The organism is Variovorax sp. FW305-3-2-15-B-LB1 (genome assembly GCF_058787635.1).
Map to the genome: position 1 here is coordinate 1 of NZ_JBYSZY010000003.1, position 56699 is coordinate 56699.

The window sequence follows — 56699 nt, forward strand, 5'->3', positions numbered from 1 at the left end:
TGAAGCCTTCAGGCTCACAAAGCGGGTGGGTCAGTATTCAATGGAAATCTCGGGTCAGAGATCGATGGAATCCAACAATGTCAACACAGGTCGACCCGAGCCCAATGCCCTTCCGGCCTTCGCACTTCGCCCAGCCCTTCATTTCAGGCCTGGGCGAAGTTGCCCTGAGCCGAATCAGCTCAGCGTGCTCCCATCCGGCAGCTTCGCAATCACCTTGATCTCGAACTGAAAGCCATACAGCCACGTCACGCCGATCCCGGTCAGCGTCGGGTGCGGCGCTTCGCCCCAGTACTCGGGCACCAGCTTCCAGATCGTTTCGAAGTTCGATTCCGGATCGACGATGAAGACCGTCACGTCGACCACGTCGTCGAAGGTGCAGCCCGCGGCTTTCAGGATGGCGTTCAGGTTGTCGAACGCGCGCCGCACCTGCGCCTCCAGTTCAGGCTCCGGCGAACCGTCTTCGCGGCTGCCGACCTGCCCCGACACGAACAGGAAGCCGTTGGAGCGAACGGCCGGCGAATAGCGGTTGCGTTCGTAGAGCGCCTGGCGCCCAGGTGGAAAAACGACGTCGCGTGAGGCCATGGGGTGCTTTCTTTCTGCGGTGAGTGAGGACGACGCAGGGACTTTAGGAAGCCACGCGCCATCGATAAACGGGCAAAGCCAACAATCACTGTTTGCAGATCCCAAACAATCACGGCACACGCTGCACAGGAGCCTTTCCATGGACCGTTTCGATGCAATGCAGGCCTTCACCCGCGTGGTGGAAGCCGGCAGCTTCACCAAGGCCGCCGACACGCTGCACATGAGCAAGACCAGCGTGACCCAGCTCGTGCAGCAGTTGGAGGCGCGGCTGCGTGTGAAGCTGCTCCATCGCACGACGCGCAAGGTGAACGTCACGGCCGATGGCGCGGCGTACTACGAGCGTGCGGTGCGGCTGCTGGCCGACCTGGACGACGCCGAAACCAGCCTGTCGGGCGCGGCCGCCCTGCCCCGCGGCCGCCTTCGCGTGGACGTGCCCAGCCCGCTGGCCCGCATGATCCTGGTGCCCGCGCTGCCGACCTTTCATGCGCGCTACCCCGACATTCAGCTCGACATGGGCGTGAGCGACCGCATGGTCGATGTGATCGGCGAGAACGTCGATTGCGTCGTGCGCGGCGGCGAGCTCACAGACCCCTCGCTCATGGCCCGCCGCGTGGGCGACCTGGAGCTCGGGGTTTATGCGGCGCCGAGTTACCTCGAACTGGCAGGCACGCCCGCGCACCCGCGCGAGCTGGAAGACACGCACCACCGCATCGTCGGCTTCCTGTGGTCGCGCCACGGCAAGACCTTTCCGTACGCCATGCGCCGGGGCGGCGAGCGCGTCGACGTGCAGGGCCGCTACGTGCTTTCGGTCGACGATGGCAACGCCTACCTCACGGCCGGGCTGGCGGGCCTGGGCATCCTCTGGCTGCCGGACTACATGGCCGCGCCGCACCGGGCGCGCGGCGAACTGGTGCCGCTGTTCGAAGACTGGCAGCTCGATCCGATGCCGCTGTACGTGGCGTTCGCGCCGAACCGGCATGTGAGCGCCAAGCTGCGCGCGTTCATCGAGTGGGTCGCCGGGCTGATGGCGCAGCATGCGCCGGTCATCGTTCGCCCGGGTCCGTCGGATTCACTCTGACGCAGCCTCTGCTTCCTGCAACGCGCGCCACATCACCTTGCCGCTGCCGCTCTTGGGCAGCGCGTCGACGAACTGCACCACGCGCGGCGCCTTGTACGCCGCCATGTTCGCGGCGCACCAGTCGATGATGTCCTGCGCGCTCACCGGCGCTTGCGCAGGCTTGAGCACCACCAGCGCCTTGACCGATTCGCCGCGGTAGGCGTTGCGGGTCGCGATCACGCAGGCCTCCTGGATGGCCGGGTGGCGGAACATCAGCGCTTCCACCTCAGCCGGCCAGACCTTGAAGCCGCTCGCGTTGATCATCCGCTTGAGCCGGTCGGTGACGAAGAAGTAGCCCTCCCCGTCCACATGCCCCATGTCGCCGGAGCGGAAGAAGCGCTTGCCGTCGATCTCGACGAAGGCGGCCTCGGTGTCCGCCGGGCGTTTCCAGTAGCCCGCGAAGACCTGCGGCCCGTGGATCACGATCTCGCCCTGCGCTCCCGGCGCGACCTCGCGGCCCGTGTCGGGGTCGATCACGCGCGCGTCGGTGCTCATGAACGGGATGCCCAGGCACTGCAGCTTCGGCGCGTCGGGCGGGTTGTAGTGCGAGGGCGCGGCAGTTTCCGTGAGGCCGTAGGCCTCGACATAGCGCAGGCCGTACTGCTCGAACAGCCGCTGCGCCACCGCCTGCGGCATTGCCGCCCCGCCGCCGCCGATGGCGACCAGGCTCGACAGGTCGAAGCGCGCCACGTTCGGACTGGCCAAGAGGTCGATGACCATGGTCGGGATGTTGGCCCAGTGCGTGACCTGGTGCGTGGCGATCAGCCGGCCGGCCAGTTCGCGGTCCCAGCGCGGCATCAGCACGGCCGTGGCGCCCACCTGCATCGCCGCGTGCATGACGCCGACCATGCCGGTGATGTGGAACATCGGCACGGCCACGAGGTGGATGCTCTGCGGCGTCACGTTGCCCCAGGCGTTGATGGCCATCGCGTTGTGCATCGCGTTCGCGTGGCTGAGCATGCAGCCCTTGGGCTGGCCGGTCGTGCCGCTGGTGTAAGGCAACAGGGCCAGTGCGTCCGCATCGGCGCTGGCCACGGGCGGCGCGGCTTCGCAGGCCAGGCAGTCGGACCACGCATGCACCGCGCCACCGGCCAGCGTCGGCAGTTCGCGGCGCGGCAACAGCCATGGTGCCCAGGCTGCCGGCATGTCCTGCTCCGACAGCGCGGCCGGGTCGAAGGCATCGGTGAACTGCGTCACGACGAGGTGGCGCAACTGCTGTGCCTGCGGCAAGGCATCGCTGGCTTTCGCGAGTTCGACCGCGAGGTCCGCCGTCGCAATCGCCACCTGCGCATCGGGATCGACGATGAAATGCTTGAGCTCCTCGGCGTGGTTCATCGGGTTGACCGGCACCACCACGGCATCGGCGCGCAGGATCGCGAAATGCGCGATCACCAGTTGCGGGCAGTTCTGCATCACCAGCAGCACGCGGTCGCCGGAGCGCACGCCCAGCGGATGCAGGCCGGCCGACAGGCGCCCGACGGCGGCCCACAGCTGCGCATAGCTCATCGTGCGGCCCATGAAGATGAGCGCCGCCTTGTCGGGAAAGCGACGGGCATTGACCGCAAGGTTGTCCCACAGCGGCGTGCGCGCCGCGTGCAAGGTGCGAGGCAGGCGTCGGGGCCAGAACGTGTGATGCGGGCGGGTGTGCATGGCGTGCTCCTGATGGGTGATAACCGTCGGTCGATGGGGCGTGGCTGCGCCCTGCCCGCTTCCGGCGTGCCGGAGGCGGGAGCGATGTTCGAGAACGAGACGGCTACGGCTGGCCGGGCGCGATGCCCGCGCGCGCAAAGGCGGCCTGCGACTGGGCACCGTTCATGTAGACGTCCTTGCGCGTCACCTCGCCGGCGTCGTTGACGTCGACCACGTCGAGCATCTCGACGCGCGCGGTGAAGGGCTGCCCTGCCGTGTCCTTCAGCGGCAGCACCATCACCCACTCCAGCACCCAGTGCCGCGCGCCGAACAGGCTGCGCCGCAGCTCGAAACTGAAGGGATAGCGGGCGAACACGCCGACGCAGTACTGGCGCAGCGCCTCGCGCCCGCGCACCGGCGCGGAACCGTCGTGCAGCCAGTAGGTCGTGTCTTCGGAATGCAGCGACGCGATGCGGTCGGGGTCGCGTGTTTCCCATCCGACGTGGTAGCGCGCGAACAACGCTTCGGTCCCCAGGGCGGGGTCGGCGGGATCGGTCTTGCCAGGAAACGCCATGTCTGTCTCCATCGGATGCGATGGAGAAAATTTACCGACTCAAAGTCGGTTTGTCAATCCGGGTAGGAATCCGACCCGTGTTGCTGCAGCCCGCACAGCATGGTCTCGAGCAACCGGCAGTGCAGCTGCACGGCGGCCACCGGGTCTTGCGCCGCCCCACAGGCCAGTGCGGCTTCGGCCACCGCGCCGGCGATGAGCCGCGTGGCGGCCTCGATCTCTTCGGGTGGCGTGCCCGCCGGCATGATGGCCACCAGCCCGGTGCGGATCGAGTCCATGAAGTGGCGATCGTCGATGCCGCGCCAGCGCTCCCAGCCGAGCACCACGGGCCCGTCGACCAGGATCAGCTGGCGCAGGCCTTCCTGCGTGGCCGCTTCGAGGTAGATGCGCAGGTTGGTCGCGATGGTGTGGGGCGAGCGATGCCCTTCGATGCGCTGGATGCGCGTGCCGAGTTCCGCCGCCAGCTCAGCCTGCACCGCATCGAGCACCGCCTCGAAGACGTCGTGCTTGGCGCGAAAGTGGTGATACAGGCCGCCCTTGGCGATCCCCGCGCCGGCCGCGATGTCGTCGATGCTGACGGCCGCGAACCCCCGCTCGATGAACAGCTGTCGCGCCGAGGCGAGGATGGCCCCGACGGTGGTTGCGCTGCGCTTGGCCTGCTGGACCATGTGCGTCTTTCTCCTCGATGGCTGCTGCGCCACGTGAACACGCGGGCAGTATGGCATGCAGCATCGGCCCGGCAGGCTCGGGCGCAGCGCTGTCTCCGGCTCAACCCGCCGGCTGCGCCACCTTGCTCCACGCCTCGTACAAGTCCTCATCGGCCTCATCGCGCACCGGCAGCGAATGCAGCTTCATCTCGCGCTGCTCCAGCGGCCGGGCGATCTCGACGTAGCCGCGCGCGGCCGACAGGTCGAAGGGCTCGCCGTCTTCGTTCGAGTAGGCGTAGAAGACCTCCTTCACGCCCGACAGGTACATCGCCGTCAGGCACATCGAGCACGGGTAGCCGCTGGCGTACACGGTGCAGCCCGACAGGTCGGTGCTCTTCAGGGCTTTGGCCGCAGCGCGCACGGCCTGCATCTCGGCGTGGGCCGAGGGGTCGCACAGGGCGTCCACTTCGTTGACGGCGGTGGCGATGACCTTGCCGTCGCGCGCGATCACGGCGCCGAAGGGCCAGGTCTTGCGCTCGCGGATGTTGCCCATGGCGAGGCGGATGGAGTCGAGCAGGTACGCGCCTGCGTGGGGGTCATGGGATGTGGTCATTCAGGAAAAGCTCCCGCGGTCAGCTGCCGCGATAGGTGGAAAAAAACCAGGGGGCGCACAGCATCGGCACGTGGTAGTGCTGCGCGGCGTCGGCGATGGCGAAGCGCACGGGCACCACGTCGGACAGCGCATCGGCCGCCTTGAAGTGGTCCCCGACGTGGAACTGCAGTTCGAACTGTCCGGTGCGCGCCGAGGCGGCGGCCAGCATGGGCGCGTCGGTGCGGCCGTCGGCGTTGGTGCGCGTGCTGTTCAGGCGCGTCGGCGGCGTGGTCGCCACGTCGTAGAGGTCGACCTTCAACCCGACGAGCGGGCGGCCGGTGGTGATGTCGAGCACGTGGGTGGTGATGCCGGTCATGAGAACAAAACTCCTTGCGGACGAAGGGAACGAACGGGGCCTGCTTGGTCAGCTGCCGCGCGAGTAGGTGTAGCTCCACGGGCCGAACTGGATCGGCAGGTGGATGCGCTCGGCCACGTTGGCCACGCGGATGCGCACCGGCAGCTTCGACAGGAACGGCGGCGTGGGCAGGCGCGACTGCTTGCGCGCAAAGTACTCGTCCACGTGCAGCAGCAGCTCGTAGTCGCCGGCGCGGTAGCTGTCGCCGATCAAGAGCGGCTCGTCGGCGCGACCGTTGCCGTTCATGGTCACGGTGCGCAGCAGCTTGAAGCCGTCGCCCTCGCGCACCGAGAGATCGATGCGCAGGCCGGTCGCCGCGGCGCCGTGGAAGGTGTCGAGCGCATGCACGGTCAGGCGCGGGCTCACGCCGTGCAGCACGATCGGGCCGCTGGCCTGGGCCGGGCCGGCGGGTGCGGCCGTTTGCGCAACAGCACCGTGCGGCGCCAGGGCTGCAGCGCCGAGCGCGAGGCCCGACAGCGCGAAGCGACGGCGTGCGGGCAGGGAAATTTCTTTCTCAGGCATGGACCGCTCCTTGGGAGATGGACGCACCCAGCAGCGTGTCGATGCGACCGCGGGTGATGAGGCCGATCTGCGCCAGCGCCGCGCGGCGCTCGGCTTCGGTGGACTCGGCGGCGCGGCTGCGCAGCGCCTCGAAGATCTGGCCCTTGGTGCTGCGCCGCACCGCGATGATGAAAGGAAAGCCGTGCCGCTCGCGGTACACGCGGTTCAGCCGCTGGATCTCGGCCATCTCTTCGCGGCTCAGGGCATTCAGGCCTGCACTGCCCTGCTCGCCGACAGACTCGGCGGTCATCGTGCCGGACTGGGCTTCGCGGCCCGCCAGCTCGGGGTGGCCGCAGAGGAACGCCAGCTGCTGGGCGTCGGGTGCGCGGCGCACCACGTCGAGCATGGCTTCGTGCAACGCGTCGATGGTGGCGAAGGGCCGCAGCGACCAGGCCGAGCGCGCGACCCAGGGCGAGTTCTCGAAAGTCGGCCCGAGTGCGGCGACGAACGCGTCGCAGTCCATGGCGTTGAGCGCCTGGAGATCGAAACGATGGGCGTGGGAAGGCATGGAGAGCATCTCCTTTGTATTCAGACAGGCGGACGAAGGGGTGAAAGGAATCAGCGCGCGGGCGTCTTGTGCAGGCGCGGCACGAACAGCAGGATCAGCAAGGTGGCGCAGATCTCGACCGCCGCGACCACATACAGGCCCGGCGCCAGGCTGCCGGTGGCGGTCTTGATGAGGCCCAGCATCCACGGCGCGCCGAAGCCCGCGAGGTTGGCGATCGAGTTGATCAGCGCCACGCCGCCGGCGGCTGCGGTGCCGGCCAGGAAGCGGTTGGGCATCTGCCAGAACACGGGGATGGCGCTCATGGTGCCGACGATGGCCAGCGTGAGACCGGCCAGCACCAGGGCCGGGCTCTGGCGCAGGAACAGCGCCACCACCAGCAAGGCACCCGAACCCAGCGCCGCGGCCAGCGCGCAGTGGTAGCGCGACTCCTGGTGGCGGTCGGAGTGGAAGCCGTTCCAGATCATCCCGGCCGCGCCGCACAGGTAGGCGCCGGCCATGATCCAGCCCACGGTCAGCGGGTTGGTGAAGCCGATCTCTTTCACCAGCGTCGGGCCGTAGAAGGTGAGCGACGAGTTCGCCGCAATGATGCAGAAGAAGATCAGGATCAGCAGCCAGAACTTGCCGTTCTTCAGCGAGGCCAGCATGCTGTGCTCGCGGTGGCCCAGCGTCTTGCGGTCGCGTTCCAGGTCGTCGTGCACCAGCTGGCGTTCACGCGCCGTGAGCCAGTGGGCCTGCTCGGGCCGGTCGGTCAGGTAGAAGTAGGTGGCGATGCCGGCCAGCACCGAGGGAATGCCCTCGAGCAGCAGCACCCACTGCCAGCCGGCCCAGCCGTTCACGCCATGCATGTTGTTCATGATGGTGCCGGCCAGCGGCCCGCCGATCACGCCCGCGAAGGCCGAGGCCGACATGAACATGCCGAAGGCCTTGGCGCGCCGGCTGTCGGGGAACCAGTAGGTCAGGTACAGGATGATGCCGGGGTAGAAGCCCGCCTCGAACACGCCCAGCAGGAAGCGCAGCAGGTAGAACATCTCGGTGCTCTTCACGAACATCGTGGCGATCGAGGTCAGGCCCCAGCCGATCGTGATGCGCATGATGGTCTTCTTGGCGCCGATCTTCTGCAGCAGCAGGTTGCTGGGCACCTCGAAGAAGAAGTAGCCCAGGAAGAAGATCCCCGCGCCCAGCCCGTAGGCCGCCTCGCTCCACTTCAGGTCGTCCAGCATCGTCAGCTTGATGAAGCCGATGTTGACCCGGTCGATCCAGGCCAGCACCCACAGCAGCATCAGGAAGGGAATCAGGCGAAAGATGATCTTGCGGTAGATGCCGTCCAGTTCCGCCGTGGCGGTGTGTTCCCGGACTGGCGCCATCGTGGCGTCCATGCTCATGGTTGTCTCCATTTCTAGGTGTGGACGGGACGCGCCGCCTGGGACCTTCTGTGGGTCCGCTTGCGGCTGCCGTTCCCGCTGGTGGCGAACTGTAGGCAGATATCGCGGCCCCGGATCACGCTCTCTAGAATGTGCGGCATAACGGTTTGCCATGATGGTCTTGCCGCCGGCAACGCCCTCAGAGGCCCTTTTCTCCGCCATGTCACGCTCCCACGCTCCCGTCGACACCTACCTGCTGCGCGTGCTGGTCGCCCTGGTGGCCGAACGCAGCGTCTCCCGGGTGGCGGTGCGAATGAACCAGACCCAGCCCGCCATCAGCACCGCCCTGCGCCGGCTGCGCGAGGTGTTCGCCGACCCCATCCTGGTGCGCGAGCGCAGCGGCATGGTGCCGACCGAGCGGGCGCTGCAGCTGCGCGACCGCGCACGCGGCGCGCTGCTCGAAATCGACCGCATGCTCTCGGGCCCCGAGCAGTTCGAGCCTGCTTCGAGCGCGATGACCTTCCACCTCGCGCTGCCCGACTACCTGGCGATGAGCTTCCTGGCCGACGTGACGACGCGGTTTCGCGCCGAGGCGCCGCATGCGCGGCTGGTGGTGCACCCGCTGAGCGTCACCTACGACTACGAGCGCGCGCTGGCGCAGGGCGAGCTCGACATCGTCATCGGCAACTGGCCGCAGCCGCCCGACCGGCTGCACCTGTCGCTGCTGCTCGAGGACGACCTGATGTGCCTCATGGGCAAGAACAACCCGCTGGCCGCCAAGGGCGCGATGACGATGGAGCGCTACATCGCCGCGCGCCACGTGGTGCCCACGCCGTATGCGGCGTCGCAGCGCGGCGTGGTCGAGACGCACCTGGCCACCTTGCGCCAGACGCGCGAGGCCTGCATTGCCGTGCCCTACTTCACCGTGGCGCCGCACCTGCTGGTGGGCACCGACCTGGTCTTCACCACCGCGCGCCATTTCGCGATGCAGTTCGTGCACACGCTGCCGCTGGTGGCGGTGCCCGCGCCGCAGGGCTTTCCGCGCATGCGCTTCTACCAGCTGTGGCACGACCGCTCGCAGCACGAGCCGGCGCACCGCTGGCTGCGCGGCATCCTGGCGGCGGTGGCGTCGGGGCTGGCGCGGCCCGATGCGGCGGAAGTTACCGCACCCGCAAGCGCCTAGGCTGACTGCCTTTCGCTCAGGCGGCCGAACCCGGCGCAGCGGCTGCGCTCCCCCACGCGCGTTCCCCTGCCCTTCGGACGGGTTCCCGCTGCCGGCGCCTGTTCTCTTCCGGCGCGCTGGCCGTGGTGCTCAGCCGGTAGCCCTGCCCCGGAACGGCCTGCAGCTCCAGCCCATGGCGTCCGGCGCCAAGGCCGAGCTTGCGGCGCAGGCCGCACACGTTCGTGGAGAGCACCCCGGAGCCGCTGCGATGGCCGCTGTCCCAGACCAGCGCGCGCAGCGCGTGGTGGGTCAGGACCTGATCGACGTTCCTGAACAGCACGATGGCCAGGTCGAACTCATTGGGCGTCAATTCGACCCGGATGCCGGCCACCTGCGCGCTGTCCGCGGACAGGTCGAAGCGGAACGCACCCCATTCGACGAACTGGCCCGCCACCCGTGCCCGGTGCCACTGCAGGAAGCACCGCATCAGGAGGTACGCCTCTTCGAACGAAGACGGTGTCACCTCCACGTGGTCGGATTCGCGCGCATGCAGGACCGCCAGCTCGCGCAGACCGCGCTTGCCGCCGCTCAGGACCAGGGGGCACTCCGGGCCCACCTGTTCCCGCACCTGGGCGATCAGTGCGCCCGCGGCGCCGGCGTCCACCGGGCAGGCCACGACCACGGCGTCGAAGCGAAGGTGGAGGTAGCGGCACGCCTGCATCAACTCCAGTGCGCTGGTGAAGACCAGCGGCCAATGGCCGAGCCTGCGGATGGCCCGCCCCATCTGCTGTCGGGGCCGGAGTTCCGGGTCGATCACCGCAATGGTGGCGCACACGGGCTCATCCCACAGGATGGGCAGCCGCAGCGTGGAGGGAATGGCGGTGTGGACTGTGCAATGGCTCTGCTTCAAGGGTCGCTCCAGAGGTAGATGGATCGGATGTCGAATCGCCTTGTGGGCGAACCGAATGGGTGGCCTGTGCGCCGGATGACGGGCTAACGGCTCAGAACTTCGAAACGCCCCGCGCCTTCCCAGGTGCTTTCGGCCGCGACGCGCGTGGCAGCGGTTCCCACGAAGGGCTCGATCTCGAGCTGGACCGTCAGGCGTTGGCCCTGGGCCAGGCCTCCGCCGTCCATGGGCGACAACCGGTCGCCGGGCCGAAGGAGCGATGAAGGGGTCTGGCCTGGTGCGTCCGCCTGCGATGCGGCCAGGCGAACCGGCTTGCCATCGAGCTGCGCCTGCACGATCCGCAGGGTGAAGCGACCGTTCCCGGCGAACCGGAACCCCGTGTCGTCCGCCGCCGCGCCCTGGAACGACAGCGCCATCGCCGTGCGTTCGGCGCACACCGCCGTGAGCGTCACGAGGCGCTTGCCCAGCGAGGCGCGGGCGGGGTCGGGCTGGCGCTCCAGCAGCTGTGCGCGGGTCATCCGTCCGTAGTCGACGAGCGACTCGCTCAGTTGCGTGTCGCAGCGTGCCGAGGCTTGTGCATGCGCCGGTGTGGCTGCCAGCGCGACAAGTGCCATGCCGAACGTCGCGCCCATTCGGCGCAGGCTTTTCATCGTGATCATTGGTGTGCTCCCATGGCCGTGCAGGTGGCATCGGCCGATTCAAAGTAGGCGGAGGCGTCTGGCTTTTCCGGCAGCGAAAACGCGAGCCTGCAGCTGTCGCCGTTCGACAGCGTGACCCGCAGGTCCGCGCCGTCCCGCACGTCGGGCAGAAAGACCTGCCCGCCGTCGACGACCGAGGTGACGTACTGGTTGTCGCCATCGACCACCGCCCCACCCTTCTCGAGCGCCTGCCCCGCGGGACCGACGGCTTTCAGCAGCACCCGGCGGGCGTTAACCACGCCGAAGCGGATGTAGTTCACCGATCCGCGGCCCGCATCGAGCTCCTGGTAGCCGTTCACCAAGTCGACGTTGCGAGGCAGCGATCGGGTCGCGACCTCCAGCCGGCTCGTGTGGTACGGGAACAGCTGCGGGGCCACCGCGCGACCCCACGCATCGGTCCATACCGGGCCTTGCGGCGTGCCGATCCGGACGCCGGACACGCCCCCCACCGAGACGATGCCGAAGGTGTCCTGCACGGGGTACGGCGAGAACGTGACGCCGTCCTTGTGGGCGACGATGCCGCCTTGCAGTTGCCCGCTGTAGGTGGTGCTCGATCCGTTGCGCGAGAAGCCCACGTTGACCTGCGTGTAGCGCGGCAGCAGGCTCAGGCGCCCTGCGAAGTCGTTGCGCCCGTCGCGGCTGTCCCGCTCGGCCGAGACCTGGTAGCTCGTGGTGTCGTTGATGCGCTCGTTGAGCGTGACGCCGGCGCGGGTCCGGTCGTCGTAGCGGTTGACGTACGTCTTCACCGTCTTCGAGCCCAGCGGAATGCTCACGGTGACATAGGCCGCATGCCGGTTGTCGAAGCGCCCGAGGTCGCCCGTGCTGCGTTCCACGTTGAGCGACACCGTGGCGTGCGCGAACGACTTCACCCACGAGCCGATCACGCGCTGGATGTGGCGTCCGTCGAAGGTCGAGGAGGCCGAATAGGCCAGCCGGAAACCGCCAAGGCTCGCGTGGGTCCAGCCGACCGAGCCCGTGTACTGGCCCTTGTAGCGCTGGCGCGTCCAGGCGGTGTCGAACAGGTCCGGGTTCACCGTGTCCGCCAGATCGCGAAAGCCCCGGGTCTGTTGCGTGGCGCTCATCGACGCGGACAAGGCGGGCGAGATCACGCTGCTCAGCGACGCGTTGACCTGCGTGCCGCGCACGCCCTCCCCTGTTGCGTTGGACGCGGCCTGTCGAAACCCCGCCATCGTGCCCGGCACCACCATGCGATTCACGGCCCATGCGGCGGCCTGGTAGCGCGTGGCCGCCATGGCGCCCGCCGTCAGGTGCGTGCGCTTGTCCAGGGCCCAGGTGCCGGTGCCTGTCGCCACCCAGGGCTTGTCCTGCCGGTCGCCGTGGCCATACGGGCGGTAGCGGCCGACCGCGAACGAGTAGCCCGCCGTCGTGCGAAGCGCGGTCGCGCCCAGGGCGGCGGCGGGCACGGTGAACGGCCGGCGCGAGCCGTCGGCCTCGATGACCGTGACTTCCAGGTCGCTCGCGCCGCTGAGCAGCGGCAGGCCTGTCAGCGAAAACGGCCCCGGTGGGACGACCGTCGAGTAGATGAGCGCGTGGTTCTGCCGCACCTCGACGCGGGCCTGCGTGTGGGCGATGCCTTCGACCACGGCGCCGTTGTCGCGTGCGTCCGCGCGCAGGGCCTCCTCCGGGACGATCTGCACGCCCAGGATCGGATCGCCCGGGAAGATCGAGCTGGCGATGGTGATCTGGCCGCCCTGCACCGTGGCGCCCAGGCCGGTCAGCGTCTTCTGGCCGTAGGCATACAGGTGCTGGAGCTTCTCCTTGCCGTTGTTCGAGGTGTAGCTCTGGCGGCTGCGGAAGATCCAGTCGCCGACGTTCAGGCCGGCCTCGGTCCCCAGCGAATGGAAGCTGCTGGTGCCGCCGGCATGGCGGCTGTCCATCGTCAGCAGGTCGTAGTTCAGCAGGCCGGCGACGCCGCCGCTGCTGAAGGTGTCGGCCCGCTCGCGGGCCCGGAACGCATCGGTCGGCACGATGAGGCGGACCTCGTCCCTGCCGGGGCGCAGCTCGACGATCGTGCTGGGGAACTGGCGCTGGAATTCATCGCAGGCCGTGGCGCCCGCAGCTGCGTCTCCCGCCCCGCGGCCCGTGACGAGGCCGGCCTTGTCCCGCAGCGTCTCGTCGAAGCACAGGCGGCCGTCCCCATCGAAGGTGGCGGGCACCAGCCCGCGCCGCTCGCCGTTGACGAACAGCGTCACCACGCTCGTTCCGGCGCGAAAGCGGGCTTCGTGCCGGAAGTAGTCCGCCAGCTTCGGATCGATGCCGCGCTGCCTGAGCACGTCCAGGTCGAAGCCGGCGCCCTGCTTTTCCTTGATGAACTGCTCGATGACGTCGGCGCGATCCTCGCCGGCCAGGGCAAAGGCCGACGGAGAGGCCAACAGCACGCAGAGCATCGCCGGCAGGCCGGCCGAAGTGCCTTTCGCGCGCTCGCCCGTGACGGCCGCCGGGACCACGGTGCGCAAGGACGACTGCCCAGCCATCGTCAGTGCGCCGCGAGCCTGACGTCGTAGCTGGCCACGGTGAAGCCGTACACCGTCGCAGGCACCATCCGCACCGTGGCGGCCCCCTTCGCAGCGGCCGGCAGGGGCACTTCCACCGTCTCGCCGGGCAGCACATGGGGGCGCGGCAAGTCGACCGTCGCGGTCGACGGGAGCAACTGGACCGCGGTGGCCAGGCGCACCACATACGGGCTGTCGTTCACCACGCGCAGCGTGCCGGTCCCGACCGACCACTTCAGTCGCTTCCATGGCTGGTCGTCCTTCGCCAGGCCCTTGGGGTGGATCAGCACCGGCAGGTTCTGGCGCACGTTCATGGTCACGCGCAGGCCCGGTTCCGTGTTCTTCGGCGGGATGCCTTCGAAGATGACGCGCCGCAGGCGCTGCGTCTTCAGCGGCTCCTTGGTCTGCAGCAGAAAACGCACCAGCTGTGTCTCACCCGGCTCGACCCGGGCGACCGGCGGGGTCACGATCAGCAGGGTGTCATCGTCCCCGGGAATGCCCGTCAGCGACGTGAACATGAGCGCCGGCTTGGTGTCCGTGTTCTTGACGTTGATGCTGGCCTCGCCATCGCTCTCGTTGACGATGACGACCGAGGTCTCCGGCAGCATGCCCGCGGCATGCAGCGGCAACGGGGCAAGGCCCACGATCAACGCGGTCGAGACAGACAGTGCGAAAACAAATCTGGCGGGGATGAAGTTCACGGTTCTCTTTCCTGTGGTCGGACGAGCGCGTCCGCCGTCTCGAAAGGGGCACTTTCGAGAAGAATCAAAAATGGGGATGGATCGACGGGCTGTTCGCCAGCCGTGGCACCAGGGGTGGCACCGCGTCGATCCCGAACGGTCCGGACGCGATGCCGAAGGGTCCTCAATGCCGCAGCGGGCTCGAGAACGGGATGTCCTGGAAAGGGTTGCGCCAGGCGCCCTGCCCGGCACCACCCTGTATCGGGCGGAAGGACCGACCGATACAGCCGTGTGGCTTACAGGTAGACGAGTTCGAACGTCGACAGGCCATCCAGCGGGATCGCGTGGGTCAACGGCAGGTTGCTGCTCTTGTCGATGGCGGTCGTCACACGGATATCGGCCGTGACAGACCTGCTGGCAGCCGGCAGATTCGACTGGGTCTTGCTGAATGAAACAAGTTGATTCCCTTCACCCTTCAGGCCCCTCATGCCAAGGAACCCCCAATTGATTCCGCCGTCCTCGCTCGCAAGGGAAAGCGAGAAGCCTCCATCGGAGGTCTGACTCACAACCTGCAACGAATATGCGCCGATGTTCTTGCCATCCGACGCACCCAAGCCGAACTTCTCCTTCTCAGTAAGCCCCGGAACCGTTGCCAGCGAAGTGACCGCGGTCCCTGCGCGTTCGTCGATCACCTTGAAGCCGAACATCGCAGGCGCATCGCAGGTCATGCTCAGCTGGATCGACTTTTGCGCAAGCGTGGTCTGGGCCGTCGGGTTCAGCGAGCTGGCGGGGATCGTGCCGTAGTCGACCACGCCACCGCCTGCAAAGGCGGGCGTGCAAGCGGCAGGAACGATGGTGCCGGTGATCCGCAGTTCGGCGCTTTCGGCGCTCGCCGGGACAGGCGCGATCACCACGGCGGCCGCGCCAGCGATGGCGGCGAGGGTTGCAATTCTCTTCACACGTATTTCCTCAAGAACTTCAAAAAAGTTTCAACGAAGGATTCGTTGAGATCCTCCCCATCCCGAAACGCTGCCCTTGACGGCAGAGGAAGCAGGGATGGAAATGGATCGACGGGCTGTTCGTCAGCCGCTGCTTACAGGTAGACGAGTTCGAACGTCGACAGGCCATCCAGCGGAATCTGCTGGGTCAGCGGCAGGTTGCTGCCCTTGTCGATGGCGGTCACCACACGGATGTCGGCCGTGATGGCGGTGTGGGCGCCTGGCACCGTTCCCGTGGCACTGGCGGCGAACGCAACGAGCGTGCCGCCGTCGCCGGTCATGCCGCCGGCAAAGTCCGACCAGGTGGCGCCGCCGTCCACGCTGTTGATGTGTTTGGTGCTGCCTTGATCGGCCGTCTCTTTCGTGATCTGCAACGAATAGGCGCCGATGTTCTTGCCATCCACAGCGCCCAGTCCGAACTTCGCGTTCGTGGCATACCCCGGGATGGTTTCCAACGCGGCGACCGCCGTCGCAGCGCGTTCGTCGATCACCTTGAAGCCGAACAGTACCGGCGCATCGCAGGTCAGCGTCAGCTGGGTCGACTTGTCCGCGAGCGTGGTCTGGGCCGTCGGGTTCAGCGAGCCGGAGGGAATGTTGCCGTAGTCGACCACGCCGCCGCCTGTGAAAACGGGCGTGCAGGCGGCCGGCACGATGATGCCGGCGATCCGGAGCTCGGCACTGTCGGCGCTCGCCTGACCGGGCACGAACATCACGGCAGCCGCGCAGGTGGCAGCGGCAAGGGTTGCAATTTTCTTCACTGGTATGTCCTCAAGAACTTCAAAAAAGGGTTCAACGAAGGATTCGTCGAAACCCACCCATGGCCTCGAAACGATGCGTTGGACTGCACCGCAACGAACCCAATCCAACCGCCGATGCGTCGGGTTTCGCGTTGCAAGGGCCTTGCGCCTCTTGCAGCGAGCGCCCTTGAAAGTGCGCACGAAAAGCGTGTGAGCGGCGGCGTGTTTTGTTCCGATGAATTGTTCTTTTCGGGTGCTTTTCCCGATATAGAAATACAACGAAAAACCGGGAGGTCGACTTAGGGATCGTTCGAAAATTCGAACCCGGGGCAGCGCGGGCTCGTACGGCGTGCGCTCACGCATCCCCTCGTTGTGATGGTGTCGACGTGGGGGCGAGCCGCCTACGATCCGCCCACTGGGAGGGTCCTCATGGCACACCACCTCGCCGCGCAGCCGCTTCGCCTGATGGTGCTCGACGACCACGCGGTCGTCCGGCATGGCCTGATCGCAAGATTGGCGGACGAGCCCGACCTGTCGGTGGTCGGCAGCCATGCCACCAGCCGCGAACTGCTCGATGCCCTGGCCACCGTGGCGGCGGATGTCGTGCTCGTGGATTTCTCGCTCGGCCCTTCGGACATCGACGGGCTCAACCTCCTGCGGGCACTGAAGGTCCGGCATCCGCGCAGCCGGACGATCGTCATCTCCGCGCACTACAGCGCGGCCACCGTGGCACTGGCGCTGAAGGCCGGCGCGCGCGGCTATGTCGGCAAGAGCCAGGAACTGGACGAGCTCGTGGCGGCCGTGCGCACGGTGAGCAAGGGCCGCATCCACCTGCATCCCGACATGGCGGCGGACATCGCCACCCTTTCCGAGGCCGCGTCGCCCCACACCGACGCCGAGGCGCTCACGAAGCATCCCCAGTTGTCCCCGCGCGAGCGCGAGGTGCTGCGCTGCTGCCTGGAAGGCCTGTCGGTCACGCAGATCGCCGCGAAGTTCTCCCGCAACGTGAACACCATCAGCACGCAGAAACACGCGGCGTTCCGCAAGCTGGGCATCCGCACGGACAACGAGCTGTTCAAGATCCGCCACCAGCTGGACAAGACATGAAGCCCTGGCGCGCTCTCGGGCGAGCGGCCCGGTGGACGATGTGCGGCGCGATGGCCCTCCCCGCCGGCCCTGCCTGGGCGCAGGCGCAGCCCCTCTTCACCGACGAGGAACAGCGCTGGATGAAGGCCAACCCCGTCGTGCGCTATGCCGCCGACACGCGGCTGAGCCCGCTGGAGTCCATCGAGCATGGCCGCTACAAGGGATTGATCGCGGAGTACCTCGACGCGGTCGCCCGCAAGTCGGGCCTGCGCTTCGAGCTGCACGCCACCCCCGACTGGCAGGAAGCCCAGCAGGCCTTCCTCGACGGCAAGGTCGACATGTTCCCGAACGCCAGCGCCCAGCGCACCACGCGCGAGGTCGGCGCCCGGCTGCGCCTGACCGATCCCTTCTTCGTGGCGCAGACGATCATCGTCACGCGCACCGACGCCCCCTTCGTCCTGCACATGAAGGACCTGGACGGCAAGGTGGCGGCCGTGCGCGGCGGAGGCACCTACGCCCATGTGTTCGCCGAGCGCTACCCCGGCGTGCGCGTGCTGCCCACCAGCGAGCCGATGGAAAGCCTCGATGCGGTGATCACCGGCGAGGCCTACGCCGCCATCGGCTCCGACGCGGTGTTTCTTCCCATGATGCGCCGCCGGCATGCGCGCCAGTTGAGCATCTCCGGCACGATCGGCGATCTCCTGTACGTGGCCCAGATGGGCGTTCGCGCCGACCTGCCGCTGCTGCACTCCATCGTGGAGAAGTCGCTCGCCAGCCTCTCGGCGGCGGAGACCGGCCAGATGAACGACCGGTGGCTGGAACAGACCGACTTCGGCGAGCCGTCGCTGCTGTCGATCGTGCGCTACCGCCTGCCGCAACTGTTACTGCTGCTCGGCGGCGTCGTGCTGCTCGGCTGGTTCGCCTGGCGCGCCCGCGTGGCGCAGCGCGCCGCACAGAAGAGCGAGCGCACCAAGTCGAACTTCCTGGCGGTGATGAGCCACGAGATCCGCACGCCCATGAACGCGGTGTTGGCCTCCATCGAGATGCTGGCGCACACGCCGCTGGATGCGCGCCAGACGCGCTTCACGCGCACCGCCTCGGCGGCAGCCGAGGCCCTGCTGTCGCTGCTGGACGATGTGCTCGACCTCTCGAAGCTGGACGCCCGGCGCCTCGCGCTGGAACTGGTGCCCACCGACGTCGACGCGCTGGCGCAGAAGGTGGCGCATGTGGCGCGCGTGAACGCGCAGGACAAGCCACTGGTCATCGCGGTGCGCACGCACAACCCGTCGGGCCGGCAGGTGCTGATCGACCCCACGCGGCTGCGGCAGGTGCTGCTCAACCTGCTGGGCAATGCCGTGAAGTTCACCGAACGCGGGCGCATCGACGTGACGCTGGAGCTTCTGGACGATGGCGACATGAACGGCCTGCTGACGGTCACGGTGAGCGACACCGGCATCGGCATCGCGCCCTCGCAGCAGGCCACCCTCTTCGATGCCTATTCGCAGGCCGACAACTCGACCACGCGGCGATTTGGCGGCACCGGCCTGGGGCTGACCATCTGCAAGGAACTGGTCGAGTTGATGGGCGGCGAGATCCGGTTGACCAGCCGCCTTGGTGCGGGCACCTCGGTCGAGTTCGCCCTGCCGGTGAAGCTTGTGTCGTCCTCACAAGAACCGTCCAGGGTTGCCGCTGCGGCGCATGGCAAACCGTCCGTTGGTCCTGCGGCCACCGTGCTGGTCGTGGAGGACCATCCAGGCAACCAGTTCATCATCGCGGAGCAGTTGCGCATGCTGGGCTACGACGCCCGGATCGAGGCCGACGGCGCGGCGGCACTGGCCGCGCTCGCGCCGCCGCATCCTTTTGCGCTCGTGCTCATGGACTGCCACATGCCCGGGATGAATGGCTACGAGGCGACGCGCCGCATCCGGGAGCGCGAGGCCGGCGCCCCCCATCTGCCCGTGATCGCGATCTCGGCCGCGACCGACTCGGCGCACCTCGACGAATGCATGGAAAGCGGGATGGACGGCGTGCTCAAGAAGCCGCTGCGCCTGGACGAACTGTCGAGCATGCTGCAGCTCTGGCTGGGCGGAGCGCCGTCGTCGCCGCAACGCCCCGACACGGCCTTGCCGCCGCAGTTTCACGAGGCCATGGCGGAAGACCTTGCGGCACTGCGTCGGGCGTTCGCTGCGGCCGATAGCGCGAGCGCGGCGCACCATGCCCACCGGATCAGGGGCGCGGCCTTGATGGTCGACGCTGCGGCCGTGGCAGCCCCCGCCGATGCGTTGGAAGACATCGCCCGCGGCGAAACCGCTTCGGATCACATGCGCGTGGCGGACCTGCTGGACGAACTCCAGCTTGCGCTGTCGGCACAGGCGGCGTCCTGAGCAGACGGCGCCCTACGCCCCCGCCATCCGTTCCTTCATCAGCCGCCGAAGAATCGCCAGCGCCGGCGCCTCGGTGCGCTGGCGCAAGGTCACCAGCCCGAAGCGCGCCGTGCCGCGCATCGGCGGCTCCATCCGCAACTCGACCAGGTCGGGTGCCGACTCGTGCACCGCGAGCAGCACCGTGTCGCTCTGGCGCACCACGTCGGCGATGCTGGGCAGCTCCTCGCACTGCAGGGTCACGCAGTTGGCGGGATGTGCCTGCGGGCCGTAGGTTTCGACCAACCCGCGCGCCACCTCGTCGCTCAGCGGCGTCGAGGCGATCGGGTAGCGCTGCACCGCCTCGAAACTCACGCCCTTGCGCAGCCGCGTGAGCGGATGGCCGCGGCGGCACAGGAAGGCGCCGCGCAGCTCGTACACGTGGGTCAGCACCAGGTCGGGCGCGGGCTTGAGCGCGCGCGCATCGACCACCAGCGCGTCCAGGCTGCGCTCGCGCAGCGCCTGCGCCAGCAGGTCGGTGCTGCCGCGCGCGATCACGGTGCGCACGGCCGGATGGTGCGTCGCCATGTGCAGCAAAAAGGGCGTCATCAGCAGCGCGCCCGGCCCCGAGCCCAGCCCGATGCGCACCGTGCCGCCCTCGCCTTCGCGCATCTGCCGGCCGCGGTCGCGCAGCGCCTCGGCCTCCGACACCAAAAGCCGCGCGCGCTCCAGCACCTCGCGCCCGAAGACCGTGAGTTCGTTGCGCCGACCGATGCGGTCGAACAGCGGCATGCCCAGCTCGTCCTCGAGCGCGCGCACGCTGCGGCTGAGCGCGGGCTGCGTCAGGTGCAGCGCCTGCGCCGACTGGCTGAACGAGCCCGTGTGGGCCAGCGAAATCAGGTGCCTCAGTTGAACCAGCGTCATGGCGAAAACCTCGTTTTCAGGAATGCATTGGACTCATGCTAATGCAGCCAACAATGCATTGGACGTTGCGTCGGGCCGCTTCTAGCATTCCCCTGCATCCGGCCCCACGAGCCGGCACCACCCCAGGAGACATGACTTTGACGACGACTTCGCTCTTCCGATCCGCGCTGCTGCTCGGCTGCGGGCTGATGCTGGCGGCAGCGGGCCCCGCCCGCGCCGACGGCTTTCCCGCCAAGCCCGTGAACCTGATGGTTCCCTACCCGGCCGGCGGCCCCTCGGACGCCACCGCGCGCATCTTCACCGTGCCGCTGGGCAAGGCGCTGGGCCAGCAGGTGGTCGTGGAAAACCTGGGCGGCGTGAGCGGCGCCATGGCCGCGCAGAAGGTGCTGGCCGCGCCGGCCGACGGCTACTACCTCTTCCAGGGTTCGCCCAACGAGATCATCCTTGCGCCGCTGGCCAATGCGGCCGTGAAGCTCAAGGCCGAAGACTTCCGCATGGTGCATCCGGTGGCCGAGGCCGTGATGGTCTTCGTCGCCCGCAAGGACCTGCCGGCCAACAGCGTCGACGAGCTCATTGCGCTAGCGCGCAAGTCGCCCGACAAGCCGCTGTCGTACGGCAGCGTGGGCATCGGCTCGCTCTACCACCTGATCCTCGAGAAGGTGCAGCTGGACACCGGCGTGAAGCTCATGCACGCGCCCTACAAGGGCAATGCGCCGCTGCTGCAGGACATCGGCGGCGGCCAGGTCGACTTTGCCGTGCTGGTGTACAGCGCCGCCATGGGCGCGCTGGCCGACCAGGGCCGGCTGAAGATCCTCGGCCAGCTCGGCGGGCAACGCTCCGAGCTGCTGAAGAACGTGCCCACCGCCAGCGAAGGCAAGGAGCTGAAGAACGTCAACTACAAGACCTGGAGCGGCTTCTTCGTGCGCAAGAACACACCTGAAGACGTGGTGCAGAAGCTGCACCAGGCCGTCGGCGCGGCGCTGAAGGAAACCAGCGTGCGCGAGCAGCTCGCGGCCCAGACGCAGCTGGCCTCGCCGCAGACGACGCTGGCCGAATCGGCGAAGTTCTACGAAGCCGAGACCGCGCGCTACCGCGACATCGCCAAGTCCATCCGACTGGAACCCCAATGAGCACCACCGCCCTCCTGAACGACCTGCACGCCAGCGCCGACACCTTCATCGGCATCCGCCGCGACATCCACCAGCACCCCGAGCTCGGCTTCGACGAGCACCGCACCTCGGCGCTGGTGGCCGAAAAGCTCCAGGCCTGGGGCTACACCGTCGAGCGCCACATCGGCGGCACCGGCGTGGTGGGCCGGCTGGTGCGTGGTAACGGCACGCGCCGCCTCGGCCTGCGCGCCGACATGGACGCCCTGCCCATCGACGAGGCCACGGGCCTGGCTTACGCCAGCGCGCACACGGGCGTGATGCACGCCTGCGGCCACGACGGCCACACGGCGATGCTGCTGGCGGCGGCGCAGCACCTGGCCGAACGCGGGCGCTTCGACGGCACGCTGAACCTGATCTTCCAGCCCGCCGAGGAAGGAGGCGGCGGCGCGGTGCGCATGATCGACGACGGCCTGTTCGAGCGCTACCCCTGCGACGCCATCTTCGCGATGCACAACATGCCCGGCATGGCGCAAGGCCGGCTGGCGATGCGCGAAGGCCCGGCCATGGCCTCGTCCGACTACGCCACGATCACCCTCACCGGCGTGGGCGGCCACGGCGCCATGCCGCACCGCGCGGCCGACCCCATCGTGGCCGCGGCCAGCATCGTGATGGCGCTGCAGAGCGTGGTCTCGCGCAACATCGATCCGCTGCAGATGGCGGTGGTCACCGTGGGCGCCATCCACGCGGGCAAGGCCAACAACGTGATCCCGCAAGGCGCCGTGCTCGAGGTCAGCGTGCGCGCCCTCGACCGCGAGGTGCGCAAAAAGATCGAAACCCGCATCAAGGCGCTGGTGGCCGCGCAGGCCGAGAGCTTCGGCGTGCAGGCACAGATCGACTGGCGGCCCGGCTACGCGGTGCTGGTCAACACGCCCGAAGAAACCGCCTTCGCGCGCACCGTGGCCGAAGAGCTCGTGGGCGCGGCGCAGGTCACCTGGCAGACGCCGCCGCTGCCGGGCAGCGAAGACTTCGCCTTCATGCTGGAGCGCGTGCCCGGCTGCTACCTGCTCATCGGCAATGGCGACGGCGACGCGCACGGCGCCTGCATGGTCCACAACCCGGGCTACGACTTCAATGACAGCAACGTTGCGGTGGGCGGCGCTTACTGGGTGCTGCTGACCGAGCGCTTCCTGCGCGCGGAGGGTTGAGCGCTCAAGCCGACTGCCGCGCGAGCCATTCGCGCGGCGACACCCCCACCTTCTGCGCGAACAGGCGCGACAGCGCCGAGGCGTTCGCGTAGCCGAGGCTGTCGGCAATCGTCTTGACCGACGCGCCCGTGCGCAGCTCGGCCTGCGCGATCGTCAGGCGCCACTGCGCCAGGTAGTCGGCGGGCGTCGCGCCCACCACCGACTTGAAGCGCGCCGCGAACGCGCTGCGCGACATGCCGGCCTCGGTGGCCATCTGTTCAAGCGGCCACGGCTCGCCCGGTCGCTCGTGCAGCGCGACCAGCACGCGCGCCAGCTGCGGGTCGCCCAGGCCCGTCAGCAGGCCGGCGGGCACGCCGCTCTCCTGCGGATGGTCGAGCAGCCAGCGCAGCAACTGGATCAGCACCACCTCGAACAGCCGGTCGGCCAGCAGGCGGTGCCCGCACAGCACGCGCCCGGTTTCCGCGAACAGCAGCGCCAGCGCCGCTTCGAGGCCGTCGACCGCATGCAGTGGCAGCCGCACCAGCGGCGGCAAGGCGCGCACCAGCGGGTGCGCCTCGCCGCCGTCGAAATCGACCGTGGCGCAGACGAAATCCGAGCCTTCGGTGGGCGCGTTGTGGAAGTCGTGCGCCAGCGGGCGCGGGTAGAACAGCAGGCTGGGCTCCTTCACGACCAGCTTGCGCGGCACGCCGGCCGAACGCACCGACGGCGCCGAATGCGTGACCACCATCTCGCCGCGCCGCATCACATGCAGGAAGCTGCGCCCCTCTTTCGCCGCGAAGTGCGTCACGCCGCACAGCGGCCCCGTGTGGAACAGGTGGGCCCGGACACGGAAACGTTCGAGCAGGGACGAGAGCCTGTCGATGGGCGGCGGGGGCGGTGCGCTCGGCATTGGACGAAAAGGTATGTTGAATGGATGAAAGCGTTCAAATCATACGGATTGCCGGAAGACACTGCCTCCATCGTCATCACCGAAAGGAAGTCTTCATGCCCCGCGTCAACCTCGTCACCGACACCGCCGCCACCGGCGACGCCCAGGTCCTGCTCTCTCAAATCCACGGTGCCTTCGGCGCCACGCCCAACATGTTCCGCGCCGTCGCCAACTCGCCCGCGGCGCTGCGCAGCCTGTGGGGATCGTTCGGCGCACTCGGCGGCGGCGTCATTCCGGCGCAGCTCGGCGAGCAGATCGCCGTGGCCGTTGCCGACCGCAACGCCTGCCACTACTGCCTCGCGGCCCACACCGCGCTGGGCCGCAAGGCGGGCGTGTCGGCTGCCGACATGACCGCCGCGCAGGCCGGCGAATCGGCCGACCCGCGCACCGCGGCGGCGCTGCGCTTTGCGCTCAAGCTCGTCGATGCGCGCGGCCAGGTCAGCGACGCCGACATGCAGGCCCTGCGCGCCGTGGGCTTCGACGACCGGCACATCGTCGAGATCCTGGCCCACGTGGCCCTGAACCTGTTCACCAACTACGTCAACGTGGCGTTCCAGGTGCCGGTGGATTTCCCGCAGGTGAAGCTGCGCGCCGAGGCGGCCTGACATGGCCTGGCCGCGCCCCGAGGCGCCCGAGCTGCAGGTCGCCCGCTGGCTCAACACCGACACGCCGGTCACGCTCGCGTCGCTGCGCGGCCGGGTCGTGGTGCTGCACGCGTTCCAGATGCTGTGCCCGGCCTGCGTGTCGCACGGCCTGCCGCAGGCGAAGAAGACGCGGCAGCTCTTCGCCGCGAAAGACGTCGCGGTGATCGGCCTGCACTCGGTGTTCGAGCACCACGACGTCATGACGCCGGCCGCGCTCGACGCCTTCGTGCGCGAGTACCGCCTGGGTTTTCCCATCGGCATCGACCAGCCCTCGCCCACCGGCGGCATTCCCGCCACGATGCGCGACTACCAGTGGCAGGGCACGCCGAGCACGGTGCTGGTCGACCGGCAGGGGCGCCTGCGCATGAGCCACTTCGGGTTGATCGACGACATGGCTTTGGGCGCCGCCATCGGGCAGCTCGCGGCCGAAGAGGCGCCCGCGCACCTCATTGCACAACCGGCAGAAGATGCCCCGCCAGACGGCCCCTGCGACGACACTGCCTGCCGCGCCTGAAAGAAGAAAGGACACTCGCCGCATGCCATGCATCGCCCTGCAACACCTCGCCTTCGAAGACCTCGGGCGCTTCACGAACGTGCTCACCCGGGCCGGCCACGCCATCGACTACCGGCAGGCGGGCCCGTCCGCGCTCAGCGCCGACGAGTGGCGCCACGCCGACCTCGTCGTGGTGCTCGGCGGCCCCATCGGGGCCTACGACACGGCAACCTACCCCTGGCTCGCCGAAGCGATCGGCGGCCTGCTCGAACGGCTGGCGCTGCAGCGCCCCACGCTGGGCCTGTGCCTGGGCGCGCAGCTCATGGCCCGTGCGCTCGGCGCGCGCGTGTACCCGTCGGGGCACACGGAGATCGGCTGGGCGCCCGTCGACCTGAGCACGGCGGGCCGAAGCTCGTGCCTCGCGGCGCTGGACGGCGAGCCCGTGCTGCACTGGCACGGCGACACCTTCGACCTGCCGCCCGGCGCCGAATTGCTGGCGAGCACCGCACGCACGCCGCACCAGGCCTTCCGCCACGGCCGCCATGCGCTCGCGCTGCAGTTCCACCCCGAGGCCGACCCCGCGCGCATCGAGCCCTGGCTCATCGGGCACCACCACGAACTGGCCGCGGGCGGCATCGACATCCCCGCGCTGCGCGCCCGCAGCGCCGAGCTGGCCGACCTGCGCTCCGATGCCGCGACGCGCATGCTGACGGCCTGGCTGGACCAGCTCGCATGACGCAGCCCACCCTGCCCATCGACGCCCTGCTGGTCGGCCCCGTGGCCCTGCTGCCCGACGGCCGCACGCGCAGCGGCATCCGCAAGACGCCGACGGCCGATGCGCTGTGGCTGTCGCCCACCGGCCTGCAGGGCGACGCGCAGGCCGACCTGCGCATCCACGGCGGCATCGAGAAGGCCGTGCACCACTACCCGCGCGAGCACTACGCGGGCTGGGCGGCGGGCGGCCACCACACCGAACTGCTGGCGCATGCGGGCGCCTTCGGCGAGAACATCTCGACCACAGGCTGGGATGAATCGACCGTGTGCATCGGCGACGTGGTCCAACTCGGCGACGCGCGGGTGCAGGTGTCGCAGGGCCGCCAGCCCTGCTGGAAGCTCGACGCGCACTTCGGCAAGCCCGGCATGGCGCGCGAGATGCAGGCGCGCGGCTGCACGGGCTGGTACTACCGCGTGCTCGAGCCCGGCTGGGTGCGGGCCGGCGCCCTGGCCACGCGCGTGGAACGCCCGCACCCGGGCTGGCCGCTGTCGCGCCTCATCGCGCTGCTGTTCTCGCGCGACGCGCGCTTCGCCCCCGAATGGGAACAGGCCGCCGCCCTGCCCGCCCTGGCCGAGCGCTGGCGCGCCACGTTTCGCAAGCGGGTGGATGCGGGGCGCGTCGAAGACTGGGAGCCGCGCCTGCGCGCACCTGAGGCCTGACGCAGTTCAGAACGCCAGCACGCGCCGGAACGGCCGCGGCGCGGCATCGTTGCCCGCCGACACCGCCAGCTGCAGTTCCACCCCGGTGGCCGGTGCGCGCGCCGGCGCCACGCCCGGCAGGCGCCGCCAGCCCAGGCCGGGCTCCCAGGCCCGCAACTGGAAGGTGGCGACACCGTCGAGCACCGCCACCCGGTCCGCAGGCTGTGGCGCCTGCAGCGGAAACACGGCCGACACGGGCCCCGCCGCGCGGTAGAGCACATCGCCGCGCACCCACCATTGCACGCGCTGCCACTGCCCGGGCGCGGCCGGCGCGGTGCGCACGATCTCGACCACGAACGGCGCGCCGTTCGGCTGGCGCGCCTGCATCGCCACCGGCAGCAGCGGGGCGGCGGCCGAAGGATTCGCCGATGCAGCCGCCGGCGCCGGCAGCTCGGTGGTCACGCGCAAGGCCACGTCGCGCTCGAACTGGTCCAGCGCGCGCAGCAGCCGGGCCACGCGCTCGGTGCGGTCTTCGAGCTGGTCGTTCGTGCGGCTCACGCTGTCCAGGCCGCGCCAGGCCATCACGGCGAGCACGGCCATGAGCGCGATGGCGATCATCACCTCGACCAGCGTGAAGCCGCGCTGCGTCGGCCTCATGGCGGTGCGCTGCGCGTGTGCAGCGTGGCCAGCAGCCGGTCTTCGTCGTCGGCCGCGTAGACCTGCACGCGCACGGGCCGCAAGCCATCGACCACGGTCCCGACCTCCAGCCGGCAGACGAAGCGGATGCCGCCCTGCGGGCAGTCGCTGCGCGACACGCCCGGCGTTTTGGGCGTACCGCCCAGCTGCAGCTCCGCCAATTGGTTCCCCGCCGACAGCATCGCCAGCGACTGCCGCTCCAGCAGGCCGAGGTTGCCGATGGTGAGGCTCGAGGCGCGCACGATCGCGGCCAGCGCGATGCTCACGATGGTCAGCGCGATGAGGATTTCGATCAGCGTGAAGCCGCGGTTCTTAGCGCACATGAAACGCCCCGGACGCATCCCGCATCACCGTCACCGTGGTCGCCCCATACCGCAGTTCGCGCTGCCAGCTTGCGCCCACGGGCTCCGACGTGAGCACGACCGGCCCCGCCGGCACGACCTCGACCGGCCCCACGCGCCAACCGCGCGGACGCAGTTCGTCGTCCGCCGCGAAGGTGTCGAGCGCGCCGAGCGTCGTCACCTGCGGGATCGCGCTGCCGCCGCGCTGCACCCAGGCGCCGCGCGCAAATCGGTAGCCCTCGGCATCGGCCTGCCACGCGATCGTGCGGCCGTCCACGCGCACCTCGTTCTGCGCCACGGCCAGGTGCCGCACCAGCTCGCGCGCGTCGCGCCGCAGTTCCTGCGCGGGGTCGGGCGCGATGCCCAGGCTGATCGCGGCGGTGGCGATGCCGACGATGACCAGCACGATCATGAGTTCGATCAGCGAGAAGCCGCGCTCCCCGCCTGTGCGTGGTCGCATGCGGCTCGTCATCCCGTCGTGGAAACACGCCATGCGGCCGATGCTAGGCAGGCTGCGTGATGCCGCGATGAAACGCCGTGCTGACACGAAACCCCAACACCCGCGTGATAGACACAGGGGGTGCCCGCCGCCCTCGCGGCCCGCTGACCGCCCTTCACCATGCGCCCCTTCACGCCACCTTCCCCCCGCCTTCTCGTTCATGCCGCGGGCCTGTCGCTGGTCGTGGCCGGTGTCGTGACCTGGGGCCGGCTGCTCGCGCCTGCCGCGCCGCCGGTGCGCGCCGCGCCCGCGCGGGCCGGCGTCGCCGATCCCACGGCCGATGCGCTCGCGGCCTGGTTCGGGCCGGGCGAGGTCCGCGCGAACATCGCGGTCAAGGGGTTGATCAAGGGCGCGGGCCAGGCCGGTGTGGCCGTGCTGTCGGTGAACGACGGCGCGCCGCAGCCCTACCGGGTGGGCGATGCGCTGGGCCGCGCGCTCACGCTCGCGGGCATCGAGGCCGACGCGGTGACGGTCGACAAGGCCGGCACCTCGCTGCGCATCGCCGCGCCGGTGCTGCCCACGGCGCCCGGCATCGTGCGCGCCGCGCCCTGAACCTTTGCAGCGCTCAGGGCGCCGTTTCGCGCGGGCGCGCATCCGGCGCCGAGGCCCAGTTCGACAGCGCATGCAGTAGCCCGCGGTTGACGCGGAAATCGCCGTCGCCCGACTCCGGCAGGAAGGCGCCCGACAGCGCCCGCGTCACCACGCGCACCGCACGCGGATCGCCGCCGAAGGCTTCGAGCTCGCGCGCGAAGGCGGCGCGCGCGGGCAGTTCGTCGGCAAAGCGTTCGAAGCCCACGAACCAGCGAAAGAGCATGTTGTAGGCCAGGCTCTCGTGCACCTTCTGCGCGTCTTCGAGCGAATAGATGATCTGCAGCATCAGGCTCTTGAACAGCGTCGCGGCATCGACCGTGCCGCCGTGCTGACGCTCCAGCTCGGCCAGCAGCGTGCGTTCGCAGCGCAGCGTGTCTTCCACCTGGTCGCGCAGTGCCACCAGCGGATGGCTCTGCGGCACCAGCGCGCGCAGGTTGTCGGCCTGCACCCAGGCCTGGTGGCTCACGATCCAGACCCAGGGCGAGCCGTAGCGGTTGACCGCCACGGGGCCTTCGCGCGCGCGCTCGACGATCTTCGAGAGCCGGGCGTCGAGCTCCTGCATGGTGACCCGCAACGGCGACATCCACTTCATCTCGTTCGCTCCCTTCACGTTGCCGCGCCGTCGCGGCGCAATTCGGCCAGCGCCTGCCGCAGCGTGGTGTCGACCCGCCGCGCCGTCGTGCCCTGGCGCCGGGCCACCTCCTGGCGCGACATCTCGTGCCAGCGCAGCGCCAGCAGCACCGAACGATGGCGCTGCGGCAGGCGTGCCATGGCGCGGTCGACGGCGGCGACGTCCGAGCGCGCCTGCGCGATCTGCGCCGGGCCGGGGCGCGGGTCGGCCATCGCCTCGAGGTCGGCGCCTTCCGCGCTCACACCCTGCCAGCGCTTGCGCGCGCGGATGCGGTCCATCGCGAGGTTGGAGGCCACGCGGTACACGTAGGCGTCGGGGTTGGCGGGCACCTCCTGCAGCGTGCATTCGCCCAGCCGCAGCCAGGCCTCGTGCAGGCATTCGCTGGCCAGGTCCGCGCAGCCGAGCTGCCGTTCGAGGCGCCGTTGCAGCGGCGCGTACTGCGCCACGAGGTGCTGCTGCAACTGCACACCCGGCGTCGGCGCCGCCACCGGCCGTGGGGCCGGGCGCAGCGCGGGCAGCGCAACCCGGTCGTCGATCAGGCGCCAGACCGAAGGCCGCATCGAAGAGAACCGGTCCGGGGCGCGTCGCAAGGCGTGAGGATGGGGAGTCATGGTCGGTTTCGCTGAGCGCCCGTCGCGCCGTCCCCGGACTCTCCGGTGGCGGCAGCGGCCAGGCCTGGGACAACAAGGGAAGGAACACGGGCGCCCGTCGGCTGGGGCGCGGGCTCGACGGGGCGTTCAGCGTTGCAGGTTGGCGCGCTCCTCGTCCGTCAGTTGCCGGCTCATCGCCGGCGGCAGGCTGCCACCGCCGCCGAGCACGCGGATCACGCTGCGCGGGTTGTAGCTGGCGGCGGTCGTGGCGGCCTTGGCGCTGTCGGCTGGCGCCTGCGCGCCGTTGCCGGCACCCCCGCTTGCAGGCTCGTTGCCGAAGCCCAGCACGCGCACCGTGAACACCGACGGCAGCGCCTGGCGCGCCGCCGCGCGTTCGCGCTGCATCACGTCCTGCGCCGCCATGCCGGCCTGTGCGGCGGCGGCGCTGGCGTTGGTCAGCGCGCCCACGTTCACCGAGGCCACCACCGGCAGCCCGGCCGATTCGCCCTTGACCTGGATGTTGGCCGCGTTCACCACCTGCAGCGCGGCCACGTTGACGTTGCCCGACACGCGGATGCCCGCCTCGCCCGCGTCGATGGTGCCCAGCGGCGCGATCAGGTCGACGTCGCCCGGCGGCACTTCGGCGATGGGCGCCAGCGTCGCGATGCCCGCGCCGGAACTCGGGGCCTGCGGCGACACCTCGACGTTGCCGACGTTGTCGTACACGCGCTTGGGCGGCGTGAACACCACCGTGGTCTTGGCGCCGCGCCCGGCGTTGATGTCGCCCTTCTCCGACCACGCGAGGATGTCGCCGCCGAAGGTGGTCATGATGCGCGACAGCCCGAGCAGCAGGCTGCCCTCGCTGAAGAAGCGGATGTTGCCCTGCCCCTGCGTCAGCACGCCCGAGGTGGCCGGCGGCACCGCGCCCTGCACGCCCAGGATGATGCTGCCGCCCGGCGCGAGCATGTCGATGTCGCCGCCGAACTGCGTGCGCACGCCCGAGCCGCCGAACATGGTGATGTCGCCGTCGAGCGCCGCGCGCATCGGGAACAGCGCGGCGATCATCTCGCGCCCGCGCAGGTAGCTGCCCTGGCGCGGACCGTCCGCGTCGTTGTACTCGCGCCCGCCTTCGCGCAGCTCGGCGTAGTACACCTCGCGCAGGAAGATGCGCTGCTGCGCCGGGGCCAGTGCGTCGAAGTACGCGAGCGCCTGCGCGGTGGTGCCGGCGTCGAAGCCGTAGCGCGCCTTCAGCCAGGCGGCCAGTTCGGCCTCGTAGGTCTTCGCGGCCTTGCCCGGCTGCTGCGCCAGCGGCGTGCCGGTTTCGGCGCGGTTCGACGGGTCGAGGTAGCGCGCGCGAATCGGCGCCATGTCCAGCCCCTGCGTCGCCGCCTGCGCGCCCACGCCGGCCATGAGCGCCACCGACGCGCCGGGCCGCGTGTCGCCAGGCACGATGGGACCGATCGAGGTGATGCCGCCGCGGTCTTCCTGCCGCAGGTGCCGGCCCGCCGAGACTTCGAGCGTGCCGGGGCCGGCGATGTCGACGTTGGCATAGAGGATGTCGCGGCCGGCGGAGATCACCGAGACGTCGGTGGGGCGCTGGTGGACGATGAGGTTGCCGCGCGAACGCATGTTCGGGAGCTCGGTCGGAACCTCCCCCCAGAACGTGCCCGGCGCATCGCCAGTGTTGACGATGTCCCGGCCGGCCTTGATCCAGACCGGGCCGGCGGCCTGGTACCAGGTCGCGCTGCCGTCGGGCAGGGTCAGGGTTTCGCCAGTGCGCAGGCCGACAATGTCACCGCTGGCCGCATAGAAGCGAACGGGCGGTGCTGCCACGTCGCGGGCCAGCGGCTGCGCTGCCGTGTTCGGGCCGAAGGCAAACAGCGAAGTCCTGTTGAATCCCCCAGTGAGCATCGTCGGACTCATGGGCGAGACGTTGGAGACACGAATTTCGCGGATGAACTGGTCTTCGAAAAGTCCAACGAATGCGGGATTGAACGGCGTCGGCAGCGGCGTGCCGGTGCCCGACATGCCCATGCCGAGTTGGCCCGCGTAGATCGAACCGCCCGACAGCATCTCGAATTCGCCGCGTGCGGAAGGCGCCAGGGTCAGCCCGTAGCTCAGTGCCACGGGGTAGTACCGTGCTTGCGGCAGCGCCGCGTAGCCGGCGTAGATGTTCCCCGTCAACGCGGCGGCGTGAAAGATGCCCGGATAGACGATCCATGCGTCGGGTGAAGTCGTCTTCAGTGTCGAGTCGGCGCTGTCCCGGCGTGCCATCACGGGCGTCAGGTGCCCACCCGCCGACAGCAGGTCGATCGCGCTGCGATCGCTCCACAGGCTGAACCAGCCCTGCCCGCCTCCGTCGTAGCCGGTGCCGCCGACGCTGAAGGCCGAAGTGTTCGGCGTCGGAACGCGCCCGGGGTCGGCCGCGGCACCGAGCACCAGGTCGCCGCGCGTGCTCAGGCGCATCGTCGCGTCGCCCGGCAGCAGATTGATGCCGCCGCGCGCATCGGCGAAGGTCGGGTTGAAGGGATCGATGGCGCGTGTGTCGATCGGGTCGCTCAGGTTGAAGTTGCTCGACAGGTATTGCAGGCCCAGGCTGCCGATCGACGCCGCGCGCACGTCGGTGCTGCCGCGCAGGTTGGCGATGGCGCCGGTCAGCACGAGGTTCTCCGCGGCCCCGTTGAGCGCGCGGTGCGGGTTCAGGGCGCCGGCCACGCGCATGTCGATGTCGCCGCCGCCTGTGAGGGTCAGCGCACCGTCCGCGCCGACGCGGCCGGTGCTCGCCACGGCAAGCACGAGCCCGCCGCTGCTGGGTCTGTCCTGCGAGTTCACCGGTGGCTGCGGCGTGCGCGGTGCGATGGCCCCTGCATCTCCAGCGACACGCACGCTCAGGTTGCCGCCACCCAGCGTGCCGAAGCCAGTAAAGCCGGCCAGCGCCGGCGGGGTGAACGTGCCGGGCACCGGGATGCCGCCGATGTAGGCGCCGAAGTTGATCCACCATGCGCCCGGGATCGGGCTGTCGATGCCCGCCGTGCCCGAGCCTTGCCGCCAGAGCCAGTTGCCGGCCAGCACGCTTGAGCGTTCATCGGAGACGATGTGACCCACAAGATCGCCGCCGGCTGCGATCAGCAGGTTGCCGCCCTGGTCGGGATACCACGCGCGGTAGGCCGAGAGCGCGCCGTTGTAGTCGGTCAGCGGCGACTGCGGCCCCAGCAGGCCGTCGGCGCCGCTGCCGCGTGGGCGGTTGTGGCCCGCCTCGGTCGCGGTGGCCGTGCCGGCCGTGTACACGCCGAAGGGCGAACGCATCCGCAGGTCGCCGGCTGCCAGCAACTCGAGGTCGCCGGTGCCGGTGCGCAGCACGCTGAAGGCGGGCGTGTTCGGCGCGCCGACAGCCCGTTCCTGGCCACCGCCGGGCACGCAGAGGCCGGGGCCGATGTCGCACCACCACAGGTCGTCGGGCTCGACCGGTGTGCCGGGCGGGCGACCCAGCCAGTTGCCCGGGGCCCAGACCAGCGGCCCGTTGCCGGGCCCCATTTCGATCGTGAATTTCAGCACGCTGTGTGCGTCGGCCAGCTGCAATGCCGCGCGCGAATCCGGTCGCATCGCCCGCCGGTCGGCCGCGCCGAGGTCGGCGCCCGCCACCAGCTGCAGGTCCCACGAGGTGGCGCCTTCGCCGAGCATCGGAGCGATCGCCCAGTTGCGCCCCTGCACACCGCCGTCGCCCGGGGGCCGCAGCTGCACCGGCGTGTTGCCGGGCAGCTCCAGCGAGGTGTTCGACGGAATCAACGCACCGCGCGCGAGTTGCAGCGGGCCGGCCATGGTCATCTCCACCGGCAGCTCCACGCCCTTGGGCCAGGTGAGTGCGCCCACCGAGGCCGCCGTGCGCAGCGCGGTGCCGGCGCTCAGCCGCGTCTGGGGCGGCAGCGTCACGGCCGTGGCCAGCACCGAGCCGGCGGCATGGGCCAGCGAGCCATCGGGGCCGTAGATGTTGGCCGCGACCACGGTGCCGGCCGGCAGGCTCCACGGCGCTTGCAGCACCGCGTCGACGGGCAGCACCGTGCCGGCGGGCAGCGTGGCGGGGTTCACGGCCACGCTGTAGTTGAGGGTGGCGCCCGCGGGGAAGCGGGTGCCGGTGTCGAGCGTCACGCCGTCGATGGGCACGACGACGTCGCCGCCGGCGTAACGCCCTTCGCCGAGCATCCAGCCCATATCGTCCGGCGTGGCCGGCGGTGGCGCGAAGCCGTCGTTGATGCTGCCGTGCACGTTGAGTGCGCCCGCCGCGCGGATCACCAGCTTGCCGGGCTCGCCGAAGCCGCGCCGCGCCGGATCGCCGCGGTGGGCCGCGGGGCCGTAGCGGTAGCCCGAGAGGTCGAGGTCGCCGTCCACCGTGAGGTCGCCGTTCGGGTTGTTCAGTCGGTCGCTCACGATCTCCACGCCCGGGCGCAGGTGGTAGCTGCCCAGGCCTGCGAGGCGTGCCGACAGCGAGGCATTGACCAGCGCCTTGTCGATGAAGGCGACGCTGTGGCCGTCGATCTCGTCGAGGAATTTCTGCGTGATCAGTTGCGGCCTGTGGCCCGTCACGTCGGGCGTGGAAGCCAGCGGCGCGTCGTCGTAGGTGCGGAAGGCATTCACCGCGACGGTCTTCGCGCCTGCGATGGCGGGCGTGCCCTCGACCGCCACGGCCACGTCGTCCGCGCCGAGGCGCGGCGCATTGAGGTCGAGCGTGCCGCGCGCGCGGCCGTCGTTCTGTCCGGCGCGGGTGCCCACGGGCACGTCGGTGCCGGCGCGCAGGTCGATGCGTGCGCCGCTGCCCAGCGTGAGCGTGCCGTCCCGGCTCGTGAGGTCGACCACCGCGCGGTTCGGGCTGTCGATGATGCGACCCGCGCTGTCCACGCGCAGGCCCGTGCCGTGCGCGTCGAGCGTGCCGTTCACGCGCAGGTCGCCCGCCGCGGCCAGCCGGATGGAGCCGACCTGCACGCCGCTCGCGTCGATGCGCCCGTCCACGCGCAGGCTGCCGCCGTCCAGCGCAATGGATACCTCGCGCGCCTTCACGCCGTCGCCCACCACGAGGTCGCCCTGCTTGATCTGGAAGCGCCGCGCGCCGAACACGCCGCCGTCGTTGAGCCGCTGGTTCAGGCCCGCGAAGTCGGACAGGGTCCGGGCGCGCACGGTCAGCTCGCCCGCGTCGTAGGGCACCAGGGTGCCGCCCGCGTCGTAGCTGCCGCTGGTGGCGCCGCGCAGCGCGCCGTCCAGCGCGACATGGCCGGCGCCCTCGCCCAGCGCCACGGCCTCGATCGTGCCGCCGCGCTGGCGGCGCGCCGACACATCGATGAGGCCGCCCGCCGCCTGCGTGATGTGGCCGGCCGCGCTGGTCATCAGCAGCTCGCCGCCGGCGCTGTCCTTCGCCACGTCGAACAGCGTCACGGTGCGGCCCGACAGGTCGATGCGCGAGGCCGCGCCGAGCGTGACGTTGTCGGTCGCCGCCAGCACCAGCCGGCCGGAGGGCAGCACGATGCTGCCCTCCAGCCCGACGCGCTTCCCCCTGAGTTCCAGTGTCGCGCCCAGCGCGTCGCTCGTGCCGGGCGCCACGCCTTCGGGCACGGCCACGGTGATGTCGCCGCCCGCGGTGATGCGCACCGTCGAGGCCGCCTGCCCCGTGAGCACCGGCGCCACCATCGCGAGGTTGCCGCCTTCGTAGGCGTAGCCCTCGCCCGGCGTGTACGCGCCCTGCCGCTGGTGCACCGCGAGCGTGCCGCGACCGCTCGAAGTGACGCGTTCGCTGGCGTTCAGTTTCACGTCGGCAAAGCCCAGCGCCAGGCGCGCATCGGTGGCCTGGCCGCTGGGCTGTGCATAGGGGCCGTGGCCCAGCACGATGGTGCGGGCGCCGATGTCGAGCGTGCCCGCGCCCAGCAGGTCGGCCATGGCCGCGCCGGGCACGGCATCGGAGCCGGACCAGACGAACTCGCCCGCCCGGATGGCGGCCACATCGCCCGCCGCGCCATAGCCGTGGATCGCCGGCGTGCCGAACACCAGCCGGTCGAGGCCGCTGGCGTCGAGCTTCACGGCGCCGAAGATGTTCACGGCGTCGCGCGCGTTGAAGATCAAGGTCTCGAGCGCCGGCGCGCCGATGGCGGTGTTGCCCGCCAGCAGGCGGTCCAGCCGCGCCTGGTTCAGCGCCAGGCCCAGCGGCAGGCGGCCGTTGGCGCCTGCCGCCGCAATGGCGGCGTCCTCTCCGAGGTTGACGGCGGCCACCGCGAGCGACAGGTTGCGCGTGCCGTAGGACACGTTGTCGGCCAAGGTCAGCGCACCGTTCGTGGCGATGGCCAGCGTGCCCTCGGACACCAGCTGCGTCGCGCCGCTGCACGAGGCCGTCACGCACTGGCCGACGTGGATGCCGACGGAATACGGCACATCGGGCGACGACGCGCCCAACTGCAGGTTCAACCAGCCGTTCGACAACGCCAGCACCGAGGTGCCCGTGAACACATAGCCCGCGCTCGAATCGAAGCCCGAGGCCTTCTGGCCCAGGGTGCTGAGCGAGGCGCCTTCCTCGATGACGATCTGCTGCTCGCCCACAAAGCCGGGACTGCTCGCCAGCACGATGTCGCCCGCCGACAGGCGCGCACCGCTGCGCACCACCAGGCTGCCGTCGCCGTCGATCGTGGCCAGCCGTCCGCGCTGGCCGTACTCCTTCACGGCGATGCCCCCGTTGAGCACCAGCCGGGGTGCATGCAGCTTGCTGAGTTCGTCGGCCTGCACCGACGCACCGGCCAGGCCGGTGGCGGCCGTCTGCCCCGCCGCCAGCACCTCGCCCAGGCCGCGCACGTTCACGGTGCCGCCGAAGCCGTCGGTGCCGGGCGCCGCATCCAGGCGCACCTGGCCGTCGAAGGTGAAGCCCAGGCGGTTCGTGTCGCTGTCGGTGGGCTTGGCCAGGAAGATGTCCAGCGTCTTCGCGTCGACCGTGAGCATGCCGCGCGCGAAGCCCTGGCGCGCTGCGTCCGCGCGCATGAACGTGTTGTAGTCGGTCTCGCGGTAGCTCGAATGCGCACGCACCTGCGTGCCCGGCGTGAGCACCAGGCGGTTTGGCAGCGTCTCGCGGATTGCGGTGTGGGCCACGCCCAGGTAGCCGGGCGCAACATACGAGCCGTTGCCCACGCCGGTCACGCCCGACAGGCCGATGCGGTCGCCCGCGCCGATCTCCACGCGGAAGGCGCCGGGGAGCAACGCATAGGTCGAGGGCATCAGCGTGTAGGTGCCGGCCGGCAGGCCCGGCACGCCGGCCGGAAGGGTCACCTGCTGCCCCACCGCCGGTGCGCCGAAGCCGGCCTCGGGCGCCACCGGCGCGTAGCGGGCCGCGCTGCCGGGCACGATGGCATACACGCCGCTGCGGCGGTCGCTGTAGCCGTTGAAGGGGTTCGCGTTCGCGAGCGGCGTGGCCAGCACGTCGACCGAGCCGCCCCGACCGGTGGCGAAGCCCGCGCCCGACAGCGTGCCGCCACCCGACAGGTCGAGCAGCGAACCGGCCTGCGCGTCGACATGGCGGGCGTTGAAGCCGATGCCGCGCCGGACGGCTGCAGAGCCTTCCATTCCGCCCGCGCCGACCGGCGTCACGGCCTGTCCGCCGTAGCGATAACTCAGGCCGTCGACCGTGCCGCCATAGGGCATCTGCAGTCCCGCACCGCTCACCGAGGTTTCGCTGCCCGCCAGCAGCGTCACCCGTTCGGCCACCTCGCCCGTGAAGCTGGAGCCCAGTTGCAGGCGTCCCAGCGGGGCACGCAGGATGCCCCCCTGTTCGATGGTCTCGGCGCCGAGCCGCAGGCTGCCGAACGCCGAGTACGGCGTCGCGACCTCGCCGTCACCGTGGCGGCGGATCGCCAGCACGCTGCCCTCGGCGTAGCGCGGCGTCTCGCCGGAAGCCGGGTCCCGTGGCATCACGCCTGCCAGGATCCGGGCACTGGCATCCGTGGCCGGGTACACCTGCGCGGCGGTCAATGCCAGGTTGCCGGCGGTTGCCAGCTCCGTCGTGATGTCGGTGAGCCCCTCGCTCCCCATGCCGCCCAGAAGACGGATGTCGCCGCGGCTCGTGAGTTCGACGGCTGCGAATCCGCGCCGGTCCATCGCGTAGTTCGAGGTGCGCAACTCGACTGTCGCTCGTGCACCGAAGCCAACGCGGTCGCGCACGTCGATCAGGTCGGCGGCGACCGCGAAGGTGCCGTCGGGCACCTGCGTGGACGGCCCTTGCGCCCAGCCGGCCTCGGGCATGGTCGAGTCATCGGGGACCTTCGGCCTGCGCACCCCCGCCAGCCGGACATAAGGCGCACTCAGCGACACCGAAGACCCTGCCGCCGCTGCGTCGCTGTGCGCGTACGAAGCTGCGTAGAGGCGCAGGCTCTGTCCCAGGTTCAGTGCGACGTCGCCATCGAAGCTCAACGGACCATGAACCAGCAGCGACAGGTTGTCGAAGCCCCCGGCCTCGATGCGGTCGACGCCGATCCGGCCCGTGCCCGTGCGCAGCAGCTGTCGTGCGTCGAACCGCGAGGCTGCGACCGCGAGCGGGCTGTCGCCTTGCGTCTGGGCCAGCACCAATTCGCGATGACGCAGGAGTTCGCCTGTCGTGAGCACGGTCGGGTAGATCGCCGACTCGAGCGCCAGTGCCAGCGTGCCGCCCGCGGCGCCCGCCCCGCCCGCCGCCGCGCGCAGCGTGCCGTCCAGGTAGAGGCCCTGGCTCGACGAGAGGACGATGGTGCCGCCATTGCTCGCCACCGGCACCGGCGAGGTCATGCCGCGCGGCCCGCCCGCGCCCGGATCGAGGTCCGCGCGCGTGCCCGACGCATCGAGCAGCGCGCCCGGACGGATCACGACGAAGGCTTCGGGCGCCTGGGTCAGCCCGGTCTGCTCCCAATCGAATGCGCCACCGATGCGGATCGTGCCGCCGTCGGGCACCTGGCCGTAGGCCCGGCCGAAGTTGTCGTGCGCCACCACGGCCCGCGCCGAGGTGTCGAGCACGGCGCGCTCGCCGATCCACACCAGCCCGGGCTGGCCCTGACTGCCCGTCTGTCCACTGCCGGGCAATCCGCTGCTCTCCACGCTGATGGTGCCGCCCGGCGCGCGCAGCAGGCCGTCGACCGTGATCTCCCGGCCGCGCAGGTTGATGGACTGGGCCGGGTCGACCGTGATTTCGGCCCCCGGGCGCACGTCTATCGGCGCCCGCGACACTGTGGCAACACCGTTGTCCACGAGCGCCTGCAGCTGCAGGCTTGCACCGCCGCGCTGCGTGAGCACGCCGCGCACCGGGTCTTCGGTCCACAGCGGCGGCATCCACAGCGCGAGTGCGCGCTCGGGCTCGCTGCCGCCTGCGACGGTCTTCGCATCGGGCGCAAAGCGGTAGACCGGCATGCGCACGTCGAGCTTCGCGCCGTCGGCCACGACAAGGCCGAGGTGTCCGTTGATGTCGTAGCGCGAGAAGCCTGACCGGAGGATGCCGCTGTCGATGCCGATCTGCGCGAGGGCCGTGACGGGCCGGTTGAACACGGTGCCGGCCGCCACCCGGGTGCCGCTCGCAATGGTGAAGTCGGCAGGGGCTACCTGGCCTGCGTGGACAGTCGTCGGTTGGGCGGTGATGCTCAACCCGTTCGGGAAGACCGCAGCGGGAACGACGAAAGAGATAGGAAACTCCTCGACGCTGGACATCCACACGATCCTCGCACCCGCAGGCACCGTGACAGGCTCCTGGCCTTCGTCCGTGCCCCAGGAGCGAAAGGTCGTCGACGCGCCATTCACGATGGCCGTGATCGCATAACTGCCTCGCGTACTCTTCGGACGAGGCAACGTCCAATCCGCTGCGATGGTGACGGCTTTCTCGCCATCATCGAAGAACGGCGACGATCCCAGCGTTTCTCCCGGAAGAGCCCGTGTGCGCTCGTACTGGTAGTCAACCGGCAGGATGCTGCCCGCCTTCACCTGGTAGTCCTCCAGCAGGATCAGGTCGGTGGCCGCGCGCTCGCCGAGTGCCTCGCCGCCGATCACCACCCCCGTGCCCGACGCCATCCGCAAGGTGCCGCCACCGCTCACCCCGTAGCCCCGGATGTCGCCATCCGCATGCAACAGGCCGTGGGTCGCCACAGGGGCCAGGGTGAAGCTGTCCGCCAGCAGGTCCACATCGCCGCCGCGCCCGCCGCGCGTCTTGCCGTTGGCCAGCACCGCGCCGCCCGACGACACGTCGATCAGCGAACCCGCAGCCAGGTCGATCGCGCCCGTGCTGCGGATGCGCACCGCGCCGCCATCGAGGTACGGCAGGCCGCTGCTGCCCGACGGGTCCATCTGCAGGTTGCTCCAGAGCCCGCGCGCATCGAGCGTCACGCCGGGCGCGACGCGCACGCCGATGGTCTCGGGCACCGTGCCTTCCGCCAGCGGCACGCTGACCTCGCCCGGTCCCCCCACGTTGGTGGCGCTGCGCACCACGTTGCCCAACATGATCTGGCCGCCGCGCGCCGTCAGGTCGCCGCGCACCGCCACCGTCGTCGCGTGCAGCGCGATGCGCCCGCCCGGTGCCACGCTCAGCGCGCCGTCCACCACGACCTCCTTGCCGGCCACGGCCACGAGTGCGCCCAGGCCGAAGCCGCTGAGCTGCCGGCTGTCCAGGCGCAGCGCTTCCTTGTCGGCGGCGGGCAGCGGGTCGCCGGCCCCGAGCCTGGCCGTGTCGGCGCTCGCCGCACCGTCTGCGAACACGATGCGATCGAGCGTCGGCACCAGCTGGCGGAAGATGCCCACCGCGCCCTTCGTGGGGTCGTCGTTGAAGCCGACGACCTGGTCGTTGCCGAGCGTGAGTTGGCCCGCGCGGGCCGCCGCAGCGTGCGACTGCGCGTAGCCGTCGAGTGCCGCGTCGCTCTTCGTGCCCTGCCCCGGCCCTTGGTAGGCGGTGGCCGTGATGTCGCCGCGCAGCACCGCCGCGCCCGTCGCCACTTCGAGGCGGCCCGCGTCGCGGCCCACCGTGTAGCCGTTCTCGAGCCGTTGCTGCGGGCCGATCAGCGGGTTGTAGAAGTAGCCCGTGGTCTTGTCGCCCCAGCGCTTGTGTTCGTCTTCGAAGCCCTTGTAGACGCCGGTGTAGACGATGTCGGCCGGCGCGCTCGACGCCTCGTACAGCCGCCCGTCGCGGCCCTTGAGCCAGCTCTGGCGGATGACGCCGGTCTGCACGTCCAGCGTGCCGCCCGAGAGGTTGATGTTCGAGCCCGCCTGCGTCACCACCTCGGCGCCCGTGAAGACCACGTGGCCGCCCTGCGCCGCCCATTCGCCGATGCCGTGGCCCTGCAGGCCCAGGTAGCCGCCCACCTCGAGCAGGCCGCCCGCCGTATACCAGCGCTCGCCGTCGTAGCCGCCGGTGCCCGCGGCCACGCGCGTGAGCTTGCGCCGGTCGATCCACACGTTGCTGTTGTTGAGCATCGTGGTGTCGCGGTTGACCGGTGCGTCGCGCTGCTCGTTGCCCTGGATGTTGATCTCGACGTTGTTCGAGGCCATGGCCACGCGCACGCCCATGGCGCCCGACACGTCGAGCCGCGCGCCGTCGGCCACGGTGCTGCGCCCGCCCTGGCGGCCCGCGCTCACCGCGATCTGGCCGCCGGTGGCGAGCGTGGTCGACGCGCCTTCGAACAGCACGCCCCCGCCCGAGACGATCTCGATGCGCGACAGGTCGCGCCGGTCGTTGAGCTGCGCAAGGTTGTCGAACGCGCCCAATGCAGCGCCCCGGCGCAGCACGTCCTGCCTGGCCGACTCGTTGATGAGTGCGCTGCGCTGGCTGTCGAGCGCGGTGCGGCCGTCCTGCGTGTCGAGCAGCACCGCGTTCAACGCACGCCCGGTGACGGTGACACTGCTCTTCGCATCGGCGGCCGATGCCAGCAGATGGATCGTGCCGCGCGTGTCGACCGTGGTCGTGGCCAGCGCCACGCCGTCCTGCACCACCTTGCGCCCGGCCAGCGTGATGTCGCCCTCGGGCGCGCGCAGCAGGCCGGTGTTGCTCAACTGCCCCGCCGTGCTGTCGGGCAGGAACTGCGGCGCCACCTCGTTGCCGCGCGTGGTCGAGAAGGTGTTCTCGGCCGTGCCCTGGCCCGGGCGCACGATGAAGAAGTCGCCCGCCGCAAGCTGCGCCTGCCCGCGCGGCGTGGTGACGGTGCCGGCGTTGTGCACCTCCTTGCCCATCAGCAGCACGTAGCCGCCGCCCTGCGTCACCGAGGCCGGCGTGCGCGTGGTGAGCTGCGCGCCCGCCTCGACCTTCACCGCGCCCTGTGCATCGGTGAAGCTCGGTGCGTAGCCTTCGCCCGCGCGGGCGCTGTGGATGCCGCGCGCCTTGAACTGGTCGTCGCTGATGTGCGCGGCGGCCGCCACGAGGTTGCGCGTGTCGGTCTGGCTCGTGCCGCTGAACACGATGCCGTTGCGGTTGGCGATGAGCACCGTGCCGTCGGCCTTGATCTGGCCCTGGATCTGCGACGGCCTGGCCTTCGGGTCGTTCACGCGGTTGAGCGCGGCCCAGTCGGCCTGCTGGCGGAACTCGACCGTGGTGTTGCGACCGACGTTGAAGGTCTCCCAGTTCAGCACCGCGCGGTCGCCGGTCTGCTGGATCGCCACGTGCGTGCGGCCGTCGGCCGACGGCGTCTGCTCGGGTCTGCTCGCGTTGTGCCAGCCGGCCGTGAGGCTGTTGGTGTCGACAGCGAGCCCACCTTCGGTGAGACCGTCGGGCACCGACGACGGCGTGTTGCGTGCGGCCTCTCGCGCCGCCGCCTGCGCGGCCTGCTGCGCCGCAATGGCCTGCGCCGCGAGGTTCAGGTTGCTGATCGAACGCTGCAGCTGCGCATTCGCCTGCTGCTGTTGCAGCCCCGGGTTCGTGAGGCTCGACGCCGGCATGCCGTTCGGCAGGCGCCCGCTCTGGACCGCACCGGCCTGCGCCGCGCCCTTGTCGGCGAACCAGGCGGGGCTGAAAGCCTGCCGCGCCTGGGCCACGCCCAGCGCACCCGCGGTGGCCAGTGCCACGGCCAGCGCACGTGCCAGCGGCGTGAGGCGCAGCTCGCCCTCGGTCGAAACGGCGCGTCGGCGCGAAGAGTGGGCGTGCGGATTCAGGACCATGATGAGCGGGAGCGGAATGGCGCGAAGGGAGAAACGGCGGGATCGAACGCCGCCCGGGAACCCGGACGGCGCACGGACACATGGATGTCGTTCGCCGCGCGGGCGATCGACGGGAATCGAGGGGCAGGCAACGGCCGGGTCTGGCAGGCCGCGGGCAACAGCAACTGCCACAGCGCGAAGGCCTCGCGCCAGGCCCGCGCATGCGCCGCGCTGCGTGCACACCAGCCCGCGAGCGCCTGTGCCTCGGCCTCACTGCCATGCAGGCGGTTCAAGCGCACGACCCAGGCCAGCGCTTCGTCGCTCAGGCGGGTGTCATGAGGCGTCGGTTGCATACCCCATGACGAGCCTGCGCGATGCAACCCGTAAACTTTTTGCAGGCTGCTCGCGATGCGTCAGAAATTCAGCTCAGCAGCACGATGCCGCCGGGCAGGCTGCGCAACTTCGCGCCGTAGAGCTCGCGGATCATCGCCAGCGCGTTGTCGATGCTGCGCAGCGACAGCTGCATGCGCACCGCCACGCGGCCCAACGCCTCGTTGCGCAGGATGATCCGGCCCGGCCGGTAGCGGTTGATCTCCGCGATGACCTCGGCCAGCGGCGTGCCGTCGAACGACAGCACGCCCGTGCCCCAGGTGCTCACGTTCGCCAGGTCGGCGCGCACGACCTCGTGCAGCCCGCTGGGGTCGTACACCACCTGCCGGCCCGCCTCGACCGAACGCTGCTGCCCGTTCACCGACACCAGCACGCGGCCGTCGAGGCAGGTTACGCAGACTTCGGGGCCGGTGTGGCGGATGTTGAAGCGCGCGCCGCGCGCCTGCAGCCGGCCGCCACCGGCTTCGACGAACAGCTCGGCCTCGCCGGCCGTCGCGATCTCGGCTTCGCCGGCGACCAGCGTCAGGCCGCGCGCGCCCTGCAGGCGGTTGATCTGCGTCTGCGTGTTCATGCGCACACTGACGCCCTCGCCCAGCGCCACCTGCCGCTGCTCGCCGGTCGCGGTGCTGTAGTCGGCCGTCAGCTCGCCGACCGACGGCCACAGGCCCAGCGGCGGATCGACCACAAGCACACCCGCGGTCACCGAGGCCGCGACCGCGCCGCCAAGGAACGCACGGCGCCCCGGCGAATGCAGCGCGTTCGACAACGCCGGCCAGAAGCGGTGGCCCCGCGTGCGCGAACGTGCGGCTTCGGCCTGTCGTGCTGCTTCTTCGGCCAGCAGCGGATCGAGCGCGGACCACACGCGCATCAGCTCGCGCCAGGCCTGCGCGTGGGCGGCACTCAACGCGGCCCATTGCTTGAACGCATCAGCATCGGCGCGCGTGGCCTGGCCCGAATGCAGGCGTGCCCACCAGGCCCGCGCCTGGCGCTCCAGCTGGCCGGTTTCGGTATCGGGGGAAGACATGGCGCTCATCATCAGTTGTGTCTCGGCCCGGCAAAGTGGCCGCGCTGCACCGCGTCCACGTCCGGCAAATGCTTCTTGCAGTAGTCCAGCGCCGCGCGCAGCTCTTTCTCGACGGTGCTCAGCGACACCTCGAAGCGTAGCGCGATCTCGCTGTTGAGCAGCCCCTCGACCCGCGCGGCCACGAGGATCTCGCGGCGCCGCACCGGCATGCGCGCCAGCACGTCACTCAGCGCCTGCACGTCGCTGCGCGCGCTGGCGATGCGCTCGGGGTCGCTCGTTTCGTCCACGAGGTGAACGAGCGCATCGATCTCGCCGCGCACCAGCAGCACGCTGTCGCGGCGGTAACCGTCGGTCGCGATGTTGGCGGCCATGCGCAGCAGGTAGGCGTCGGCGTTGTGCACCGTGCCCGCGTCGCCCATGGCCGCGAGCCGCAGCCAGGTTTCCTGCATGGCGTCGGCCGCATCGTCGCGCGAACCGACGATGCGTTCGAGCTTGCCGCGCAGCTCGACATAGCGCGCGACCATGCGCGCGCGCAGCGTGGAGGCCAGGCTTTCACTCATGGCGCCACCGGCGGCGTGCAGTCGGTGCGCGCGCCCGGCCCTTCCGGCAACAGCAACACCACGAGCGGTTGCGGCAGCGACGGCGGCGGTGGTGCGCCGACCGACAGCCTCTGCACCTTGAGCCGCACCGCGGCGTCGCGGTCGGGTTCTCCGGTGGTGCTCAGCAGGCGAAAGCGGTCCACCGCGCCGCGCGCGTCCAGGTGCAGCTGCAGCGCGAGGCGGTAGCTGCCCGGCCGCGTCTGCGTGGTATCGCACAGGGCACCACGCAAGGCGTGCTGGACCTGTGCGGCATAGGCTTGATGCAAGACATCCCCTTCGTTGAAACCCGACCCCTCCAGGCCCGCCGCTTCCGGCGACAGGCCCGCCTCCTTCGGCCCTGCGGCGGCCTCGCGGATCACCACCGAGCCCGCGTTCGCATGGCGCGCCTCCATGCCCGTGCCGGCCAGCATCGCTTCGAGTGCCTCGGCCGCGCTCAGCGTGCCGCGCACCGCGCCCGACCGCCGCTGCGCGTGCTCGCCGTCGATCAGGATGTCCAGGCCGGTCATCCGGCTGTAGACATCGAGCGCATCGCCCAGCCGCTGCGGTGCGATGTCGAACGCCCGGCGCGCCGCCGATGCAGCCTTGGCGGCCGGCTCGGGTGGCTGCTGCGCCTGCACGCCCACGCCCCAGGCCAGGCACCCGATCAGTGCCAGGGCACGGACCGATGCCGCGTTCGCTCTCATACCGGTGGGACGCACAGGCTCCTGGGTGACTTCGTTCTTCCGTGCCCTCGGGACTGCGGAAGGCCGTGGTCACGGTAGTGATCGACGGTGACGCACGCATGACATTCATTCGTTCTGCTCCGCCGCGAACAGCGAAGAGGCCCCGGGAGCGGCCGCGCCGAAGCGCAGCCTCTCCACGGGGCCTCCGGTCGGCGAACGGGCGAGGCCCGTTCAGGCCGTACCGATCACTTACGGACGGCCCTTGCCGTTGCAGACGCTGGCGTAGCCGATGCTCAGCGAGCTGGAAGCGTTCAGGAAGTTGGCAGCGATGACGGCCTTCCAGTTGTTGTTGGCGGCCGGCGGCGTGCCCGGCGACGTGCCGTTCGGGAGCACCACGAAGTTGTGCGAGTTGGGGCCGGTTTCGATCTTGGCGTCGTAGGTCGTGCCGGTCAGGCCCGTCAGCAGGTTCTTGACCTTGGTCTGGATCGCGGCGTCCTTGTAGCACTGGTTCAACAGCAGGTTGGTGGTGCCGAAGATCGGGTACTCGGTGCCGGCGGCCGGCATCACGTAGGCGGGCACCCAGCTCAGCGGATTGGCCGCCGGGCCGTTCGGAAGCACCTGCTTGGCGAGCGCATTGCGGATCGAGCTGGCGACCGGCAGCACGTTGTTGATCTTCGCGACGACCGCGTTGCTCGCGCCCGTGTAGTTCGGCTCGGGGCTGAGGTAGCCCACGCGGCCGTCGGTACCGAAAGCGCCCGACACGCCGCTGCTGCCGGCAACGCCGACCCAGTGCGTGGGGATGACGTTGGCCGGCGAGAGCGCACCGCCCACCACCGTGGCGAAGTTGTTCGACACCGTGAAGCCGGCGCCCGGGCAAGCGGCCACGAGGTAGCGGCTCAGCAGCTCGGTGGTGCCGCTGTTGTCGGTGCGGTAGACCACCTTCACGGTCGTCGTGTCGGCCGTGCCGCGCACCTGGCCCCAGGTCTGGCCGCCGGTCTTGTTGCTGAAGATGGCGCACATCTTGGCGTCGGCCAGGTTCAGGTCGACGATGCCGGCGCGCTTGTAGGGGATGAGCACCGAGGTCGCCACGGCGGGCACCTGGATCATCGGGCCCCAGCCGGTGGCACCGGCGGCGTTGGCGGTATAGGTGTTGAACTCCGCCTGGGTCAGCGCGGAATCGCTGCCTGCGAAGTGCACCGACTGACCGGCGGCCCAGGCCGGTGTGCCACTCACGGACTCGTTGCGGAAGGCGGTCGCGCTGTTGCTGACGAAGCCCGTCTTGCCGGCGCCGCTGCCGGTGCCGGTGTAGCTGAAGTCGGTGAAGCCGACGCCGCTGGGCAGGATGTCGTCATAGAGCACTTCGGGCAGGGTCGCACCACCGCCGACGGCGATCTGGGCGGAAGCGGCGCCGGCGGCCACGAGGGCCGCCATCATCACGGCCGACAGGGCGACCGACTTGAACTTTGCACGCATGGAAACTCCTTTGAAGGGACCAGAAAATTTGACTCGTGTCGCCTGTGCAGCGACAGGATCGATGGTGCGTTCGCGAGGTGACAGCCACCCGAAAAAAGCTCGGGAACACGCACCCGTGAATGCGTGCGAAACGGGGCGTCGGCGTGCGCCAAGCTCCCGAACATTCAGCGCACCATCTGGTTGATTTCCATGATCGGCATCAGCACCGCGAGCACGATCGCCATGACCACGCCCCCCATGGCCAGGATCATCAGCGGCTCCAGCAGCGTGGTCAGGCGCATCGCGCGGCGCTCCAGATCTCGGGAGAGGTTCTGCGCCGCGCGCTCGAACATGGCCGCCAACGCTCCCGTCTTCTCGCCGCTGGCCACCAGGTGCACGAGGTTCGACGGAAAAATCTTCTGTGCCTTCAGCGCCGCCGCGAGCGGTGCGCCCTCCTTCACGCGGCCCGTGGCCTCGAGCACGCAGCGGCGCAGCCAGTCGTTGCCCAGGGTCTGGCGCGCGGCCTCGAGCCCGCGCAGCAGCGGCACGCCCGCGTCCATGAGGATCGCCAGCGTCGACGCAAAGCGCGCCGTGTCCACGCCAAGCGCATAGCGCCCCACCAGCGGCAGGCGCAGCACGAGCGCATGCCAGCGCAGCCGCCGCCCCGCATCGCGCAGCACGGCACGGGCGAGCAACCCGGCGCCCGCGCACACACCGGCCGTGAGCCAGCCCCATTCGCGCACGAAGGCGCTCGCCGCCAGCATCACGCGCGTGATGGCCGGCAGCTCCTGGCGCGCCTGCGCGAACGCGCCGATGACCTGCGGCACGACATAGCCCAGCAGGAAGACCACGATGCACAGCGAGACGAACCCGACGATGGCCGGGTAGATGAAAGCGGTGAGCACCTTGCCGCGCAGGGTGTCGCGGCTCTCGAGGTAGTCGGCCAGCCGCTCCATGACGCGTGCGAGGTCGCCCGAGTCTTCGCCCGCGCTCACGAGCGCGCGGTAGATCGGCGGAAAGTCGCGCGGCCGTTCGCCGAGCGCATCGGCCAGCCGCAGGCCGGCGCGCACGCCGTCGCACACCGCGCCGAGCGCCTCGGCCACGTGGCGGCGCTCGGCCTGTTCGATGGTGGCGACCAGCGCGGCTTCGAGCGTGAGGCGCGCGCCCAGCAGGCTCGCGAGTTCGCGCGTGGCCCAGCACAGTTCGGCCGCCCCGAGCTTTGGTTGCAGCCAGGCCAATGCGCCGCCGCTGGCTGCCTGTTCGCGGATGCCGAGCGGCGTCAGGCCGCGTTCGCGCAGCTGGGCGCGCACGGAGCGCGCGGACTCGCCCTCGGCGCTGCCCTGCTGCACCTCGCCGGCCGCGTTCGCCGCTTCGTACTGGAACCGTGCCATGGCAGATCAGCTGTCGCGCGTGACGCGCAAGATTTCCTCGGCGGTGGTCACGCCTTCGCGCACCCAGCGCTGGCCGTCCTCGCGCATCGAGCGCATGCCGTGTCGCACGGCAGCGGCGCGCATCGCTTGTTCGTCGCCGCCTTCGTGAATCAGGCGCCGGATGTCGTCGTGCACCACGAAGAGTTCGTGGATGCCCGTGCGCCCCTTGAAGCCCGAATGGCCGCAGGCCGCGCAGCCCACGGGCACGTAGACCGTGCGGCCGTCGTCCTGCACGCGCGGTGCCTTGCAGGCCGGGCACAGGCAGCGCACCAGCCGCTGCGCCAGCACGCCCAGCAACGAAGACGACAGGAGGAAGGGCTCGATGCCCATGTCGCTCATGCGCGTGACGGCCGACACCGCGTCGTTGGTGTGCAGCGAAGCCAGAACGCCGTGGCCCGTGAGCGAGGACTGCACGGCGATCTGCGCGGTTTCCAGGTCGCGGATCTCGCCGATCATGAGGTTGTCGGGGTCCTGCCGCAGCGCAGCGCGCAGGGCCGCGCCGAAGGTCATGCCGATCTTGGCGTGCACCGGAATCTGGCCGATGCCGGGCAGGTCGTACTCCACCGGGTCTTCGACCGTGAGGATGTTGCTGGTGCCCAGGTCGAGCTGGCCCAGCGCGGCGTACAGCGTGGTGGTCTTGCCGCTGCCCGTGGGGCCGGTGACCAGCACGATGCCGTGCGGCTGGCGCACCAGCCGCGTGAGCTCGGCCAGCGTGTCGGGCGCCATGCCCAGCCGTTCGAGCCGCAGCCGGCCGGCGTCTTTCTCGAGCAGCCGCAGCACGGCGCGCTCGCCGTGCGCCGTGGGCACGGTGGACACGCGCACGTCGATCGGTCGCCCGCCCACGCGCAGCGTGATGCGCCCGTCCTGCGGCAGGCGTTTTTCGGCGATGTCGAGCTGCGACATGATCTTGATGCGCGAGATCAGCGCCGCATGCAGCGCCCGGCGCGGCGTCACCACGTCGCGCAGCGTGCCGTCGACGCGAAAGCGCACCACCGAATGGGTCTCGAAGGATTCGAGGTGCACGTCGCTCGCGCCGTCGCGCGCGGCCTGCGTGAGCAGCGCGTTGATCATGCGGATGACGGGCGCGTCGTCCTGCGCGTCGAGCAGGTCGGTGACGGCCGGGATGTCCTGCATCAGCCGCGCCAGGTCGACCTGCTGCTCCACCGCGCCGACCACCGAGGCGGCGTCGCCCGATTCGGCCTGGCGCTCGGCGAGCAGGCGTTCCATGTCGTCGTCGCCCACCTGCCGCAGCGGCAGCGCGCCCAGCAGGCGACGCGCCTCGACCACGGCCCAGCCGGGCGTGCGCGGGCTGACCGCCAGGAAGGCCGCCTCGCCGTCGCGCTGCACCGCGACGCGCTGGCTGCGGGCCCAGGCCTGGGGCAAGGCGGTGTCGGCGCGGGCCGTGTTCATGGCGTCACCACCCGTTCGGGCCGGTAGCCCAGCTCGCGCAGCACGGCGACCGCGTTGTCCACGGCCTGCGGCTCGCGCGGCACGTCCACGCGCACCATCGCGCCCTCCCCGCCCGGGCCGCCGACGATGTAGGCGCCGATGCCGCTCACGCGCACGCGCTGCACGATGCGCAGCGCCTCCTGCTCGGTCTTCGTGTCGGCGAACTGCACCACGGTGACCTTGTCGTTGGCGCCGCCGTACAGCGCGGCCGGGTCGGACTCGACCGTCACGCCCGTCGGCAGCCGCGAGCGCTGCGTCGGTGGTGGCGGCGGCGCCGCGGCGGGTGTCTGGCGCACCGCACTGGCCGTGGCGGTGGGCGGCGGTGGCTGGTCGCGCGTGTGCTCCCAGCTCTGGGGGCGCAGGTCGACCTCGGGCGCTGATCCCGGAGCGCGCAGGCTGGGCAGGTCGGCCGGCGGCAGCAACGGCGCGCCGCTGTCGGGCAACAGGCCGTGCGCCATCGGGCGCGCGCGGCCCTGCTGCAGGCGCATGAAGTTGTAGCGGTCGAGCGTGAGGCCGCGGCTGGCGTTGGCGTCGCGGATCACGTAGGGCCGCAGGAACACCATGAGGTTGGTCTTGACGCGCTGGCGCTTGTCGTAGCGAAACAGGTTGCCCAGCACCGGCAGCGAGCCCAGGCCGGGCACGGCCTCGGTGCCGTTGGCGACGCTGTCTTCCATCAGCCCGCCCAGCACCATGATCTGGCCGTCGTCCACGAGGATGCTCGTATCGAGCGCGCGCTTGTTGGTGACGATGCCGGCCGCGCCCGAGGTCTGCTCGTCGATGCTGGACACCTCCTGGTAGATGTCGAGCTTGACCGTGCCGCCCTCGGAAATCTGCGGCCGGATGTTGAGCTTCAGACCGATGTCCTCGCGCTGGATGGTCTGGAACGGGTTGGTGCTGCTGTTGCCGTTGGTGATGTACTGGCCGCTCACGAAAGGCACGGTCTTGCCGACCATGATCGAGGCCGGTTCGTTGTCCAGCGTGAGGATGTTCGGCGTCGAGAGGATGTTGGCGCCGTCCTTGGCCTGCAGCGCGCGCGCCAGCACCTTCAGGTTGAGCACCTCGCCCACGCCCGGCAGGTTGATGGTGCCGTCGACCACGCCGATGTTCAGGCCGCGCGGCATGGCGTCGATGGTGGTGCGCGCGTTGGCGTTGAGGCCCGCGCCGCCGAAGTTGGTGCCGCCGCGCACGCGGCCGTTATTGCCGCCGGCCATCCACTGGATGCCCAGCTCGGCCGCGTCGCGCTCGGTGACCTCGACGATCAGGCTTTCGACCAGCACCTGCGCGCGCCGCTGGTCGAGCAGGTCGATCACGCTGCGCAGGCTGCGGTACATCGGTTCGGGCGCCGCGATGATGAGCGTGTTGGTGGTGGCGTCGGCCTGCACCGTGACACCGCCGCTCGAGAACGCGGTGGACGTGCCGCCGGTGCCGCCTGCCGCACCCTGCGCCTGGCCATTGGTGCCGCCGGCCGTGCCGCGCAGGCCACCGAACTTGCCGGCGGTGCTTGCCGTGGCGCTGCCGGACGTGGACTGGCTGCCAGTGGCCGACGTACCGTTCGCCGTGCCGCCATTCGCCGCCCCCGCCCCACCGAGCATGCCGCCCGCGCCCAGCGCGGCGCGCACCGAGCTGCCGCCGCCGCCCGTGGCCGTCTGGTCGCCCGATTCGCCCGTGAGCAACCCGCGCAGCACGTTCGCCAAGTGCACCGCCTGCGCGTTGCGCAGGTAGACCACATGCAGGTTGCCCGGGTCGCCCTGCGCGCTCTCGAGCTTGCCGATGAGTTCGCGCGCCAGCGCCGTGCGGCCCGGGCTGCTGGAGCGGATCACGATGCTGTTGGAGCGCGGGTCGGCCAGCACCACGATGTCGCGCCGGCCTTTTTCGCCGCTGCCTTCGAGCAGCTCGGTGGCCAGCGCGGCGATGTCCGTGGCAATGCCGTTGCGCAGCTTGACCAGCTGGGCGTCGAGCGCGGTCGGCGTGTCGATGCTCTCGATGATGCGTGCCAGCCGCTCGAGGTTGTCGATGTAGTCGGTGACGACCAGCGTGTTGTTGGCGGCATAGGCCGCGATGCTGTTCTCGGCCGCGACCAGCGGCTTGAGCACCGGCACCATCGCTTCGGCGTTCTCGTAGTTGAGCCGGAAGGTGCGCGTCGCGAGCCCGCCGCCGGGGCTGCGTGCGTTGACCGCGCCGCCCTGCTGCTTCGCGTCGGCCACGGGCACGACGCGGCTCACCTCGCCCACGTCGACGATTGCGAAGCCGCGCATGCGCAGCGCCGAGGCCAGCATGCCGTAGGCGGTGGCGGCCGGCACCTCGCCTTCGGAGACCAGCGTGATCTGCCCCTTCACGCGCGGATCGAACAGGAAGTTGCGACCCAGGAACCGCGCCAATGCCGAGACCACCGAGGTGATGTCGGCATCGACGAAGTTCAGCACCACGCGCTCTTCGGCACCGGCACGCGGCGCGGTCTTGGCAGGCGGCGATGGGGTCGCGGCGCTGGCGGCGATCGCGAACACACCCAGGCAGCATGCCGCCGTCCATCGGCGCAGGGCCGCGCCGTTTCGATCTCGTGTCACTGGCCATCCTTGGTGAGTTGTGTGGACTGCAGCGCCACCGCGCCGCGCACGCGGCCCTGCGGCGTGCCCTCGCTGTCGTCGTCGGAACTGTCGATGCGCTCCAGCTGCGCCCGCGTGACCTCGAGATCGCGGCGCGCCGAGACCGCCACGAGCCAGGCGAACACCTGCGCGGCCGGCACGGGCTCCGGGAACTCGACGCGCCATGCGCGGGCGGGCTGCGCCGGGCTCCCGGCTGCGGGCGGCGCGTCGGCCACGGCGTCGTGCAGGCGGTAACGCCCGCGCAGGCCGGCGCGGTCGAGGGCGGCGTCGATGCCGCCCTGCGCCGTGTCTGGCATAGCGTGGGCGCCGGGCACATCGGCCAGCAGCGTGTCGAGTTCGGCGGACTGGGCCCGCCGCTTCGGCAGGTCGCGCTGCCAGCGCGCGGCGGTGTCGAGCGCGGGACGGGCGAGGCCCAGCCACAGGATCGCGAGCACCACCAACAGCAGCGCAACGCCCGCGCCGAGCCGGTCGCGTGCGGGAAGCCCACGCCAGCGCCCGATCGCTTCGCGTGCCATCCGCCGCGCGGGGTCGAGGAGGACGCCACCCCTTCGGGACAGGTTCACGGGGTGTCCTTCTCTGCGCGGGCCGTGGCCGGCGTGATGCGCAGTGCGCCGGCCTCCGGGTCGGCGGACAGGCTTCGCTCGCGCGCCTGCGCCTGCAGCACGCGCAGCGCCTCGGTGTTCGGCGCCGCGCCCTCGCGCCAGCGAACGCGCAGCTCGCCCGCCGTGTAGTGCAGCGCCTGGACCTGCCCGGCCGGCAGCTGCGCGAGCAAGCCCACCGCCGCGCGCGACAGCGCCGCGTAGTCGCCGCCGACCGCAGCCTGCGGTGCCTGGCCCGCCCGCGCCTCCTTCTGCTGGCGCGCCTGCTGCACCGGGTTGACGACCACGGGCAGCTCGGGAAACGCAGCCTTGACCCGCGCGGCCATCTCCCGCTTCAGGGCCTGGCCTTGCGTCGCCAGCCGGTGGGCATGCACCTGGAGGCCGGCCGTCCACACCAGCGCGGCCATGGCGGCCCACAAGGCCGCCGGCCGCAGCAGCGCCGCCACGCCCGAGTGTGACTGCGCGGGGTCGCTCGCGGACAGCGCCCAGCGCCAGCCCTCGCCCGACCAGCGCGCCGCGTCGCCCTCCTCCTGCGCCGTCCAGTGCACGGCGGGCGACGCTGCCTCGCCGGTCGTCACGTGCGCCGCCAGCGCGGTGTCGCGGTCCGCATCGTGCGGCAGCGCCTGCATGAAGCCCGCGCCGGCGCCCGTACGCACCACAAGCCAGCGGTCCAGCTGCAGGCCCGTCCAGCCCTGGCTGGGCGTCGGCAGGAAGGCGGTCGGCAGGCACAGCGCGCGCGGCGCGATGCCGTGCCGCCGCAGCAGCGCCAGCCAGCGCGCCATTGCGTCGCGCGCGATCCAGGCGGCCGGCACCGTGCCGTCGGCCCCGCGCGGGCCGATGCCCACCGCCAGCGCGTCGATCGGTTGCAGCGCACAGGGCTCGATGGCCCCGAGCACCGCCGCATGCAGGTGCCGCCCGGTCAGCGGCGGCAGCGCGAAGCTCGCCAGCGCCACCTCGCCCGGCGCCAGCGCGACCTCGAGATGGCGCGCCTCGAAGCGGCCGGCCACGGCCGCCAGCGCGAGCGCGCCGCCGTCGTGCCACCGACCGTCGGCGGCGCGCCAGCCGCAGTGCACCTCGGCGTCCACGGGATCGGCTTCGCCCTCGCCCGGCCAGGGCGGCAACTGCAGGCGCAGGCGATCGACCTTCAGGGCGCTCACACGCCCTCCCGCAGCCAGACCACGCGCGGCACGCTGGTCTTGTCGTCCTGCAGCAGCGCCACCTGCACGAACTTCGTGCGCGGCGTGTCGAGCACGCTGGCCACGCGGAACCAGTTGCTGTCGATGCCGATGCGCACGTCGCGCTCCTCGAGCGTGGGCATCTGGAGCCGGTTGGCAAAGTCGCCGCGGTTGATGAACCACTGGCCGCGGTCGCGCGCGGCGAGCAAGGCGCGCGCCTTGTCCAACGCCAGCCCGGGCACGCCGGCCGCGAGCAACTCGGCGCTGGCCGTGTTCGCGTTGATCCAGGTGCGCGCCGGCAGCAGCGTGACGAAAGGCGCGAGCCGCGCGATCACGCCGGCATCGACGCCGGGCACGGCCAGCAGGTCTTCGAGCACGCGCGGGCGCGGAGCCTGCGGGGCGCGCGGCAGTTCGGGCGGCAGGCCCAGCGTCGCGGCCATGGTGTCGGCCGCCGCATCGGGCATCGTCTGCGCGGCTTCGCCTTCGGGGTCGGCGATGCTGCCGACCACGCGCCGCATGAGCGCCTGCGCCTGGGCCTGCGAGACGCCCGTCATCGTGCAAAGCCGTTGGAACACGGCCGCTTCGGCCGAATCGATGCGGCCCCGGTCGACGAGGTTGCGCAGGTTGAATTTGCTTTGCTCGTCGCTGATCTCGCTGAGCAGCCGCGCGCCCTCGGCGGCCACCTGCCCTGCCACGGGCCCGGCGAACGGTCGGGTCCACAGGCCGTCCAGGCGCGTGGTCGGCTCGCGCACGGCCTCGGCGCGCAGCAGCCGCTGCGCCGCACCCAGCTCTCCGCGCAGCAGCCAGCGCGCCTGCACGCGCGATTGCTCGCCCTGCGTGGTGCGGATGAAGGCCGACTGCCGCCCGAGCAGCGCGGCTGCCAGCGCGGCGATCACCGCGACGATCAGCAAGGCGCTGATCACCGCCATGCCGCGCATGCGCCGTTGCCGGCGGCCTGTTCCGATCCCTGCCATCGCGCCCACGGTGCCGTTCCCGCGCTACCAGGAGCCGATGTCCGCGTTGGCTTTTTCTCCGTCGGGCTCCCCGTCGGCGCCCAGCGAGAACACGTCGACCTCGCCGTGCGTGCCGGGGTTCAGGTACTGGTAGGGGTTGCCCCACGGGTCCTGAGGCAGGCGTTCGAGGTACGTGCGCCAGTTGGTCGGCACCTTGCCCGTGGCCGGCTTCTCGACGAGCGCGCGCAGGCCCTGCGTGGCGCTGGGGTAGGCGCCGTTGTCCAGGCGGTAGAGCTTCAGCCCCTGCATGATCGCGGCCACGTCCTGCCGGGCCGCGGTGGCGCGGGCCTGGTCGGGGCGGTCCATCAGGCTCGGCACGATGAGCGCGGCGAGCACGCCGATGATGACCAGCACCACCATCAGCTCGATGAGGGTGAAAGCCCGCTCGGCACGGCGACGGATTGAACGGGCGGCCATGTTCCACAACTCCCGGGAAAAGACTTCACAAGGACAACGACGAGCACTGCGGGCCATCCTCGCAGCGGCGCATGTCAGTCCGATTGAAAATCCTCGGGAGTTCGGTGACAGGCCTTCAGTCGTCGAGGGTTTCGACGCGCAGTGCGATCACCGGACCGACCACCACTGGGCTCGTCTGCAACGCGTGCAAGGCGAGATCGACCGCGCCTTGCAGCGCCGATTCGGTGATCACCAGCACCTGCGGCGCCGCCTCCGCCGGCCCGTTCGCCAGCACCAGTTGCCGCACCGGCAACCGCTGCGCGGCCAGCAGCTCGGCCACGGCCGCGATGTCGGTCGCCGCCTGCACCGGCACGCGCAGGTAGTGCGCGCTGCGCACGGCCGCGCGCGGCAGCACCGGCAGTTCGCGCACCGCATGCGCATGAAAGCCCGTGTGCGGCACGCGCTGGCCGGCGTGGGTGCCGTCCAGGCGCGCCACGTCGACCAGGTCGGCGATCACGGCCGAGGCGGTCTGCTCCGAACCGGCGCCCGCGCCGTAGTACATCGTGACGCCCGCCGCGTCGGCCTTGACCATGATGCCGTTCATCGAGCCGTTCACCTGCGCGAGCAGGTGCGTCGCAGGCACCAGCGCGGGTTGCACGCGCAGCTCCACCCCTTCTTCACGTCGGCGCGCCACGCCCAACAGCTTCACGCGAAAGCCCAGCTGCTCGGCGCAGGCCACGTCCACACGTTGCAGCGCGGTGATGCCCTCGACCTGCGCGTCGGCAAAGCGCACCGGCATGCCGAAGGCGTTGGCGGCCAGCAGCGCGGTCTTGTGGGCGGCGTCGACGCCCTCGATGTCGAAGGCCGGGTCGGCCTCGGCATAGCCCAGTGCCTGGGCCTGCGCGAGCGCGTCGCCGAAGTCCAGGCCTTCGTCGCGCATCTTGCTCAGGATGAAGTTGGTGGTGCCGTTGACGATGCCCGCCACCCATTCGATGCGGTTGGCCGTGAGGCCCTCGCGCAGCGCTTTGACGATGGGAATGCTCACCGCCACCGCGCCCTCGTACATCACGGCCACGCCGTGCGCGCTGGCGGCGGCGAAGATCTCGGGGCCGTGCACGGCCAGCAGCGCCTTGTTGGCCGTGACCACGTGCTTGCCGTGCGCGATGGCCGCCAACACCCAGTCGCGCGCCGGGCCGGTGCCGCCGGCCACCTCGACCACCACGTCGACGTCGGGGTCGGTGGCGACCTGCATCGGATCGGCCGTGAGCGCCACGCCCTCGCCCACGATGCCCTGGGCCCGCGCGAGGTTGCGCGCCGCCACCACCGTCACCTCGATGCCGCGCCCGGCGCGGGCGGCGATGAGGTCCTGGTTGCGGGCCAGCACGCGGAAGGTGCCCGCGCCCACGGTGCCGATGCCGATCATGCCGACGCGCAGGGGGCGAATGGCCGCAGGATGGCTGGGCTGGGGCAGGAAGGACGAGACGGGATCGCGGTACATGGGCTTCTCCAAACAACGAACGAACAAGACAAACAAAAAAACCCAGCTGCCAGCTGGGTTTCGTTCATTCGGGAGAAGAGACACCAGGTGGCTGCCGGAGCGGCCACCCTGCGCGTGCTCAGGGGGCCG

The 56699-nt window shown here is 70.6% G+C and carries 47 protein-coding genes; 11 read left to right on the forward strand and 36 right to left on the reverse strand.

Going from position 1 to position 56699, the window contains the following annotated elements; all coding sequences use genetic code 11:
* Nucleotides 1-174: 174 nt before the first annotated feature.
* On the reverse strand, nucleotides 175-582 hold the full coding sequence (locus AC3WQR_RS02680) for a RidA family protein (protein ID WP_095745271.1): 408 nt from the start codon (nucleotides 580-582) through the stop codon (nucleotides 175-177).
* Nucleotides 583-721: 139 nt separating this feature from the next.
* On the opposite strand from AC3WQR_RS02680, the gene AC3WQR_RS02685 reads away from it, so the two are divergent.
* Complete coding sequence (locus tag AC3WQR_RS02685) at nucleotides 722-1660, forward strand: LysR family transcriptional regulator (RefSeq protein ID WP_492741074.1); 939 nt, start codon at nucleotides 722-724, stop codon at nucleotides 1658-1660.
* Here the strand turns inward: AC3WQR_RS02685 and AC3WQR_RS02690 are convergent.
* From AC3WQR_RS02690 to AC3WQR_RS02725, 8 genes are all read right to left on the reverse strand, one after another.
* On the reverse strand, nucleotides 1652-3349 hold the full coding sequence (locus AC3WQR_RS02690; protein ID WP_492741075.1) for a long-chain fatty acid--CoA ligase: 1698 nt from the start codon (nucleotides 3347-3349) through the stop codon (nucleotides 1652-1654). The two genes, AC3WQR_RS02685 and AC3WQR_RS02690, sit on opposite strands and share 9 nt — an antisense overlap.
* Before the next feature lie 103 nt (nucleotides 3350-3452).
* On the reverse strand, nucleotides 3453-3902 hold the full coding sequence (locus AC3WQR_RS02695) for a nuclear transport factor 2 family protein (RefSeq protein ID WP_307638209.1): 450 nt from the start codon (nucleotides 3900-3902) through the stop codon (nucleotides 3453-3455).
* Nucleotides 3903-3955: 53 nt separating this feature from the next.
* Nucleotides 3956-4567: a TetR/AcrR family transcriptional regulator gene (locus AC3WQR_RS02700; RefSeq protein WP_492741076.1), complete on the reverse strand. Its 612-nt coding sequence runs from the start codon at nucleotides 4565-4567 to the stop codon at nucleotides 3956-3958.
* Nucleotides 4568-4667: 100 nt separating this feature from the next.
* Nucleotides 4668-5159: a nucleoside deaminase gene (locus AC3WQR_RS02705; RefSeq protein ID WP_492741077.1), complete on the reverse strand. Its 492-nt coding sequence runs from the start codon at nucleotides 5157-5159 to the stop codon at nucleotides 4668-4670.
* Between the two features lie 19 nt (nucleotides 5160-5178).
* On the reverse strand, nucleotides 5179-5514 hold the full coding sequence (uraH, locus tag AC3WQR_RS02710) for a hydroxyisourate hydrolase (protein WP_062472877.1): 336 nt from the start codon (nucleotides 5512-5514) through the stop codon (nucleotides 5179-5181).
* Between the two features lie 48 nt (nucleotides 5515-5562).
* A complete protein-coding gene (locus AC3WQR_RS02715; protein ID WP_492741078.1) occupies nucleotides 5563-6075 on the reverse strand; it encodes a hydroxyisourate hydrolase in 513 nt (170 codons plus the stop codon).
* Nucleotides 6068-6622 carry a 2-oxo-4-hydroxy-4-carboxy-5-ureidoimidazoline decarboxylase gene (gene uraD, locus AC3WQR_RS02720; RefSeq protein ID WP_492741079.1) on the reverse strand — a complete coding sequence of 185 codons (555 nt, stop codon included), beginning with the start codon at nucleotides 6620-6622 and terminating at the stop codon, nucleotides 6068-6070. Before uraD ends, AC3WQR_RS02715 begins: the two co-directional genes overlap by 8 nt.
* Nucleotides 6623-6672: 50 nt before the next feature.
* Nucleotides 6673-8004: an MFS transporter gene (locus AC3WQR_RS02725; RefSeq protein ID WP_370869675.1), complete on the reverse strand. Its 1332-nt coding sequence runs from the start codon at nucleotides 8002-8004 to the stop codon at nucleotides 6673-6675.
* Between the two features lie 199 nt (nucleotides 8005-8203).
* On the opposite strand from AC3WQR_RS02725, the gene AC3WQR_RS02730 reads away from it, so the two are divergent.
* Complete coding sequence (locus tag AC3WQR_RS02730) at nucleotides 8204-9166, forward strand: LysR family transcriptional regulator (RefSeq protein WP_159277016.1); 963 nt, start codon at nucleotides 8204-8206, stop codon at nucleotides 9164-9166.
* A gap of 16 nt (nucleotides 9167-9182) precedes the next feature.
* Here AC3WQR_RS02730 and AC3WQR_RS02735 read toward each other — a convergent pair whose 3' ends face one another.
* The 6 genes from AC3WQR_RS02735 to AC3WQR_RS02760 all read right to left on the reverse strand — a co-directional run bounded on the left by AC3WQR_RS02735 (nucleotide 9183) and on the right by AC3WQR_RS02760 (nucleotide 16041).
* Nucleotides 9183-10055 carry a winged helix-turn-helix transcriptional regulator gene (locus AC3WQR_RS02735; RefSeq protein WP_492741080.1) on the reverse strand — a complete coding sequence of 291 codons (873 nt, stop codon included), beginning with the start codon at nucleotides 10053-10055 and terminating at the stop codon, nucleotides 9183-9185.
* Nucleotides 10056-10138: 83 nt separating this feature from the next.
* A complete protein-coding gene (locus AC3WQR_RS02740) occupies nucleotides 10139-10711 on the reverse strand; it encodes a DUF1120 domain-containing protein (RefSeq protein WP_492741081.1) in 573 nt (190 codons plus the stop codon).
* The gene (locus AC3WQR_RS02745; RefSeq protein ID WP_492741175.1) at nucleotides 10708-13218 is read right to left on the reverse strand and encodes a fimbria/pilus outer membrane usher protein; all 2511 of its coding nucleotides are present in this window, start codon (nucleotides 13216-13218) and stop codon (nucleotides 10708-10710) included. Before AC3WQR_RS02745 ends, AC3WQR_RS02740 begins: the two co-directional genes overlap by 4 nt.
* A 29-nt stretch (nucleotides 13219-13247) precedes the next feature.
* Nucleotides 13248-13964 (reverse strand): fimbria/pilus chaperone family protein, encoded by a 717-nt coding sequence (locus AC3WQR_RS02750; protein ID WP_492741082.1) that lies wholly within the window; start codon nucleotides 13962-13964, stop codon nucleotides 13248-13250.
* Nucleotides 13965-14239: 275 nt separating this feature from the next.
* Nucleotides 14240-14902 carry a DUF1120 domain-containing protein gene (locus AC3WQR_RS02755; RefSeq protein WP_159271852.1) on the reverse strand — a complete coding sequence of 221 codons (663 nt, stop codon included), beginning with the start codon at nucleotides 14900-14902 and terminating at the stop codon, nucleotides 14240-14242.
* A gap of 134 nt (nucleotides 14903-15036) precedes the next feature.
* Nucleotides 15037-16041 carry a DUF1120 domain-containing protein gene (locus tag AC3WQR_RS02760; RefSeq protein ID WP_492741083.1) on the reverse strand — a complete coding sequence of 335 codons (1005 nt, stop codon included), beginning with the start codon at nucleotides 16039-16041 and terminating at the stop codon, nucleotides 15037-15039.
* Nucleotides 16042-16107: 66 nt separating this feature from the next.
* Here AC3WQR_RS02760 and AC3WQR_RS02765 point away from each other — a divergent pair, with 66 nt between their 5' ends.
* Together AC3WQR_RS02765 and AC3WQR_RS02770 are read left to right on the forward strand one after the other, a co-directional pair.
* Nucleotides 16108-16785, forward strand: a complete 678-nt coding sequence (locus tag AC3WQR_RS02765) for a response regulator transcription factor (protein ID WP_216360057.1) — start codon at nucleotides 16108-16110, stop codon at nucleotides 16783-16785.
* Between the two features lie 50 nt (nucleotides 16786-16835).
* Nucleotides 16836-19148 (forward strand): ATP-binding protein, encoded by a 2313-nt coding sequence (locus AC3WQR_RS02770; RefSeq protein WP_492741084.1) that lies wholly within the window; start codon nucleotides 16836-16838, stop codon nucleotides 19146-19148.
* A 12-nt stretch (nucleotides 19149-19160) separates the two neighbouring features.
* On the opposite strand, the gene AC3WQR_RS02775 is transcribed toward AC3WQR_RS02770, so the two are convergent.
* Nucleotides 19161-20048, reverse strand: coding sequence for a LysR family transcriptional regulator (locus AC3WQR_RS02775; protein ID WP_095745258.1), 888 nt, complete (start codon nucleotides 20046-20048; stop codon nucleotides 19161-19163).
* A 131-nt stretch (nucleotides 20049-20179) separates the two neighbouring features.
* Here AC3WQR_RS02775 and AC3WQR_RS02780 point away from each other — a divergent pair, with 131 nt between their 5' ends.
* A complete protein-coding gene (locus AC3WQR_RS02780; RefSeq protein WP_062472854.1) occupies nucleotides 20180-21178 on the forward strand; it encodes a tripartite tricarboxylate transporter substrate binding protein in 999 nt (332 codons plus the stop codon).
* Entirely contained in the window at nucleotides 21175-22362 is a 1188-nt protein-coding gene (locus tag AC3WQR_RS02785; protein ID WP_492741085.1) for a M20 aminoacylase family protein, read from the forward strand. The genes AC3WQR_RS02780 and AC3WQR_RS02785 overlap by 4 nt, the downstream gene beginning before the upstream one ends.
* 4 nt (nucleotides 22363-22366) lie before the next feature.
* On the opposite strand, the gene AC3WQR_RS02790 is transcribed toward AC3WQR_RS02785, so the two are convergent.
* On the reverse strand, nucleotides 22367-23251 hold the full coding sequence (locus AC3WQR_RS02790) for a cupin domain-containing protein (protein ID WP_492741086.1): 885 nt from the start codon (nucleotides 23249-23251) through the stop codon (nucleotides 22367-22369).
* A gap of 95 nt (nucleotides 23252-23346) precedes the next feature.
* Here AC3WQR_RS02790 and AC3WQR_RS02795 point away from each other — a divergent pair, with 95 nt between their 5' ends.
* Genes AC3WQR_RS02795 through AC3WQR_RS02810 form a run of 4 tightly spaced genes read left to right on the forward strand, consistent with a single transcriptional unit; the run spans nucleotide 23347 to nucleotide 25861 of the window.
* Entirely contained in the window at nucleotides 23347-23895 is a 549-nt protein-coding gene (locus AC3WQR_RS02795) for a carboxymuconolactone decarboxylase family protein (RefSeq protein ID WP_492741087.1), read from the forward strand.
* A 1-nt stretch (nucleotide 23896) separates the two neighbouring features.
* Complete coding sequence (locus AC3WQR_RS02800) at nucleotides 23897-24448, forward strand: redoxin family protein (RefSeq protein WP_492741088.1); 552 nt, start codon at nucleotides 23897-23899, stop codon at nucleotides 24446-24448.
* A gap of 22 nt (nucleotides 24449-24470) precedes the next feature.
* On the forward strand, nucleotides 24471-25163 hold the full coding sequence (locus AC3WQR_RS02805; RefSeq protein ID WP_492741089.1) for a glutamine amidotransferase: 693 nt from the start codon (nucleotides 24471-24473) through the stop codon (nucleotides 25161-25163).
* Entirely contained in the window at nucleotides 25160-25861 is a 702-nt protein-coding gene (locus tag AC3WQR_RS02810) for an MOSC domain-containing protein (protein ID WP_492741090.1), read from the forward strand. Before AC3WQR_RS02805 ends, AC3WQR_RS02810 begins: the two co-directional genes overlap by 4 nt.
* A gap of 6 nt (nucleotides 25862-25867) precedes the next feature.
* Here AC3WQR_RS02810 and AC3WQR_RS02815 read toward each other — a convergent pair whose 3' ends face one another.
* The 3 genes from AC3WQR_RS02815 to AC3WQR_RS02825 are packed head-to-tail and all read right to left on the reverse strand — an operon-like array spanning nucleotide 25868 to nucleotide 27337.
* Entirely contained in the window at nucleotides 25868-26497 is a 630-nt protein-coding gene (locus AC3WQR_RS02815; RefSeq protein WP_492741091.1) for a type II secretion system protein GspJ, read from the reverse strand.
* Nucleotides 26494-26859: a type II secretion system minor pseudopilin GspI gene (gspI, locus tag AC3WQR_RS02820; RefSeq protein ID WP_447743984.1), complete on the reverse strand. Its 366-nt coding sequence runs from the start codon at nucleotides 26857-26859 to the stop codon at nucleotides 26494-26496. The genes AC3WQR_RS02815 and gspI overlap by 4 nt, the downstream gene beginning before the upstream one ends.
* Nucleotides 26849-27337 carry a prepilin-type N-terminal cleavage/methylation domain-containing protein gene (locus tag AC3WQR_RS02825; RefSeq protein ID WP_447743981.1) on the reverse strand — a complete coding sequence of 163 codons (489 nt, stop codon included), beginning with the start codon at nucleotides 27335-27337 and terminating at the stop codon, nucleotides 26849-26851. The genes gspI and AC3WQR_RS02825 overlap by 11 nt, the downstream gene beginning before the upstream one ends.
* 159 nt (nucleotides 27338-27496) lie before the next feature.
* Between AC3WQR_RS02825 and AC3WQR_RS02830 the strand changes: the two genes are divergently transcribed.
* Complete coding sequence (locus AC3WQR_RS02830) at nucleotides 27497-27928, forward strand: type II secretion system protein N (RefSeq protein ID WP_447743978.1); 432 nt, start codon at nucleotides 27497-27499, stop codon at nucleotides 27926-27928.
* A 13-nt stretch (nucleotides 27929-27941) separates the two neighbouring features.
* Here the strand turns inward: AC3WQR_RS02830 and AC3WQR_RS02835 are convergent, their stop codons facing one another.
* From AC3WQR_RS02835 to AC3WQR_RS02910, 16 genes are all read right to left on the reverse strand, one after another.
* A complete protein-coding gene (locus AC3WQR_RS02835; protein WP_447743976.1) occupies nucleotides 27942-28577 on the reverse strand; it encodes a transposase in 636 nt (211 codons plus the stop codon).
* The gene (locus tag AC3WQR_RS02840) at nucleotides 28574-29209 is read right to left on the reverse strand and encodes an RNA polymerase sigma factor (RefSeq protein ID WP_447743973.1); all 636 of its coding nucleotides are present in this window, start codon (nucleotides 29207-29209) and stop codon (nucleotides 28574-28576) included. Before AC3WQR_RS02840 ends, AC3WQR_RS02835 begins: the two co-directional genes overlap by 4 nt.
* A gap of 126 nt (nucleotides 29210-29335) precedes the next feature.
* Complete coding sequence (locus AC3WQR_RS02845; RefSeq protein WP_492741092.1) at nucleotides 29336-42301, reverse strand: putative filamentous hemagglutinin family protein; 12966 nt, start codon at nucleotides 42299-42301, stop codon at nucleotides 29336-29338.
* Nucleotides 42292-42633: a FecR/PupR family sigma factor regulator gene (locus AC3WQR_RS02850; RefSeq protein WP_492741093.1), complete on the reverse strand. Its 342-nt coding sequence runs from the start codon at nucleotides 42631-42633 to the stop codon at nucleotides 42292-42294. The genes AC3WQR_RS02845 and AC3WQR_RS02850 overlap by 10 nt, the downstream gene beginning before the upstream one ends.
* 68 nt (nucleotides 42634-42701) lie before the next feature.
* Entirely contained in the window at nucleotides 42702-43694 is a 993-nt protein-coding gene (locus AC3WQR_RS02855) for a FecR family protein (RefSeq protein ID WP_492741094.1), read from the reverse strand.
* 11 nt (nucleotides 43695-43705) lie between these two features.
* Nucleotides 43706-44254: an RNA polymerase sigma factor gene (locus AC3WQR_RS02860; protein WP_492741095.1), complete on the reverse strand. Its 549-nt coding sequence runs from the start codon at nucleotides 44252-44254 to the stop codon at nucleotides 43706-43708.
* Nucleotides 44251-44976: a hypothetical protein gene (locus AC3WQR_RS02865; protein ID WP_307638241.1), complete on the reverse strand. Its 726-nt coding sequence runs from the start codon at nucleotides 44974-44976 to the stop codon at nucleotides 44251-44253. Before AC3WQR_RS02865 ends, AC3WQR_RS02860 begins: the two co-directional genes overlap by 4 nt.
* Before the next feature lie 228 nt (nucleotides 44977-45204).
* On the reverse strand, nucleotides 45205-46428 hold the full coding sequence (locus AC3WQR_RS02870; protein ID WP_307638242.1) for a substrate-binding domain-containing protein: 1224 nt from the start codon (nucleotides 46426-46428) through the stop codon (nucleotides 45205-45207).
* A gap of 164 nt (nucleotides 46429-46592) precedes the next feature.
* Nucleotides 46593-47798: a type II secretion system inner membrane protein GspF gene (gene gspF / locus AC3WQR_RS02875; protein ID WP_492741096.1), complete on the reverse strand. Its 1206-nt coding sequence runs from the start codon at nucleotides 47796-47798 to the stop codon at nucleotides 46593-46595.
* Nucleotides 47799-47804: 6 nt separating this feature from the next.
* The gene (gene gspE / locus AC3WQR_RS02880; RefSeq protein WP_492741097.1) at nucleotides 47805-49247 is read right to left on the reverse strand and encodes a type II secretion system ATPase GspE; all 1443 of its coding nucleotides are present in this window, start codon (nucleotides 49245-49247) and stop codon (nucleotides 47805-47807) included.
* Nucleotides 49244-51850: a type II secretion system secretin GspD gene (gspD, locus tag AC3WQR_RS02885; RefSeq protein ID WP_492741098.1), complete on the reverse strand. Its 2607-nt coding sequence runs from the start codon at nucleotides 51848-51850 to the stop codon at nucleotides 49244-49246. The genes gspE and gspD overlap by 4 nt, the downstream gene beginning before the upstream one ends.
* A complete protein-coding gene (locus AC3WQR_RS02890; protein WP_492741099.1) occupies nucleotides 51847-52404 on the reverse strand; it encodes a type II secretion system protein M in 558 nt (185 codons plus the stop codon). The genes gspD and AC3WQR_RS02890 overlap by 4 nt, the downstream gene beginning before the upstream one ends.
* A 44-nt stretch (nucleotides 52405-52448) precedes the next feature.
* Nucleotides 52449-53645, reverse strand: coding sequence for a type II secretion system protein GspL (gene gspL / locus AC3WQR_RS02895; protein WP_492741100.1), 1197 nt, complete (start codon nucleotides 53643-53645; stop codon nucleotides 52449-52451).
* A complete protein-coding gene (gene gspK, locus AC3WQR_RS02900) occupies nucleotides 53642-54592 on the reverse strand; it encodes a type II secretion system minor pseudopilin GspK (RefSeq protein WP_492741101.1) in 951 nt (316 codons plus the stop codon). The genes gspL and gspK overlap by 4 nt, the downstream gene beginning before the upstream one ends.
* Before the next feature lie 69 nt (nucleotides 54593-54661).
* Nucleotides 54662-55093 (reverse strand): type II secretion system major pseudopilin GspG, encoded by a 432-nt coding sequence (gene gspG, locus AC3WQR_RS02905; RefSeq protein ID WP_492741102.1) that lies wholly within the window; start codon nucleotides 55091-55093, stop codon nucleotides 54662-54664.
* A 115-nt stretch (nucleotides 55094-55208) separates the two neighbouring features.
* Entirely contained in the window at nucleotides 55209-56570 is a 1362-nt protein-coding gene (locus tag AC3WQR_RS02910; protein WP_492741103.1) for a homoserine dehydrogenase, read from the reverse strand.
* Between the last annotated feature and the right edge of the window lie 129 nt (nucleotides 56571-56699).

Excerpts from the sequence above, each read along its gene's own strand:
- gspI (WP_447743984.1), bottom strand. The coding sequence starts at position 26,859 with ATGTGCGCTAAGAACCGCGGCTTCACGCTGATCGAAATCCTCATCGCG.
- AC3WQR_RS02795 (WP_492741087.1), top strand. The coding sequence starts at position 23,347 with ATGCCCCGCGTCAACCTCGTCACCGACACCGCCGCCACCGGCGACGCC.
- AC3WQR_RS02740 (WP_492741081.1), bottom strand. The coding sequence starts at position 10,711 with ATGATCACGATGAAAAGCCTGCGCCGAATGGGCGCGACGTTCGGCATG.
- AC3WQR_RS02815 (WP_492741091.1), bottom strand. The coding sequence starts at position 26,497 with ATGAGGCCGACGCAGCGCGGCTTCACGCTGGTCGAGGTGATGATCGCC.
- AC3WQR_RS02870 (WP_307638242.1), bottom strand. The coding sequence starts at position 46,428 with ATGCGTGCAAAGTTCAAGTCGGTCGCCCTGTCGGCCGTGATGATGGCG.
- AC3WQR_RS02910 (WP_492741103.1), bottom strand. The coding sequence starts at position 56,570 with ATGTACCGCGATCCCGTCTCGTCCTTCCTGCCCCAGCCCAGCCATCCT.
- AC3WQR_RS02765 (WP_216360057.1), top strand. The coding sequence starts at position 16,108 with ATGGCACACCACCTCGCCGCGCAGCCGCTTCGCCTGATGGTGCTCGAC.
- AC3WQR_RS02810 (WP_492741090.1), top strand. The coding sequence starts at position 25,160 with ATGACGCAGCCCACCCTGCCCATCGACGCCCTGCTGGTCGGCCCCGTG.
- AC3WQR_RS02790 (WP_492741086.1), bottom strand. The coding sequence starts at position 23,251 with ATGCCGAGCGCACCGCCCCCGCCGCCCATCGACAGGCTCTCGTCCCTG.
- AC3WQR_RS02715 (WP_492741078.1), bottom strand. The coding sequence starts at position 6,075 with ATGCCTGAGAAAGAAATTTCCCTGCCCGCACGCCGTCGCTTCGCGCTG.
- uraD (WP_492741079.1), bottom strand. The coding sequence starts at position 6,622 with ATGCCTTCCCACGCCCATCGTTTCGATCTCCAGGCGCTCAACGCCATG.
- AC3WQR_RS02705 (WP_492741077.1), bottom strand. The coding sequence starts at position 5,159 with ATGACCACATCCCATGACCCCCACGCAGGCGCGTACCTGCTCGACTCC.
- AC3WQR_RS02770 (WP_492741084.1), top strand. The coding sequence starts at position 16,836 with ATGGCCCTCCCCGCCGGCCCTGCCTGGGCGCAGGCGCAGCCCCTCTTC.
- AC3WQR_RS02760 (WP_492741083.1), bottom strand. The coding sequence starts at position 16,041 with ATGCGTGAGCGCACGCCGTACGAGCCCGCGCTGCCCCGGGTTCGAATT.
- AC3WQR_RS02685 (WP_492741074.1), top strand. The coding sequence starts at position 722 with ATGGACCGTTTCGATGCAATGCAGGCCTTCACCCGCGTGGTGGAAGCC.
- AC3WQR_RS02680 (WP_095745271.1), bottom strand. The coding sequence starts at position 582 with ATGGCCTCACGCGACGTCGTTTTTCCACCTGGGCGCCAGGCGCTCTAC.
- AC3WQR_RS02890 (WP_492741099.1), bottom strand. The coding sequence starts at position 52,404 with ATGGCACGCGAAGCGATCGGGCGCTGGCGTGGGCTTCCCGCACGCGAC.
- gspK (WP_492741101.1), bottom strand. The coding sequence starts at position 54,592 with ATGGCGGTGATCAGCGCCTTGCTGATCGTCGCGGTGATCGCCGCGCTG.
- AC3WQR_RS02860 (WP_492741095.1), bottom strand. The coding sequence starts at position 44,254 with ATGAGTGAAAGCCTGGCCTCCACGCTGCGCGCGCGCATGGTCGCGCGC.
- AC3WQR_RS02840 (WP_447743973.1), bottom strand. The coding sequence starts at position 29,209 with ATGACTCCCCATCCTCACGCCTTGCGACGCGCCCCGGACCGGTTCTCT.
- AC3WQR_RS02700 (WP_492741076.1), bottom strand. The coding sequence starts at position 4,567 with ATGGTCCAGCAGGCCAAGCGCAGCGCAACCACCGTCGGGGCCATCCTC.
- AC3WQR_RS02780 (WP_062472854.1), top strand. The coding sequence starts at position 20,180 with ATGACTTTGACGACGACTTCGCTCTTCCGATCCGCGCTGCTGCTCGGC.
- AC3WQR_RS02775 (WP_095745258.1), bottom strand. The coding sequence starts at position 20,048 with ATGACGCTGGTTCAACTGAGGCACCTGATTTCGCTGGCCCACACGGGC.
- AC3WQR_RS02825 (WP_447743981.1), bottom strand. The coding sequence starts at position 27,337 with ATGCGACCACGCACAGGCGGGGAGCGCGGCTTCTCGCTGATCGAACTC.
- AC3WQR_RS02690 (WP_492741075.1), bottom strand. The coding sequence starts at position 3,349 with ATGCACACCCGCCCGCATCACACGTTCTGGCCCCGACGCCTGCCTCGC.
- AC3WQR_RS02725 (WP_370869675.1), bottom strand. The coding sequence starts at position 8,004 with ATGAGCATGGACGCCACGATGGCGCCAGTCCGGGAACACACCGCCACG.
- AC3WQR_RS02855 (WP_492741094.1), bottom strand. The coding sequence starts at position 43,694 with ATGTCTTCCCCCGATACCGAAACCGGCCAGCTGGAGCGCCAGGCGCGG.
- AC3WQR_RS02805 (WP_492741089.1), top strand. The coding sequence starts at position 24,471 with ATGCCATGCATCGCCCTGCAACACCTCGCCTTCGAAGACCTCGGGCGC.
- AC3WQR_RS02865 (WP_307638241.1), bottom strand. The coding sequence starts at position 44,976 with ATGAGAGCGAACGCGGCATCGGTCCGTGCCCTGGCACTGATCGGGTGC.
- AC3WQR_RS02730 (WP_159277016.1), top strand. The coding sequence starts at position 8,204 with ATGTCACGCTCCCACGCTCCCGTCGACACCTACCTGCTGCGCGTGCTG.
- AC3WQR_RS02695 (WP_307638209.1), bottom strand. The coding sequence starts at position 3,902 with ATGGCGTTTCCTGGCAAGACCGATCCCGCCGACCCCGCCCTGGGGACC.
- gspF (WP_492741096.1), bottom strand. The coding sequence starts at position 47,798 with ATGGCACGGTTCCAGTACGAAGCGGCGAACGCGGCCGGCGAGGTGCAG.
- AC3WQR_RS02845 (WP_492741092.1), bottom strand. The coding sequence starts at position 42,301 with ATGGTCCTGAATCCGCACGCCCACTCTTCGCGCCGACGCGCCGTTTCG.
- AC3WQR_RS02830 (WP_447743978.1), top strand. The coding sequence starts at position 27,497 with ATGCGCCCCTTCACGCCACCTTCCCCCCGCCTTCTCGTTCATGCCGCG.
- AC3WQR_RS02850 (WP_492741093.1), bottom strand. The coding sequence starts at position 42,633 with ATGCAACCGACGCCTCATGACACCCGCCTGAGCGACGAAGCGCTGGCC.
- gspE (WP_492741097.1), bottom strand. The coding sequence starts at position 49,247 with ATGAACACGGCCCGCGCCGACACCGCCTTGCCCCAGGCCTGGGCCCGC.
- uraH (WP_062472877.1), bottom strand. The coding sequence starts at position 5,514 with ATGACCGGCATCACCACCCACGTGCTCGACATCACCACCGGCCGCCCG.
- AC3WQR_RS02800 (WP_492741088.1), top strand. The coding sequence starts at position 23,897 with ATGGCCTGGCCGCGCCCCGAGGCGCCCGAGCTGCAGGTCGCCCGCTGG.
- gspG (WP_492741102.1), bottom strand. The coding sequence starts at position 55,093 with ATGGCCGCCCGTTCAATCCGTCGCCGTGCCGAGCGGGCTTTCACCCTC.
- AC3WQR_RS02785 (WP_492741085.1), top strand. The coding sequence starts at position 21,175 with ATGAGCACCACCGCCCTCCTGAACGACCTGCACGCCAGCGCCGACACC.